Origin of the sequence: Acinetobacter sp. ANC 5600 (assembly GCF_002018395.1) — a bacterium.
Taxonomy (GTDB): domain Bacteria; phylum Pseudomonadota; class Gammaproteobacteria; order Pseudomonadales; family Moraxellaceae; genus Acinetobacter; species Acinetobacter amyesii.
The window spans coordinates 1-51,603 of record NZ_MVKW01000012.1 but is presented as its reverse complement, the minus strand read 5'-3'; the positions used below and the strand labels follow the sequence as shown (position 1 = coordinate 51,603).

48 protein-coding genes and 2 rRNA genes are annotated in these 51,603 nt (G+C 40.5%); 25 read left to right on the top strand and 25 right to left on the bottom strand.

From position 1 onward, the window contains the following. Positions 1-64: ribosomal RNA gene (locus B1201_RS17070) — 16S ribosomal RNA — on the bottom strand; the annotation flags it as partial. Positions 65-666: 602 nt separating this feature from the next. Next, positions 667-939: a hypothetical protein gene (locus B1201_RS16365; protein ID WP_078194471.1), complete on the bottom strand. Its 273-nt coding sequence runs from the start codon at positions 937-939 to the stop codon at positions 667-669. A 224-nt stretch (positions 940-1,163) separates the two neighbouring features. Here B1201_RS16365 and B1201_RS16360 point away from each other — a divergent pair, with 224 nt between their 5' ends. Beyond that, positions 1,164-1,805: a YczE/YyaS/YitT family protein gene (locus tag B1201_RS16360; protein WP_143221722.1), complete on the top strand. Its 642-nt coding sequence runs from the start codon at positions 1,164-1,166 to the stop codon at positions 1,803-1,805. A 494-nt stretch (positions 1,806-2,299) separates the two neighbouring features. On the opposite strand, the gene tyrS is transcribed toward B1201_RS16360, so the two are convergent. Next, entirely contained in the window at positions 2,300-3,532 is a 1,233-nt protein-coding gene (gene tyrS / locus B1201_RS16355; RefSeq protein ID WP_171263825.1) for a tyrosine--tRNA ligase, read from the bottom strand. Positions 3,533-3,595: 63 nt separating this feature from the next. On the opposite strand from tyrS, the gene B1201_RS16350 reads away from it, so the two are divergent. Next, positions 3,596-4,723, top strand: coding sequence for an anhydro-N-acetylmuramic acid kinase (locus B1201_RS16350; RefSeq protein ID WP_078189534.1), 1,128 nt, complete (start codon positions 3,596-3,598; stop codon positions 4,721-4,723). Between the two features lie 56 nt (positions 4,724-4,779). Here B1201_RS16350 and B1201_RS16345 read toward each other — a convergent pair whose 3' ends face one another. The 3 genes from B1201_RS16345 to purE all read right to left on the bottom strand — a co-directional run bounded on the left by B1201_RS16345 (position 4,780) and on the right by purE (position 8,430). Continuing rightward, positions 4,780-6,066: a lytic murein transglycosylase gene (locus B1201_RS16345; RefSeq protein WP_078194468.1), complete on the bottom strand. Its 1,287-nt coding sequence runs from the start codon at positions 6,064-6,066 to the stop codon at positions 4,780-4,782. A 713-nt stretch (positions 6,067-6,779) separates the two neighbouring features. Next, entirely contained in the window at positions 6,780-7,901 is a 1,122-nt protein-coding gene (locus B1201_RS16340) for a 5-(carboxyamino)imidazole ribonucleotide synthase (RefSeq protein WP_078194467.1), read from the bottom strand. A gap of 16 nt (positions 7,902-7,917) precedes the next feature. Further along, positions 7,918-8,430: a 5-(carboxyamino)imidazole ribonucleotide mutase gene (purE, locus tag B1201_RS16335; protein ID WP_078189531.1), complete on the bottom strand. Its 513-nt coding sequence runs from the start codon at positions 8,428-8,430 to the stop codon at positions 7,918-7,920. A 426-nt stretch (positions 8,431-8,856) separates the two neighbouring features. Here purE and B1201_RS17210 point away from each other — a divergent pair, with 426 nt between their 5' ends. Continuing rightward, complete coding sequence (locus B1201_RS17210) at positions 8,857-9,096, top strand: hypothetical protein (protein WP_228144802.1); 240 nt, start codon at positions 8,857-8,859, stop codon at positions 9,094-9,096. Positions 9,097-9,121: 25 nt separating this feature from the next. Here B1201_RS17210 and B1201_RS16325 read toward each other — a convergent pair whose 3' ends face one another. Next, complete coding sequence (locus tag B1201_RS16325; protein WP_078189529.1) at positions 9,122-9,460, bottom strand: DMT family protein; 339 nt, start codon at positions 9,458-9,460, stop codon at positions 9,122-9,124. Between the two features lie 274 nt (positions 9,461-9,734). On the opposite strand from B1201_RS16325, the gene mpl reads away from it, so the two are divergent. Next, positions 9,735-11,099 carry a UDP-N-acetylmuramate:L-alanyl-gamma-D-glutamyl-meso-diaminopimelate ligase gene (gene mpl, locus B1201_RS16320; protein WP_078194466.1) on the top strand — a complete coding sequence of 455 codons (1,365 nt, stop codon included), beginning with the start codon at positions 9,735-9,737 and terminating at the stop codon, positions 11,097-11,099. 60 nt (positions 11,100-11,159) lie between these two features. On the opposite strand, the gene B1201_RS16315 is transcribed toward mpl, so the two are convergent. The 3 genes from B1201_RS16315 to B1201_RS16300 all read right to left on the bottom strand — a co-directional run bounded on the left by B1201_RS16315 (position 11,160) and on the right by B1201_RS16300 (position 13,181). Next, positions 11,160-11,630 carry a BLUF domain-containing protein gene (locus B1201_RS16315; protein ID WP_078194465.1) on the bottom strand — a complete coding sequence of 157 codons (471 nt, stop codon included), beginning with the start codon at positions 11,628-11,630 and terminating at the stop codon, positions 11,160-11,162. A 612-nt stretch (positions 11,631-12,242) separates the two neighbouring features. Then, positions 12,243-12,569, bottom strand: a complete 327-nt coding sequence (locus tag B1201_RS16305) for a GNAT family N-acetyltransferase (RefSeq protein WP_078194463.1) — start codon at positions 12,567-12,569, stop codon at positions 12,243-12,245. A gap of 306 nt (positions 12,570-12,875) precedes the next feature. Continuing rightward, a complete protein-coding gene (locus B1201_RS16300; RefSeq protein WP_347269446.1) occupies positions 12,876-13,181 on the bottom strand; it encodes a GNAT family N-acetyltransferase in 306 nt (101 codons plus the stop codon). 132 nt (positions 13,182-13,313) lie between these two features. Here B1201_RS16300 and B1201_RS16295 point away from each other — a divergent pair, with 132 nt between their 5' ends. Then, positions 13,314-14,507, top strand: coding sequence for a sugar transporter (locus B1201_RS16295; RefSeq protein WP_078194461.1), 1,194 nt, complete (start codon positions 13,314-13,316; stop codon positions 14,505-14,507). Positions 14,508-14,809: 302 nt separating this feature from the next. Then, complete coding sequence (locus B1201_RS16290) at positions 14,810-15,775, top strand: TerC family protein (RefSeq protein WP_078194460.1); 966 nt, start codon at positions 14,810-14,812, stop codon at positions 15,773-15,775. A 65-nt stretch (positions 15,776-15,840) separates the two neighbouring features. Here B1201_RS16290 and B1201_RS16285 read toward each other — a convergent pair whose 3' ends face one another. After that, positions 15,841-16,443 carry a nucleotidyltransferase family protein gene (locus B1201_RS16285; RefSeq protein WP_078194459.1) on the bottom strand — a complete coding sequence of 201 codons (603 nt, stop codon included), beginning with the start codon at positions 16,441-16,443 and terminating at the stop codon, positions 15,841-15,843. 220 nt (positions 16,444-16,663) lie between these two features. Here B1201_RS16285 and guaD point away from each other — a divergent pair, with 220 nt between their 5' ends. The 3 genes from guaD to B1201_RS16270 all read left to right on the top strand — a co-directional run bounded on the left by guaD (position 16,664) and on the right by B1201_RS16270 (position 19,169). Continuing rightward, positions 16,664-17,980 (top strand): guanine deaminase, encoded by a 1,317-nt coding sequence (guaD, locus tag B1201_RS16280; protein WP_078194458.1) that lies wholly within the window; start codon positions 16,664-16,666, stop codon positions 17,978-17,980. A gap of 224 nt (positions 17,981-18,204) precedes the next feature. Next, the gene (hpt, locus tag B1201_RS16275) at positions 18,205-18,732 is read left to right on the top strand and encodes a hypoxanthine phosphoribosyltransferase (RefSeq protein WP_078194457.1); all 528 of its coding nucleotides are present in this window, start codon (positions 18,205-18,207) and stop codon (positions 18,730-18,732) included. A 179-nt stretch (positions 18,733-18,911) separates the two neighbouring features. Further along, a complete protein-coding gene (locus tag B1201_RS16270) occupies positions 18,912-19,169 on the top strand; it encodes a GlsB/YeaQ/YmgE family stress response membrane protein (RefSeq protein WP_078194456.1) in 258 nt (85 codons plus the stop codon). A 75-nt stretch (positions 19,170-19,244) separates the two neighbouring features. Here the strand turns inward: B1201_RS16270 and B1201_RS16265 are convergent, their stop codons facing one another. Further along, entirely contained in the window at positions 19,245-19,943 is a 699-nt protein-coding gene (locus B1201_RS16265) for a DsbC family protein (RefSeq protein ID WP_078194475.1), read from the bottom strand. A gap of 113 nt (positions 19,944-20,056) precedes the next feature. Next, positions 20,057-21,031, bottom strand: coding sequence for a CDF family Co(II)/Ni(II) efflux transporter DmeF (gene dmeF / locus B1201_RS16260; RefSeq protein ID WP_078194455.1), 975 nt, complete (start codon positions 21,029-21,031; stop codon positions 20,057-20,059). A gap of 56 nt (positions 21,032-21,087) precedes the next feature. Between dmeF and B1201_RS16255 the strand changes: the two genes are divergently transcribed. The 3 genes from B1201_RS16255 (at position 21,088) to B1201_RS16245 (ending at position 23,951) form a co-directional block, all read left to right on the top strand. After that, on the top strand, positions 21,088-21,354 hold the full coding sequence (locus B1201_RS16255) for a metal/formaldehyde-sensitive transcriptional repressor (protein ID WP_078194474.1): 267 nt from the start codon (positions 21,088-21,090) through the stop codon (positions 21,352-21,354). A gap of 115 nt (positions 21,355-21,469) precedes the next feature. Further along, positions 21,470-22,645, top strand: a complete 1,176-nt coding sequence (locus B1201_RS16250) for an MFS transporter (protein WP_228144801.1) — start codon at positions 21,470-21,472, stop codon at positions 22,643-22,645. Between the two features lie 127 nt (positions 22,646-22,772). Then, positions 22,773-23,951 carry a hypothetical protein gene (locus B1201_RS16245; protein WP_078194453.1) on the top strand — a complete coding sequence of 393 codons (1,179 nt, stop codon included), beginning with the start codon at positions 22,773-22,775 and terminating at the stop codon, positions 23,949-23,951. Between the two features lie 85 nt (positions 23,952-24,036). On the opposite strand, the gene mnmE is transcribed toward B1201_RS16245, so the two are convergent. From mnmE to rpmH, 5 genes are all read right to left on the bottom strand, one after another. Then, complete coding sequence (gene mnmE / locus B1201_RS16240; protein WP_078194452.1) at positions 24,037-25,392, bottom strand: tRNA uridine-5-carboxymethylaminomethyl(34) synthesis GTPase MnmE; 1,356 nt, start codon at positions 25,390-25,392, stop codon at positions 24,037-24,039. Positions 25,393-25,484: 92 nt separating this feature from the next. Continuing rightward, the gene (yidC, locus tag B1201_RS16235; protein WP_078194451.1) at positions 25,485-27,251 is read right to left on the bottom strand and encodes a membrane protein insertase YidC; all 1,767 of its coding nucleotides are present in this window, start codon (positions 27,249-27,251) and stop codon (positions 25,485-25,487) included. Between the two features lie 5 nt (positions 27,252-27,256). Then, complete coding sequence (gene yidD, locus B1201_RS16230) at positions 27,257-27,577, bottom strand: membrane protein insertion efficiency factor YidD (RefSeq protein ID WP_078189510.1); 321 nt, start codon at positions 27,575-27,577, stop codon at positions 27,257-27,259. A gap of 9 nt (positions 27,578-27,586) precedes the next feature. Then, positions 27,587-27,979 carry a ribonuclease P protein component gene (gene rnpA / locus B1201_RS16225; protein ID WP_078194450.1) on the bottom strand — a complete coding sequence of 131 codons (393 nt, stop codon included), beginning with the start codon at positions 27,977-27,979 and terminating at the stop codon, positions 27,587-27,589. Positions 27,980-28,010: 31 nt separating this feature from the next. Continuing rightward, positions 28,011-28,145, bottom strand: coding sequence for a 50S ribosomal protein L34 (gene rpmH / locus B1201_RS16220; protein ID WP_000831329.1), 135 nt, complete (start codon positions 28,143-28,145; stop codon positions 28,011-28,013). A gap of 660 nt (positions 28,146-28,805) precedes the next feature. Here rpmH and dnaA point away from each other — a divergent pair. The 5 genes from dnaA (at position 28,806) to B1201_RS16195 (ending at position 35,614) form a co-directional block, all read left to right on the top strand. Further along, positions 28,806-30,191, top strand: coding sequence for a chromosomal replication initiator protein DnaA (gene dnaA / locus B1201_RS16215; RefSeq protein WP_078194449.1), 1,386 nt, complete (start codon positions 28,806-28,808; stop codon positions 30,189-30,191). Between the two features lie 108 nt (positions 30,192-30,299). Continuing rightward, complete coding sequence (dnaN, locus tag B1201_RS16210; RefSeq protein WP_078194448.1) at positions 30,300-31,448, top strand: DNA polymerase III subunit beta; 1,149 nt, start codon at positions 30,300-30,302, stop codon at positions 31,446-31,448. A 23-nt stretch (positions 31,449-31,471) separates the two neighbouring features. Then, positions 31,472-32,554, top strand: a complete 1,083-nt coding sequence (recF, locus tag B1201_RS16205) for a DNA replication/repair protein RecF (RefSeq protein ID WP_078194447.1) — start codon at positions 31,472-31,474, stop codon at positions 32,552-32,554. A gap of 43 nt (positions 32,555-32,597) precedes the next feature. After that, complete coding sequence (gene gyrB, locus B1201_RS16200) at positions 32,598-35,066, top strand: DNA topoisomerase (ATP-hydrolyzing) subunit B (RefSeq protein ID WP_078194446.1); 2,469 nt, start codon at positions 32,598-32,600, stop codon at positions 35,064-35,066. A gap of 170 nt (positions 35,067-35,236) precedes the next feature. Beyond that, on the top strand, positions 35,237-35,614 hold the full coding sequence (locus tag B1201_RS16195) for a hypothetical protein (RefSeq protein ID WP_078194445.1): 378 nt from the start codon (positions 35,237-35,239) through the stop codon (positions 35,612-35,614). A 513-nt stretch (positions 35,615-36,127) separates the two neighbouring features. Here the strand turns inward: B1201_RS16195 and B1201_RS16190 are convergent. Then, positions 36,128-38,065, bottom strand: a complete 1,938-nt coding sequence (locus tag B1201_RS16190) for an ATP-binding cassette domain-containing protein (RefSeq protein WP_078194444.1) — start codon at positions 38,063-38,065, stop codon at positions 36,128-36,130. A 196-nt stretch (positions 38,066-38,261) separates the two neighbouring features. Between B1201_RS16190 and B1201_RS16185 the strand changes: the two genes are divergently transcribed. The 4 genes from B1201_RS16185 (at position 38,262) to erpA (ending at position 42,215) form a co-directional block, all read left to right on the top strand. Then, positions 38,262-39,266 (top strand): putative solute-binding protein, encoded by a 1,005-nt coding sequence (locus B1201_RS16185; RefSeq protein ID WP_078194443.1) that lies wholly within the window; start codon positions 38,262-38,264, stop codon positions 39,264-39,266. A 257-nt stretch (positions 39,267-39,523) separates the two neighbouring features. Then, positions 39,524-40,534 (top strand): putative solute-binding protein, encoded by a 1,011-nt coding sequence (locus B1201_RS16180; RefSeq protein ID WP_078194442.1) that lies wholly within the window; start codon positions 39,524-39,526, stop codon positions 40,532-40,534. Positions 40,535-40,737: 203 nt separating this feature from the next. Beyond that, positions 40,738-41,745, top strand: a complete 1,008-nt coding sequence (locus B1201_RS16175) for a putative solute-binding protein (protein ID WP_078194441.1) — start codon at positions 40,738-40,740, stop codon at positions 41,743-41,745. 134 nt (positions 41,746-41,879) lie between these two features. Beyond that, complete coding sequence (erpA, locus tag B1201_RS16170; RefSeq protein ID WP_078194440.1) at positions 41,880-42,215, top strand: iron-sulfur cluster insertion protein ErpA; 336 nt, start codon at positions 41,880-41,882, stop codon at positions 42,213-42,215. Between the two features lie 68 nt (positions 42,216-42,283). Here erpA and B1201_RS16165 read toward each other — a convergent pair whose 3' ends face one another. The 4 genes from B1201_RS16165 to grpE all read right to left on the bottom strand — a co-directional run bounded on the left by B1201_RS16165 (position 42,284) and on the right by grpE (position 46,509). Then, on the bottom strand, positions 42,284-42,661 hold the full coding sequence (locus B1201_RS16165) for a hypothetical protein (protein ID WP_171263823.1): 378 nt from the start codon (positions 42,659-42,661) through the stop codon (positions 42,284-42,286). 120 nt (positions 42,662-42,781) lie between these two features. Continuing rightward, positions 42,782-43,693 (bottom strand): matrixin family metalloprotease, encoded by a 912-nt coding sequence (locus B1201_RS16160; protein WP_078194439.1) that lies wholly within the window; start codon positions 43,691-43,693, stop codon positions 42,782-42,784. A gap of 215 nt (positions 43,694-43,908) precedes the next feature. Continuing rightward, complete coding sequence (gene dnaK / locus B1201_RS16155) at positions 43,909-45,849, bottom strand: molecular chaperone DnaK (protein WP_078194438.1); 1,941 nt, start codon at positions 45,847-45,849, stop codon at positions 43,909-43,911. A gap of 120 nt (positions 45,850-45,969) precedes the next feature. After that, the gene (gene grpE / locus B1201_RS16150) at positions 45,970-46,509 is read right to left on the bottom strand and encodes a nucleotide exchange factor GrpE (protein ID WP_078194472.1); all 540 of its coding nucleotides are present in this window, start codon (positions 46,507-46,509) and stop codon (positions 45,970-45,972) included. 937 nt (positions 46,510-47,446) lie between these two features. On the opposite strand from grpE, the gene B1201_RS16145 reads away from it, so the two are divergent. After that, a complete protein-coding gene (locus B1201_RS16145; protein WP_228144800.1) occupies positions 47,447-47,674 on the top strand; it encodes a hypothetical protein in 228 nt (75 codons plus the stop codon). A gap of 181 nt (positions 47,675-47,855) precedes the next feature. On the opposite strand, the gene B1201_RS16140 is transcribed toward B1201_RS16145, so the two are convergent. Further along, positions 47,856-48,425: a hypothetical protein gene (locus tag B1201_RS16140; protein ID WP_078194437.1), complete on the bottom strand. Its 570-nt coding sequence runs from the start codon at positions 48,423-48,425 to the stop codon at positions 47,856-47,858. 201 nt (positions 48,426-48,626) lie between these two features. Here B1201_RS16140 and B1201_RS16135 point away from each other — a divergent pair, with 201 nt between their 5' ends. Continuing rightward, the gene (locus B1201_RS16135) at positions 48,627-49,697 is read left to right on the top strand and encodes an alpha/beta hydrolase (RefSeq protein WP_078194436.1); all 1,071 of its coding nucleotides are present in this window, start codon (positions 48,627-48,629) and stop codon (positions 49,695-49,697) included. A 63-nt stretch (positions 49,698-49,760) separates the two neighbouring features. On the opposite strand, the gene B1201_RS16130 is transcribed toward B1201_RS16135, so the two are convergent. Continuing rightward, on the bottom strand, positions 49,761-50,432 hold the full coding sequence (locus tag B1201_RS16130; protein WP_078194435.1) for an acetoacetate decarboxylase family protein: 672 nt from the start codon (positions 50,430-50,432) through the stop codon (positions 49,761-49,763). 101 nt (positions 50,433-50,533) lie between these two features. Between B1201_RS16130 and B1201_RS16125 the strand changes: the two genes are divergently transcribed. Further along, the gene (locus tag B1201_RS16125) at positions 50,534-51,103 is read left to right on the top strand and encodes a peptidylprolyl isomerase (protein WP_078194434.1); all 570 of its coding nucleotides are present in this window, start codon (positions 50,534-50,536) and stop codon (positions 51,101-51,103) included. Positions 51,104-51,532: 429 nt separating this feature from the next. Continuing rightward, positions 51,533-51,603: ribosomal RNA gene (locus tag B1201_RS17065) — 16S ribosomal RNA — on the top strand; the annotation flags it as partial.

Sequence of the window (51,603 nt, the reverse complement as noted above, 5' to 3'; positions counted from 1 at the left end):
CGACTTGCATGTGTTAAGCCTGCCGCCAGCGTTCAATCTGAGCCATGATCAAACTCTTCAGTTTAAAATCAATAGTACATATAGTGTACCAATCTTGGCTCATCAATTACTGACAAAAATTTGCTCAAATAAACTTCGAGTAATTTCTACCATTAATCAATGAAAATAATTTCGATCAATCAATCAGTAAAAATCCACACAAGTTGTTCTTCATAATCTCTTAATGATCTTTCTAACATCTCGTCAATGCTAGAAGCTGGACTTCGATAAACTTAACAACTCAACGCTTCGCGTTTCGTTCGTTTCCGTCTATCTCGTCGGTATGGGGTGCATTCTAGAGGATTTCAGAATCATTGCAACCCCCAATTCACTATATTTTTCACGTATGTATTTTTTATAAGCGTTTTTGCTAAAAAAATTGCACTTTTACCTATTTTTTAAGCATTTTTTATAAATATTTAGCAAATAGTCGATATTTAATTAAGTAAATTTCTTATATCTAGCAAATCTTTTTCAGCGCTTTTAAGTCTAATAAAAGTGACTTTGATTGCTTATTAATCATTAGTCTACTTTTCTGCCTCAAAGCACATCATTTTTTTCTGTCATCACACCGATTCAAGCTTTATAGACTTTTTTGCGTGCATTTTTATATTTCCCAGCATTCTTTTAACGTTCATATGCTAAATGTTGCATGACTTCCAAGATGACTTGTTGCTTTCCACGGAAATCTTCAGCAGAAAATAGCAGCTTTGCACGTCGAGGGAGTTGTTCTCGTACCAATGCAAATAGTTGGTACTGTGCTGCGATATCCAAATCATGTAATTGTTGCTGCGCCTCACAAAATAATGCTCGCTTATGCTGTGTGGTTTGGTAGTCAAATAAATATCTCAAGATTCGATCGATCTGTTCATCATGATTATCGGTATTGTAATACGCCATGTTGTTGCTCTTTTTTGATTTTTGACTATTGTTCCATAAGGCCTGTTTTTGCAAAAATCATTTTAATTACATGCTTAGTCATTTTTGCTGATAAAAATACAGCCTATTTATTTGAATAATCACTATTAACGATCACAGTCATAAAAAGCCACTATTTTTGGGCTTTAGACGCATAGAGCGCAGGCTGCATTTCACGTACACTCTTTTTATTTTTTAGGTGCAGGATGCCAACACAGTTTTTTCCACGCTTATTCTTACTATTAAGCGGATTAGGATTATTAGCTTTTGGTGTCGTACTCTCTATACATTCAAATTTAGGGACATCCCCTATTTCTTCGGTGCCCTACAGCTTTAGCTATATCTTTCCACTCACCGTCGGCACATTAACAATATTAATGCACATCATCATGATTCTGCTGCAAATGCTGATCTTAAAATCACGCTTTCAGTGGATACAGTGGTTGCAATTACCTGTGGGAATTTTATTTGGTGCATTTATTGACGGTTTAATGTGGCTGACCCTAGGCTGGAGCATAGAAAGTTACCCACTTCAACTCCTGGCTTGCTTGGCAAGTTGCCTGATCACTGCTTTAGGTGTGAGTTTAGTGGTCAAAGCCAGTCTAGTCCTCTTGGCCGCAGAAGGCCTCTATCAAGCTATTGCTGTTCGTTATCGCCTTGATTTTGGCAACTGTAAGACCTATGGCGACATTGTCTTGGTCAGTATTGCGGTTATCAGCAGTTGGCTGGTCTTACATCAAGTCATCGGAGTCCGTGAAGGCACCATTATTACCGCACTTTTAGTCGGGACTTTAGTCAAGCGGATTTTACCTAAATTAAGCTTCATTCAATTTGACCCTAAGCCCTAAAATAAAACTCAATGAACATCTATCTGAGTAAAGACATTTTAAAGCTCGATTGAATCGGGCTTTTTTTCTGGCACAATTAAAGTCTTTAATACAGAAATGAATGTGATTTTTGAAAGGAATAGCTCAATTTTACAAATAAAAAAGGGAAAGATCTCTCCCAAAATCTTTCCCTTAGAATTGAATCTTTAGTCGATCCATCGTGTAATTATTATAGTTATCTGTTTACTTCACTAAAAAAAGAGTCCCTTGGGGAAGAGACTTATAAAAAGTGGAGTTATCGTTATGTACCCTCTAGATGGTATATATCTCTCTAGATGAATAAATCTTATACATAAAATTCGAGAAATGCAACACATTTGGCAAAATTTAAGTGTTGTTTTTATAAGGTTTTTTTTGAATTTACTTATTTATATTATTAATATATTAATTGGTAAAAAAAAGCAGGCCGAAGCCTGCTTTTAATTCAATAACTTAACTAAAAATTCAAGAATTTATTAGTCGGTAAAAGTTACTTTTGCGATCGCTTTTTTGCTCGCTTGGATGATCAAAGTTTTGTTTTCTGACACAGCATAACTTGCATCGACCACTTCCCAATCCACTTTCACTGCACCACGACCAATCGCATCTTTTGCTTGAGCTGCATTTTTAGTCAAACCCGCTTCACGCAAAATAGAAGTAATGAAAATCTCACCACCAAATGCGCCACGAGAAATCGTCACTTCTGGTGTACCTTCTGGAAGTTCACCTTCAGTAATCAAGTTACCTGCACCTTTGTGCGCATTTGCCGCAGCTTCTGCGCCATGGAAACGCTCAACCAATTCAAGTGCAAGAATTTTCTTCACTTCTTGTGGGTTACGACCTTCAGCCACTTCTTTGAGCAACTGTTGAATCTCTTCAATCGATTTAAAGCTCAACAAGTCAAAGTAACGTTCGATCAAATCATCTGGCATTGAAAGCACTTTTTGGTACATCGCACCCGGTGCATCAAAGACTGCAATATAGTTACCCAAAGATTTAGACATTTTATTTACGCCGTCTAAACCTTCAAGAATCGGCACAGTAATGCACACTTGAGACTCTTGGTCATAACGGCTTTGTAATGTACGACCCATCAGCAAGTTAAAGGTTTGGTCTGTACCCCCCAACTCTACATCCGCTTCTAGCGCAACTGAGTCATAACCTTGCACCAATGGATATAAAAATTCGTGAATCGCAATCGGTTGATGGCTGTTATAACGTTTAGTGAAATCATCACGTTCCAACATACGTGCCACAGTTTGCTGTGAAGCTAACTGAATCAAGTCAGCAGCAGTTTTTTGACCAAACCACTCTGAGTTGAACACAACTTTAGTTTTCGCTGGATCAAGAATCTTAAATACTTGTTCTTGATAAGTTTTAGCATTTTCTAAAACTTTTTCACGAGACAACGGCGGACGCGTAGCGCTCTTACCCGTTGGGTCACCGATCATGGCTGTATAGTCACCAATCAGGAAGTAAACTTCATGACCTAAATCTTGGAAAACTTTTAATTTATTAATCAGAACCGTATGACCTAAATGTAAATCAGGTGCAGTCGGGTCAAAACCCGCTTTAATTTTTAATGGGCGATTCTGCTTTAATTTCTTAAGAAGATCTTCTTCAGAAATAATCTCATGTGTGCCTCGTTGGATGAGGGCAAGTTGTTCTTCAGCCGGCAGGAAATTTGACATCACAAAATCCAAATAGATCAGTTATACAATTTGTGCGATATACTAACACTTTTTCAGCACATTGCAGGCTTAAGAATCATCATGACAGCGATCTACATTGGGGTAATGACCGGCACAAGCATGGATGGTGTCGATATTGTTGCTGCTTCTTTTGATCCTTTAGAGATTCATGCGACGCTCACACTTCCCTTTGACCCAGACCTTCGTGATGAACTGATGGCGCTCACTTTGCCTGATGATAACGAAATTGATCGCATGGGTAAGGCAGACGTTGCTTTAGCTCAAATGATCGGTCATGGCATCAATGAATTGATCGAGAAGAATCAGCTAGATCGTAGTCAAATCAAGGCTATTGGCTCACATGGTCAAACCATCCGCCACCGTCCTGAACATGGTTTTACCCTGCAAATTGGCGACCCCAATATTATTACCGAACTCACTAAAATCCCTGTGATTTCAGACTTCCGCCGCCGTGATATGGCTGCAGGTGGTCAAGGGGCACCGTTGGTACCTGCATTTCATCAAGCGCTTTTCCAACATGACACTATTCACCGTGTGATTTTAAACTTGGGTGGCATTGCCAATGTCAGCATGTTACCTGCAGGCAAACCTGAAGATGTCTATGGCTTTGATACAGGCCCTGCCAACATTTTAATGGATGCTTGGTGCGAACGTTATACTGGTCAGCCGTATGATGAAAATGGCAACTGGGCGGCTTATGGTCAGCCCATTCGCAGCCTGCTCGACCGCTTACAAGCACATGAGTTTTTCTCTAAAGAACCACCTAAAAGCACAGGCCGTGAAGATTTCAATCTTGAATGGTTAGATGAACAGATTCTCGATTGGCGTGGAGATCTCGAATATGACGAACTCGAAGATACACCAGAAAACATTCAAGCAACCTTAATGAAACTCACCACACGTGCCATTAAAAAAGCCATTTACCGTTCTGATATGGATACTGGTGAAGTCTATGTATGCGGTGGTGGTGCATACAATTCGCACCTATTAGAGCAACTGCGCTGGCGTTTACGTAAACATGAATGGACGGTACAAAGTACCGCAGATTTAGGCTTAAGCCCAACATGGGTGGAAGCCACAGCCTTTGCTTGGTTGGCGATGCGCTTTGTCAATCAGCTTAGTGCAAATTTACCAAGTGTGACTGGTGCTGCTGGCTATCGTATCTTAGGTACAATCACTGCGGTTTAAGAGTCAAAAACATATAAAAAAGGTCTGCAATTGCAGACCTTTTTATTATTGATGAATTAACGCATCATATTTTTCGCATTTTCATTGCGAAATGCGCGTAAAATCTGTTGCCCTGCACGTCCTGTTGGACTTAAACCCAGTCGATTTTGCTCTTGTCGAATGGCTTGACGGGTTTTATCTCCAATTAATCCATCCACTTTACCAATGTCATAGCCACGGTTAAGTAAAAATTGTTGAATCTCTCGTCGTTCCGCACGTGAAGTCCCAGGATCATCGGTTGGCCATGTCGTACTAAAGCCACCCTTGCCTTGCAAGCGATCGGATAAATGCGCAATCGCTAATGCATAACTCTCTGCCGCATTATAGCTGTAGATTGCATCGAAATTTTTAAACACCAAGAACACAGGCCCACTTGCCCCAGCCGGTGCCATTAAACCTGCTTGGCTCGATCCAGAAAGGTTACCTTGAATTAACGGCGTACCATCGGCACGCTGCAAACCACGATTCATCCAGCTGTCTAATGACTTTTTATTACGGCGACTTTCTCCACTGATCGACATGCCATCCGGAATTTTGACTTCAAAGCCCCACGGCTGACCAGTTTGCCAACCACGCTTTTTCAGGAAGTTGGCTGTAGATGCCAACGCATCCGTGGTACTCGACACCAAATCACGGCGGCCATCACCATCAAAATCCACGGCCAGTTCTTCATAGGTACTCGGCATAAATTGGGTATGACCAAATGCACCTGCCCATGAACCTTTCAATTGAGATTCATTTAAATCACCACGCTGCAAAATCCGCATGGCTGCAAAAAACTCGCCACGGAAATAGCTTTGACGGCGTCCTTCACAACTTAAAGTGCCCAATGACTGTAATAAAGGATAGCTACCCGCAATATCACCAAAATTACTCTCCACACCCCAAACCGCGACCACGGTTTCAGCAGGCACACCATAAGCCGCCGCGACACGGTTTAATACATCACGATGCTGCGCCAATTTCTGCCGACCCAGTTGTACACGCTCTTCATCCACCAGTCCTGACAAATAGTCCCAAATCGGTGTTGAAAACTCAGGCTGATAGTTGAGCTTTTCAATCACAGAATAATCAGGTGTTAAATTTTGTGTATAGCGATCATAAGTTGACGCATTCACACCAGCATTCATTGCTTGCGAGCGCAAATTGGCTAAACAGCCTTGAAAGTTATTTTGTGGTGAAATGCTGCTTGTTGCAGGCATGCTCGACGCATTGACAGACTGACCATTAATAATCAACTCGGCATTTGCCTGAGTTATTGCCAATAAAGCAGTCCCGAAAACAAATCCTAAGTGATGCTTCATACCCTAGATCTTTTTTGAATTTAAATTGTTGCTTTAACAATAGCAGCTCAAAGCAAAAGTTAAAGGTTCAAAACGTAAATTTAAATTCATATTTTATACTTATTTAAATTCATTTTTAAAATTTGAATTCAAAAGCAGTTATCCACAACCCAACTTTAAATTCATTAGAAACCAAACACCGGTTTAAATTTAAATTCAAAACTTTTAAATTTAAAATAAATTAGGCGCATAAAAAATTACCCACAAATGCAAATGGGGTAAAAATTTATTTTTATTATTAATAATCAAAATATTATAGGTTTTAAAATACACTCCCTATAGATCCAATAAGTCTGAGCAACTTTTAAATTCAAATTTTTAAATTTAAACACAGCGAAATGAATTCATTTTTTCAAATTTGAATTCATTGCTTTTGGTATAGGATTTTTTGAATTCAAATTCATAGTTTGAATTCAAAAACACAATTTAAATTCAAAACGCTTTGGTTATTTTTGATTTTGATTCACACACATCACAGGCTATTGATACACAAAAAATCATACGAAGATTAACGCAGAATATTTATAAACGAACGAACACTTTATGATCCATAGTTTCTTATCGTTTCACCGATAAGCGGTGTGATTTTGCAAAGAGGCGCAATCATGCCCGAACTATAGCGATAAAAAAAGCGGCCATATGCATGACCGCTTTTTTATCATTCAAACTCAAGTTTAAATGGTCATATCTTCGCTAAGCGCCAGCGGATTCGGCAAAATTTTCGCCAATGCGCGGCATAAAGCTGTTAATTCAGCGGTATCGTTCGGCATTAAAGTGATGTGACCAATTTTGCGACCTTCACGCTCTGTTTTGTTATACAGATGCAAATGCGCGCCATTCAGTGCCAATACATCTTCAGATTTCGGATGTTGACCAATGATGTTTACCATGACCGTTGGACGAACAACTTCAGTCGAACCCAAAGGCAAACCTGCTACAGCACGAATGTGGTTTTCAAACTGTGAACACACTGCACCTTCAATCGACCAATGCCCCGAGTTATGCACACGTGGCGCCATCTCATTGGCATATAAGCCTTTATCTGTCACAAACAGCTCTAGCGTCAAAACACCGACATAATTCAAATGATTGAGCAGGCGAGTAATGTAATCTTGCGCAACTGGTTGTAAGTCTGCACTGTTTGGTGCAGGCACAATCGAATGCGACAAAATGCCGTTGTGGTGGTGGTTTTCCGCCAATGGCCATGTTTTCACATCACCATCTTGACCACGCACCGCAATGATTGAGACTTCACGTGAGAAGGTTACAAAGCTTTCCGCGATCAATTCACCTGCAGGGCCTAGTTCAGCCCATGCTTGATCCATTTGCTCAGCGCTACGTAGCACAAATTGACCTTTACCGTCATAACCGCCACGCGATGTTTTCAGTACGATGGGTAAACCCAACTCAGCAACAGCAGCTTGTAAACCCTCGAAAGATGTCACGGCCTTATAAGGTGCAACTGGGATAGCCAATTCATCAAACAAAGCTTTTTCAGACAAACGATGCTGTGCAATCGCTAAAGCTTGGCGCGGTGGGTGCAATGCTTTGTTCTTAGTCAACACATCAACATCTGCTAACGGAGTATTTTCAAACTCTAAGCTGAAAACATCTGCGCTCTGAATGAAATCTTGCAAACCATTTTCAGCTTGAGTCGAAATCACTGGACCCAGCGCTGCAGAAGGGCACTCAGTACTCGCTTCAAAGAAGGTGCATTGAATGTTTAAAGGCAATGCCGCTTGCGCCATCATGCGACCCAACTGGCCACCACCAAAAATACCAATGGTTTTATCCATGAGAAATGCCCCTTAATTAAGCTTGACCCGGAATATTTTTACTCGCCACTTTATCGGTTTGCGCAGCGCGGAAATCTGCAACATTTTTTGCGATTTCAGGACGCGTTAAACCTAAAATTTGTGCCGCCATGATCGCTGCATTGGTCGCACCCGCTGGGCCAATCGCCAAAGTACCAACTGCAATACCTGCTGGCATTTGCACGATAGACAGTAATGAATCCACGCCGTTTAAAATTGATGATTTTACCGGTACACCAAGTACAGGTAGGTCAGTCTTGGCTGCACACATACCTGGTAAATGCGCTGCACCGCCAGCACCGGCAATAATCACTTGAATACCACGATCACGTGCGGTTTCAGCATATTCGAATAATCGATCTGGAGTTCGGTGTGCAGATACAACTTCCGCTTCAAATGGGACGCCAAGTTGTTTCAGCATATTGGCAGTGTTTTCTAGCGTTGCCCAATCCGATTGAGAACCCATGATAATTCCAACGAGAGGAGTGTCTTGTGAAGCGGCCGCATTCATTGCAATGTTTCCAGAGATTAAAGTAAGAGAGAGTAAATCTCGACTAGAGCCAAGCTTTAATAAGAGCCCCATATTATAGACTGAAAATTCATCTCAATAAAATTTAACGGTTGTCTTTAAAGAGAAAACTCCATAATATTTTGATGAAAATATTTTTATTTTTTTCAATTTTATAAAAACTTTTATTAAATCAATATTTATAAGACACTTTAAACATGAAACAGATCTTTATCTTGCTCACTTTAGCCCTAAGCTCTCCGAGTTTTGCCCAACTCGTTCAACTCAATACAAGCCAATTTGAAAAAGACTTTAACCTCTTACAGAAACAAAAAGGGCTATAACGGCCAAATTAAGAGTAATGGCTACATCCACGAAAAATTTTTAGTCACCGGAAAATCTATTATTGATGAACGTAAGCCGGTCAAGATGACAGGCTATTACAAAGCAGATGATGGCCGCGATAAAATGTATTCAATTTCAGAATATCGTGTGTATTGCGATGACCAAAGCTATGGTTTTGCTCTCATGAACTTTGAAGCAGACGGTCAAATGACTGTACTGACCAGTGAGAGTGATTATGCCTTTGACTATGAAGATCCCACTCCACGAGACCGTGAGTTTAGTAAAGTCCTCAAAAATGCCTGCAAACACGCCTCACTTAAATGATCAGAGCCATGCAGCATTGGATCAGTTAAGCACTGCGAAACACGAAATAGACACATCCAAAAAGGCATAAACCTGCCCACAAATAGTCCAACTTAAAGGGTTGTTTAAAAAGGAAAATCATAAATGGAACGAAGACCAATAGCGTCACGACTTCTTGTGTGATTTTCATTTGACCCAATGACCACCCATGTTTGGCCAACAGTCGCGTTGCTGGAATCATAAAACTATATTCGAGTAACGCGATCGCCCATCCAAATAAAATCGCTTGCCAAAGCGGTGCATCATGTAAAAACTTCAAATGCCCATACCAGGCCAAAGTCATAAAACAGTTGGAAATAATCAATAAAAACAGGGCAAGTGACATAAGCAATCAAGATCGCAAAAATTTGCGCATATTGTACGTTTTTCATCACGATTTCGCGCCTATTTTCCGTGTTTTTATCATCAAGAAAATTGCGTACATTTGATCAGTTACGAGCTCAATCTTTTTGCACGATCTCATACAAAAAAATCTATCTTTTCGCTAAGACCCTTGCTATGGTTGCTCTCAAATGAAATTAACCTTTTCAACCAAATCTATAATGACAACACCACAATAACAAAGTGATGTGTCGATAAAAGCAGTGGAGTTAGAACGAATGCATCTGCATATCTTGGGTATTTGTGGCACCTTTATGGGTTCATTGGCGCTCTTGGCGCGTGATTTAGGACATAAGGTGACGGGTTCAGACCAAAACGTTTACCCACCAATGTCTACCCAATTGGAAAATGCAGGCATTACCTTAATGCAAGGCTATGACCGTAGCCACCTTCAACCACACCCAGATCTCGTGATTGTCGGCAATGCAATGAAACGTGGCATTGATGCAGTGGAATACATGCTGAACGAAAGCCTACCTTATATTTCTGGCCCACAGTTCCTTGCAGACCACGTCCTACAAGGCAAACATGTCTTAGGCGTTGCAGGCACGCATGGTAAAACCACAACCACAACCATGTTGGCATGGGTGCTCGATCAAGCGGGTTTAAACCCAGGTTTCTTGATTGGCGGCGTACCCTTAGGCTTTAGTGAAAGCGCACGTTTAGGCGGTGGTCAATATTTCTGTGTAGAAGCCGATGAATATGATTCGGCATTTTTCGACAAACGTTCTAAGTTTGTGCATTACCATCCTAAAACAGCGATTTTAAATAACCTTGAATTTGACCATGCCGATATCTTCGAAGACTTGGCTGCGATTCAAAAGCAATTCCATCATCTAGTGCGTACTATTCCAAGTGAAGGCCGTATCATTGCGCCCATCACTGAAACAAATATTGATGAAGTCTTGGAAATGGGCTGCTGGACACCTGTCGTGCGTACATCTTTAGATGCCAATGACAAATCTGAATTGTATGCAGAACAATTGTCTGCTGACGGTTCACATTTCAAAGTGCTACAGCATGGTGTCGTGAAAGGCGAAGTGAAATGGAACATGACTGGGCAACACAGTGTAGCCAATGCTTTGGCAACCATTGCTGCGGCTGAACATGTCGGTGTTTCGATTGAAACGGCGTGTGAAGCACTTTCAAATTTTGGCGGTGTCAAACGTCGTATGGAGCTTTTGGGCACAGTCCGTGGCATTGAAGTTTATGACGACTTTGCACATCACCCAACGGCGATTGATACCACATTAGAAGGTGCGCGTAAGCGTCTGGGTCAACGTAAGCTTTGGGCAGTAATCGAGCCACGTTCTAATACCATGCGCATGGGTAGCCATAAAGATGGGCTTGCACATTCTGCACGCTTAGCAGATGAAGTGATTTGGTATCAACCTGAAGGTTTGGATTGGGATTTACAACCTGTGATTGAAGCTGCTGCGAATAAAGCTGTGGTGGCTCGTTCACTGGATGAGATCATTCAAACCATCGTAAGCGAGGCAGGCGAGGGCGATGCTGTGGTGATTATGTCGAATGGCGGTTTTGGTGGTTTACATCAGAAGTTGATCAGTGCATTAAAAGCCTAAACCCACTAGATAAAATAAAAAAAGCCCGCTGCGCGGGCTTTTTTTTTATTCACACTCAGCTTAAAAATAATGCTGATAGCCTCGATTTTTATAGCCTAAATCCAGCTTAACCGGCTGTTCAACATTCTCTAATCTTAACAATGTCGTTAAAAACGCCTGAATTTGTTCTAGATTGAGCACGTCGGGTTGAAAGCTTGAATGTCCAAAGCGCTGAAACAAACTAGCAATTTCACTATGTCGGTTGACATATTTCATCGACCATTTTGAAAAATCGATTTGATCAATATTTTGATCAAGATAACGCACAATATCCCGATGCCGCGTATCTTGCATAATATGCTGAAAAAGCTGTTCGAGTGCCGCTTGCTCACCTTGCAGGCATTGGAAGAACCGGCCTTCTGCATAGTACAGCACGCCAAAAATATTTTTTTCAGTATTAAAGCTGCGGGCTCTCACCAAAATATCACTTAAATCTTGTATTAAATCAAATTGTTGTTCTACACGCGTACTGGCATAACAGAGTTGTATCATTGTGTTTATTCTTCAAGTATTTGCATGATTTTAACGTGGGATGAGCCACAGAATTAGTGTATATTTGTATGTTTTTTAATCAAATGTGCTTTTTAACTTACAACAGAAAACCAAGATCACGTATACCGATATCACCTTCATTTTTTTAAACTTATACATATTAAAACAATGAAATTATTTCCATTTGAAGATGAATAAAGAGGCCGACCATGCTTAAAAATTTACTCATTTTTTTATCGATCACTTGTGTATATTTTGCTGCCTTGATCATACTGAATAATTTTGGCGTTTCAGATTTTTTTAATGTCGTTATTTGCTCATTTATTTTAGGAATAACACTGCGCACCGTGATTCCTCACTATCTCATTTATTTACTAATGATGATGACTATTGGCAGTATTTATTTTGTACTGAATGACTTTGCATTATTAAATATCATGTGTTTAAGCTTATTTTTAGGGATATCAAGCTGCTCGATCTTATTGCAGTTTTGGCCAAATCTTTTCAAAGCACCTTCAACGCTGTTAAAATTAAAGCTCAATTAAATACAACTTAGCTTTTAAATTTTTTAAAAAATTCATAATGATAGAAAAGCCCGCATGGCGGGCTTTTTTAGGCTTGAACATCGGCAAGGGTTTTATCTCTACGAAACATCACATCAACATAAGAACAAGTAGGAATAATCTTTAAGTGTTTATCACGAGCGAATTCCACCAAATGATCCAATAACACTCGAGCCATCCCTTGCCCACGCAATGAGTCATCTACCCACGTGTGATTTGCCACAATGGTATGTTCATCACGCCATAGATAACTCATTTCTGCGAGCCGTTCACCCTCAGCATTTAACTGAAAAAATTCACCTTTTTGACCGTTATCTTGATGTTGCATAGTCACTGTTTTTTCTTCCTTTTTATGAAAAAATACACCGTGTAACAAACGAGAAAGTGATTGGTACAGAACTTAAACAACCTATATTCAACTGTAGGTGATAATAAATCCGTACACCTTTCACATTAATTAAAAAACAATTAAATCACACTTGCCGGATATTTTTATTATGGACCTTTATCTTGTCGCTATCTTTGTATTACTGATTGCTGCAGCATGCTTGGTTGTATCGCTGTATAAATCACGATCTTAATTCAACTTCACAACTAGATTTCAAATAAAAACAGCCTGATTGCAATACCATCAGGCTGTTTTTATTTATCCAAATGATTAATCCACATCACGCTGAACAATTTAGCGTAGAACATCACGAATCGATTCATCTTTATCAAATACAGATTTTGCAAAAGGGCAGAGTGGAATAATTTTCACGTTCTTTTCCCGAGCAAAATTCACTGCTGCATCGAGGAGATGTCGTCCAACACCTTGTCCTCGCAAGCTGTCACTGACATCGGTATGATCAATAATAAATTTATCATCGCCTGCCCATGAGTAAGTCATCTCTGCCAAACGCTCCCCATCTTGCTCAACAAAGAAAGCTCCTTTTTTTTGATCATCATCTTGTTGTACAAACATCTTAAATTTCCTCCATTTTTTTATAAATTGGCATGTAATGCAGGTCAACTCTGTTGTTTTTGTATTAATTTAAACCGCATGCACGGGGCTTAAATCTGTTCCTGCTCGTGTATAGAGCATAGTAAAATAAGCCACTTTATTTATTTGAAGACACTCATGTCTGCCTCTCCCTCCGAAACGGCTTCTTCTGGCTCTTGGACGGCTGTGATTGCTTTGGCTTTCGCAGCATTTATTTTTAATACCACTGAATTTGTACCTGTCGCGTTGCTCAGCGATATTGGCAAAACATTTAGCTTAGCCGCGACCGATGTCGGCATCATGATTACGCTGTATGCATGGGTGGTTGCTCCGATTTCTTTGCCGATCATGTTATTGACCAAAAATATTGAACGTCGATCACTCCTGATTTGCTTATTTATGGTGTTTATTATCAGCCATGTTCTGTCGTATTTCGCATGGAGCTTTAATACTTTATTGCTCAGTCGAATTGGCATTGCTTTCTCGCATGCACTTTTTTGGTCAATTACTGCGTCGCTGGCAGTTCGTGTTGCACCGAAAGGCAAAGAGTTTCAAGCCTTGGGGCTTTTGGCCACAGGCACAGCTTTGGCAATGGTTCTCGGTATTCCGTTTGGGCGGATGGTTGGAGAAGCCTATGGTTGGCGAAATACCTTTGCTCTGATTGGCATTGGCGCCAGTATCGTTTGCCTGATTTTAGCCAAAACGCTGCCAATACTGCCGAGTTTGAACTCAGGTTCGCTGAGCAGCCTAAAACAGTTTATTCGCCGTCCAAGCTTAATAATGGTCTTTGCATTAACCATTATCGTAATTAGCGCGCAATTTACCGCATATAGCTATATCGAACCGTTTTCGCTCAACATTGCTGCATTCAGCTCCATGCAAACCACCACGTTGTTATTAATCTTTGGTGCAGCAGGCTTTCTAGGTTCTTATCTCTTTGGAAAATTTGGTGGGAAATATCCCAAAGTTGCGATTCCTTTAAGTACAGCCACACTGGCTTTATCCATGCTGCTGTTGCTTCCTGTTTCTTTGAGTTTTGCAGGTGTGAGTGCCGTGTGCCTACTATGGGGCATGAGTATCATTGGATTTAGTCTCGCATTACAGTCAAAGACACTACATCTCGCATCCGACGCCACCGATGTCGCCATGGCTATCTATTCAGGACTTTATAATGTCGGCATTGGCGGTGGCGCACTCTTGGGCGGCATGGTCAGTGTACATTTCGGTTTGAGTTATATTGGCGTGATCGGAGGAATCATCGCGGTGATCGGCACACTTTTAGCCTTAGCGTTGGTACACCGTGGTGATTTTAACCCTCCTGTGGCACATTAAATGAATTCGTAAATTGCTGATTGCACTTTGAACTAAAAACTGTCATGCTTTGCCGCATATTTGGACAGTGTCCAAAACAAAATTTGAACAAGGGGAGTAGCCTCCTCCAAACGTAAACCTTGTTTTACGTGTCAGAATATCGTCATTACACTTTGCAAAAAGTCGGTATCTGAGCATCGCTGCTGAAAATCATTACAGTACGATGTAGGCAAGACCTTGATCATGTTGTCTCAGGCGTTTTATTTCGTCTAGCAACTGGTCGAGGTTTTTTTATGGCTGGTTGTTAGATGTGGAGAATACACATGGAAACGATTGGCTCTTTATGGCTATATCTGGCATTTTTCGGTTTAGTCACCATCATGCTACTCATCGACTTTTTAGGCTTTAAAAATAACAAAGGCCAAGAAATCAAAGTCAAAACCGCTGCCTATTGGAGTATTGCATGGGTCTCTGTAGCTACCTTATTCGGTGGTGCATTGTGGCTCTACTTACAGCAAACCGCTGGTGTCGCTGTTGCAAACACCAAAGTCATGGAATATTTCGCTGGTTATCTGCTCGAAAAATCACTCGCAATTGATAACGTTTTTGTCTGGCTCATGATCTTTGCTGCCTTTGCCATTCCACCGGCTTTGCAACGTAAACTGTTGCTCTACGGTGTCCTTGGTGCAATTGTACTGCGTACCATCTTTATTTTTATTGGGGCATGGTTCGTTCAAGAATTCTCTTGGGTACTGTACATCTTCGGCGCATTCCTAGTGTATACCGGCTTTAAATTCCTTAAAGGCCAAGACGAAGAAGATAAAGATATCGAAGATATGGCGATTTTGAAGTGGCTACGTAAACACATGCGTATTACCCCTCAGATGCATGAAGATAAATTCTTTGTTCGTCAAAATGGTGTCTTATGGGCAACGCCGCTCTTTTTAGTGTTGATCTTGGTTGAAGCATCGGACGTCATTTTTGCGGTTGACTCAATCCCAGCAATCTTTGCAGTTACCTCTGACCCATTCATTGTACTGACTGCAAACTTAATGGCGATTTTAGGTCTACGTGCTATGTTCTTCCTCTTATCCGGTGCTGCATCGAAAATGCATTACTTACCATATGGTCTGGGCATTATCCTGGTGTTTATTGGCGCTAAGATGCTGTTGCTCGATGTGTTCCACATGCCAATTTGGATTTCACTCGGTTTTATTGTGGTGACTTTAACCATTACTGCATGGTTATCAATCCGACACAGTAAGAAGTACCATCAAACCACGTTATAAAACGCTTAGATAAATAAATGCCTTCTTTCGAGAAGGCTTTTTTTATTTTGTAACAAAGCCATGAACTAAGCTTCAGGCGTCATCAAGAGTTTGAGTTTCGGCCAGCGTTGTAAAAATTGTTTCTCTTCTATACGTTGCAAAAAAGTCGCTCGACTAACTAAGGTTGAATTCCAACGCAGTTTTAATTCAAATAAATCAGCTAGTCCAAATGGTGCCACGATTTCTACTTGATCAAGCTCATTTAAACGGACTGCAACAGCCGTTGCAGTTTCAACCCACAAAGAAAGGGCATGGGAAATCGATGTTAGGGGCAAAATAGAATCACCATTGTCTAAACGATACCAATGATGCACCAAAGCTTGGTTGGTCACATCCCACTGTATCAATGGAAAGAAAGACTGCATTTCTTTTTGGATCTGATCACTATGAGCACCGTTATCCTCAGCATCATAAAATATGATATCCACCTCAGTATGGGACAGTGTATAGCTGTGTTGGTGTAGCACTGACCACAGCATATTTCGAATGACACCTGCGGCAATATACGCACTGGCATCCGCCAAATAAAGCTGCTTTAAAATAGACATGATGCCGTCATGTTGCTGAATCAGTTGCTGCAAGCGCTTAACATAAGTGGCTTCAAGCTGTGATTGATTCACAGGATGCATTGGATGGGACATAGATACACGGTTGAATTCTATTCTTTGATTCGATTTAGCCTGACACAAGCGCATTGATTTAATCAATCGCTTTGAAAAAATGAGATGCTCTCGACATACATTAATGGCTGTTCGATGTTTTAGAACATAATCCTCTAATTACAGCAACGCCTTTTCTAGCCAAATTAAGCTACAATCAACCGAAAAAATTCTAAACTGCAGGTATGTCATGTCTTCTGTTATCGCATCTACAGCGATCCGTGGTCGCTTTCTAGATATTCAGAATACAGTTGCCCAAGCACGTGAAATTCACGACCAAGTGCGCTATTTCGAAGATGGTTTGCTGATTACGCAAGCCGGAAAAATTCAATGGTTCGGTCCATGGTCTGAGGGACAACACCATCTCCCAGATCAGGTTGACGTACAGCATTATCCAGATCAATTGATTGTTCCGGGTTTCATCGATACCCATATTCATTATCCACAAACGGAAATGATGGGGGCTTATGGTGAACAGCTACTGGAATGGCTCGATACCTATACCTTTCCAACTGAAATCCAATTTGAAGATCCGGCTTATGCAGAGCAAATTGCACAGTTCTTTGTAAACGAGTTACTCAAAAACGGAACCACAACAGCTCTTGTTTTTTGTACCGTTCATCCTCAATCGGTTGATGCTTTATTTAAGGCTGCAGAACAGCATCAAATGCGCTTAATTGCTGGTAAAGTGATGATGGATCGGCATGCACCTGAAGCGTTATGTGACACCGCGGAGAGTGGCTATAACGACTCCAAAGCACTGATTGAGAAGTGGCATGGCAAGGGCCGTAACCTGTATGCCATCACGCCTCGCTTTGCCCCAACCTCAACGCCTGAACAATTGGCACGGGCAGGGGAGCTAAAAACCGAGTATCCTGATGTTTATGTGCATACACATTTGAGTGAAAATAAAAATGAAATTGCGTGGGTCAAAGCATTATTCCCTGAGCAAAACGGCTATTTAGACGTTTATCATCATTATGGTCTGACCGGATCACGTTCCGTGTTTGCGCACTGCGTGCATTTGGAAGATGCCGAGTGGGATTGTATGCATCAGACCAACTCTGCAATCGCGTTTTGTCCAACCTCGAACTTGTTCCTAGGCAGTGGTTTATTTCCATTAAAGAAAACATGGGAAAAACAGGTGAAAGTCGGCTTAGGCACAGACATTGGCGCAGGCACCTCATTTAACCAACTACAAACCATCAATGAAGCCTACAAAGTTCAACAACTTCAAGGCGATAAACTATCCGCATTTGAAGCGCTGTACCATGCCACTTTAGGTGGAGCAAAAGCCTTAGATCTAGAGGACAAACTTGGAAACTTTGATTTGGGCAAAGAAGCAGATTTTGTGGTGCTCGATTTAAATGCCACGGCTTTACAAGCCTTACGTCAACAACGTGCCAAAAATCTGGAAGATGCTTTATTTGCCCTCATGCTGATGGGTGATGATCGTAATATCCATGCCACCTATGTGTTTGGACAATGTGCTTATGTCAAAGCATAAAACGGCTCGACCGAGACGAAAAACAGCGTTGAAAATTGGACTGATTGCCGTCGCTTGTCTGTGCTTACTCAAGCGTGACAGCACTTCCAAGAAAAACTGATTACATTTTCAACGGCAAAAAAGATGCATCTGCGAGCCAGATGTATTAAAATTGGTTCATCTTTAGAGGTGTTGCAAGTCAACACCTTTTTTATTTTTTGATTTGCTTTTTTAGGTATCTACCCATGTCTGTTCAAATGAGCGTACTGATTTCCACTGAAGAAATTCAAGCTAAAGTGAAAGAGCTTGGCGCAAAAATTGATGCACACTATGCTAACAGCGACAAAGAGTTGGTGTTAATCGGTCTTTTACGCGGTTCTGTTATTTTTATGGCTGACCTTTGCCGCGCAATTTCAAAACCGCATGAACTCGACTTCATGACCGTTTCAAGTTATGGCGGTGGGACCGTATCTACTCGTGATGTAAAAATCTTAAAAGACTTAGACGGCGACATTAAAGATAAAGATGTCTTGGTGGTTGAAGATATTATCGATTCAGGAAATACCTTAAGCAAAGTTTTAGAAATTTTACAGACGCGCAATCCAAATTCAATCGAGCTTTGTACTTTGGTTAGCAAGCCTTCACGTCGTGAGATTGAACTCGAAGTGAAATTTTTAGGTTTTGAAGTCGAAGATAAATTTATCGTAGGTTATGGTCTGGACTATGATCAAAAATATCGTCACATTCCATTTATTGGCGAAATTGGTCTCTAAGCAAGATCAGATACTTAAGAGTGGCCGAAGGCCACTTTTTTTTACTTTTCTGGCTACTTCAGAACAAAAAAACAACAGTTTTTTGCATGTTTAGGCTGTAGCTCAGCTTAGTTTTGATTAAAGATAAAGATTGAACATGTCGTAAAAAACAAATACATGATAACAAAAGGAGAGTTACTATGTGGTCACTCATTGTTGCGATTGTTGTTGGTTTTATTGCTGGTTTAATTGCACGTGCGATCCATCCTGGAGATGACAAAGCGGGTTTCATTATGACCACCCTTCTCGGGATAGCAGGTTCTTTACTTGCGACCTATGGCGGACGTTTATTAGGTCTGTATGGAGAAAATTCTGCCGCTGGATTTATCGCATCCGTTATTGGTGCGATTATCGTGTTGTTTATGTATAACCTTGTAACGAAAAAAACCCGCGTCTAATTTTTATAGCACCATTAAAATACCCGCCTATAGACGGGTATTTTTTTATATTTTATTCATGCCGTACAGCTGAAATTATTTGATCTCTTTTAACATCGATTCTAATTCAGCAGCAGGATATGCACCGGTTAAGATCGAACCGTTGGCAAAGACAATTCCCGGTGTACCATTTAATTTTAAGCTTTTTGCCAATTTTAAATTTCGCTCAATGGGGTTTGCACAGCTTTTCGCTGACTTCGGTTGAATTCCCTTATTGATTAAATTATCCCAGGCCATAGCAGGGTTTGACTCACAAAAAATCTGCTTCGATGGCGCCAACGACTGCGTTTTTATGGCTGTGATAAAAGTATAAATGGTCACATCATTGAGTTTTGCCAGCTCTACTTCAAGCTTCTTACAATATGGGCAATTTGGGTCAGAAAAGATCGCGATTTGGCGCTTCCCATTCCCCCTGACTGTTTTAATCGCATCTTGTAATGGGAGTTTATTCCACTCAGTTTTTTGCTGACTGAGGATCAATTGTTTGGTCAGATTTTTTTGATCTTTTAAACGGATCATAGAGCCTGCGATCACATAATCCGCATTTTCACTCAAATACAAAACTTGATCTTCAACAAAGCCGCTATATATGCCCGGCATTTCGGTACTTTGAATATTTTCAATTTTTAAACTGGGGTGCTTTTCTGCCAAGAGCTTTTGAACGTGTGCCGCATCTGCCAAAGCAAAAGTCGAAAGGGTGGTACTCAACGCCAACGCACATATTTTTTTCAACATAGACCGAACTTCAACATTTAATTGATTCAGCATTCTAAGCCCTAACGTGTGAAAGTCTTGGGCTTTTTTCAGTTCATTACGCAATAGCTACATGCCGTTTCACGTGGAACATATTAAGCTTCATCAGGTGAATTAATTTCAACAGACACATGTACAATTTCTTCATGAATCGACAGCGCTTGGCGCACTTCATCTGCACTCAATGCCTGACTTGTTTCTAAAGCTACAATACATGAAAACTGACCTTTACCCACTTTCCACACATGTAAATCGGTTACATCAACGTCGACAGGCAATTGCATTAAAACCTCTCGAATCTCATCAACGACAGGATGATCCATTTCTGCGTCCAGTAATGTTTGTCCTGTTTCTTTCATCAGCCCAATGGCCCACTTACCAACAAGTACCGCACCAACAATCCCCAATAGCGCATCTAAAAATCCCCAGCCCATCCATTTTCCAGCAAATAAAGCCACAATCGCCAACACCGAAGTCACCGCATCTGCAACCACATGCATGAAGGCTGCTTTCTGATTGAGATCGTGATGATGATCATGCTGCTCCTCATGGCTATGCTCATGATGGTGATGGTGATGGTGATGGTGATGGTGATGGTGATGGTGATGGTGATGGTGATGGTCATCATGCAATAACCAAGCACAGATTAAATTCACCACCAGACCTAAAATCGCAATAGGGATTGCTTCGTTATAATGAATTTGAACCGGGTTGAATAAGCGTTCCACCGAATGAAAGGCCATAAATGCAGCAACGACCATCAATAATATCGCGCTGCTATAGCCCGCTAAAATTTCAATTTTCCAAGTCCCAAAACTAAAACGAGCATCTTGGGCATAGTGGCGTGCCGCACGATAGGCAAAATAGGCCAAGCCTAATGCCAACATATGTGAACTCATATGCCAACCATCAGCCAATAATGCCATCGAATTAAAAATCCATCCGCCAATGACTTCTAACAACATCATGACTGCCGTTAAAATAGTGGCAATTAAGATCCGTTTTTGTGCTAGTGGATTACCTTCATCAAATTGATGATGATGAATTCGGATGGATGGGGAAGTTTTCATTAGGTTCTATGCTTAAATATACTCCCCCATAGTATATTTATTTTCGGGAGAAAGTGTTGAGTCATTTACATCAGGACAAAAAGATTTTAAATCGGGTTAAACGCCTACAAGGTCAGGTCAATGCGGTTGAACTGGCTTTACAACAACCCGAAGCAGGGTGTATCGAGGTTTTACAACAGGTTGCGGCCATCAAAGGTGCTGTAAATGGATTAATGAATGAATTAATCGAAGCACATTTACGCCATCATGTATTACCTCAAGATGCTGAAATCAATGAAGCAGAACTGGAAGAATTTGTAAAACTGCTTAAACGCTATGGATAAAGTTACAACTGTGATTTGACCATGGAAAAAAATCGGCATTAAACTGAGCCCATATTTCCGTCTTTCTCATACAGCACAATATTGACCCTATTGACTGTACCTCTGCGACTTTAAAATGACCACATCTCCCTCTTGGCGACCGTTTATCATGGTGAGCCTTGCACTCTGTATGGGCACTATTGGTACAGCGCTAGCTAGTCCTCTGTATCCCATTTATCAACAACTTTGGGGACTGCTGCCGAGTCATATCACCTATATCTTTGTTGCCTACATGTTTGGTTGCCTAGCGACCTTGCTGTTTTTAGGTCGTACCAGTAATAGTTTTGGGTTTTTAAGAACCCTGCAAATCGGTATGGCGTGCATCATCTTAGGTTTAAGCTTGTCGGTGTTTGCCAGTAATGCGCTGTGGTTATCTATCGGGCGCTTTATTATCGGCATTGCCTCGGGTTTAATCAGCACCTCAGCCATGCTTGGTTTGGTCTATACCATTCCTGAACCGCATAAAAATAATGCTCCACAGTTGAGTTCAATCATTACCGTGATTGGTTTTGGTCTTGGCCCATTTATTGGTGGAGTGATTGCCCAATTTTCGGAACAGCCTTTAGTCACCCCTTATATCCCTGTGATCTTTGGGGGGTTGGCGTGTTTAATAGGGTTATTTTTTATTCGCACACCGAATTTTGAGCCACAGCCTTTTTCAGTGGCACCACATTTGGAATTGCCTGAAAAGCGTGATCATTCACGATTTTATATCGCTGGACTGACTGCCTTTTGTGCCTTTGGTTCTTTTAGCTTATTTGCATCACTCGCACCCTCTTTCGTCAAAGATGCGATCCCATGGCATGGCCCTTTGGTCAGTGGTAGTGCCATTGCAAGTATCTTGCTGGTTTCCGCTGTCGTGCAATTTATGGCGAAATCGATTCCTTCTGCAAAATGTGTCAATGCCGGCTTAATAGTGTTAATACTGAGCTATGCGCTCCTTGCGCTATGTATGACCCAACACTGGAGTGCATTGTTTTTTATTAGCGATATTTTAGTCGGTGTAGGGCATGGTCTAGGGCTTTTAGGCGCATTTGGCTTAGTTCATCAAATGACCAACAATCAAAACCGTGCTGCGGTGATCTCGACCTATTTGTTTATCGGATATTTAGGAACCATTATTCCAATTATTGCAGCCGGCTATTTATCTGATCATTTCGGCTTGATCGTCGGTGTTTTAGGTTTTTGTATGGGTGTAGGTTTATTGTGTATCGGCTTATTGCTTTGGCACCGTAGTCTGAACACCAATTAACCACTAAACTTATTCAAGAAGCATCTTGTATTGGGTGCTTCTTAAACCCAAAAACAATTAAGAAACCCTATAAAAATCAATCAAATTAAATTAAGATCTTGTCTGATGTGATTCAAAAATTTAAAAAATGCTAAAAATTCAATGTCAAATTAACACTGTAGAAAATCAAATCATTGCTAGCAGCGAATACGGTAATATTCACTATATTTTACCGTTTGAATCCTTACCGCAATTAGAAACCTATGATTTTATTGTTTGGGGCTTTTTACCCATTGCCATGCGCCTTGGCATCCCGCTGCATGTAGAAGGACCTATTTCAATACAAACCCTCCACTCCGCACGGGAGGTTTCAACTGTCTGGGCCGCTTGGTTACCTGATTTATATCAACCAGTCATGCTCAGTGCTGCATCGATTATCCAAACACCACCGGGAAACCAAACCACTCAAAATTTAAGCTTTTTTAGCGGTGGGATTGACTCCACTTATAGTACATACAAAGCTTTTCTTGAAAATGGGCAAGATTCTGATTGTCTCACTGTGCATGGAATGGATTATAAATTTGATGACCATGAAAAATTTCAGGCCTTAATGGATCAGACCCATGACTTTAGAAGCCAAGTTTTTAAGCAAAGTCGCGTGGTAAAAACCGATGCTTACGCGCTATACAGTAAATATGGCTGTAACCCTAAAGGTTCACATGTCACACATATCTTTTCGCTGTTTTCCTGCGCTTCGATTTTTGAACATTACCAGCAATATCGAATTTCAGCCGATTACCGTTTAGATCAACAATTATTCGTTCATCCCTATGGCTCAAATACGGCATCCAACCGATTGATGAAGAACCGATCTGGGGTCTTAATCACCCTCGACGATGATGTCACGCGATCACAAAAAACCGCATTTTTAAGCCAATCTGACTTAGATTTACAAACCCTGTCGATTTGTGTGGACTATAGGGCTCGACCAAAAAATTGTGGTCAATGCAGTAAATGTATGCGCACCAAAGCCATGTTTTATGCCACTAGCCCCGAAATTCCCGATATCTTTTTAGATCGTCGCTTTGAAAAACAGTGGTATCAATCCATTCCATTAAGTTCAAAAATCAATCGTGCTTTTTTAATTGATATTTTGTCAGCGGTCGAAAAATCTTCGCAACAGCAACAATTTCCAGACTATGCAACACTCAAAGTCAAAGTTGAAGCCGCATCAAAAAGAGCAGCAAACAATCCTTTTTATGGGATGAAAACGAAAGATGTGCTGAGAACAATCTTTAAAACCATTTTTGGCTCAAACCCACGCTAAACGATGTAAAAAAAGCACGATGTTTTCGAATATCGTGCTTTGGATGGATCTATCCATAGGTGAAATGAGGAGCTCAATCGTTTTATTACTTGCCAATACAGAACGATCCAAAAATCTTCCCTAGCAAATCATCCGCACTAAAATCGCCGGTAATTTCACCTAAAGCATTTTGCGCCAACCGTAGAGACTCGGCTACCAACTCACCCGCATGATAAACCACCAACTGCTCACGTGCTTCTGCAAGATAGCGCTGAGTGCGCTTCATTGCGTCTAAATGGCGTGTTCGAGCAATAAAGGTATCTTCCTCTGGTTGAAAGCCTGCATGCGCTGTAATCGCATCAATAAGCGCTTGAACGCCAGTTTCTTTTTTAGCCGAAACGCGAATATGTCGAAAACCGTTTAAATCGGTCATTTCCGCGGTAGATCCCGTCAAATCGCATTTATTACCAATCAACATCAAACGCTTCGGTTCAATATGATCGGCAAAGTACGCTTGAGCCAATTGTAGTGGATCTTCGCCCTGACTCAAGTCATAGACCAAAAGTAACAAGTCAGCTTGCTCAATTTCTTTAATTGCGCGGCGAATCCCTTCTTTTTCGACGATATCACCGGTTTCACGTAAACCTGCGGTATCGGTCAAGGTAATCGGCAAACCATTGAGGCTGATTTTTTCATGTAAAACATCACGTGTCGTACCCGCGATATCCGTCACAATCGCACGTTCAACACCCGCTAAAGCATTGAGTAGCGATGACTTACCTGCATTGGGTTTACCTGCAATCACCACTTGTAGACCTTCACGCAGTAACTGACCTTGACGAGCAGACTGCTGTACAGCATGGACTGAGCTTGTCACTTCATCCAATAAACCCAAAATCTTACCATCCGCCAAAAAGTCGATTTCTTCTTCAGGAAAATCAATCGCTGCTTCCACATGCAAACGCAAATGGATAAGTTTTTCTAACACCGTATTGACCTTGCTCGAAAAGGCACCTTGTAATGAACGTACCGCTGAACGTGCCGCTGCTTGTGAGGTGGCATCAATCAGATCAGCAATCGCCTCGGCTTGCACCAAGTCCATTTTGCCATTTTCAAAGGCGCGCATTGAAAATTCGCCTGCTTTTGCAGCAATAGCGCCCAATTCAAGTAACCGCGCCAATAATGCATTTTGAATAACGGGGCCGCCATGACCTTGAAGCTCCACCACATCTTCACCCGTAAAAGAGTGCGGATTTGGAAAGCAAATCACCAAACCTTCATCCATGATTTCATTCGATGCATCATAAAACTTACGGAAACCAGCAAAACGTGCTTCAGGCAGGGATTGCTGCGTTAATGCTTCTGCAATGGCATAAGATTTGGGACCAGACAGGCGAATCACGCCGACACCACCACGACCCGGCGGTGTGGCAATTGCTGCGATGGTGGTTCGGTTTAACATAAAATTTACCTAAAAATTTTCAAACGACAGATAAAGAAAAATCCGCCTAAGATTACCATCTTAAGCGGATTTATTCAGCCCATCAGCAATGCTTAGTTTGCTGAGTCAGCTGCTTCACGTTTTAAACGTTCTTTTTCAACAGATTTGTTAATCAAACCTTGTTGAAGAATAGTAATACTGTTGTTACAGATCCAGTAAAGCACAAGGCCCGCAGGGAAGAACAACATAAATACCGTAAAGATCACAGGCATGATTTTGAAGACTTTCGCCTGCATTGGATCAGCCGGTTGTGGGTTCAAACTTTGCTGAATAAACATGGTTAAGCCCATTAATAGCGGCAAAATAAACCACGGATCCATCGCAGATAAATCTTGAATCCAACCTAACCATGGCGCATGACGTAGTTCAACGGACTCCATCAACACCCAGTACAAAGCAAGGAAGATCGGCATTTGGAGCAATAACGGCAAGCAACCTGACAGTGGGTTCACTTGCTCACGTTTATACAATGCCATCATTTCTTGCGAGAAGCGCATACGGTCTTCACCGAACTCTTCTTTCATGCGTTGCATTTCAGGTGCAATCACACGCATTTTCGCCATAGAGCGGTAGCTCTTCGATGACAAAGGCCACAAGATCAGTTTCACCAGAATCGTCAATAGAATAATTGACCAACCCCAGTTACCCACTAAACCGTGGAAAAACTCAAGACCGACGAACAATAATTTCGCAATTGGCCATAACCAACCGTAATCTACAGTTTGGTTTAAACCAACCGCCAATTCTTTTAATTCAGATTGGATTTTTGGACCTGAATAGAACGTTGCATCTACTTCTGCCACAGTTCCTGCAGGAACATTAATTGCAGGTGATGTGAACTGAATAATGTTCATATCATCAGTAGATTTACGTGACTCAAGTTTCGCAGCATACGGTTGACCATTGGCTTGCGTTAATTTGATCTGTCCAGGAATCCACGCACTCACGAAGTAATGCTGAACCATTGCAACCCAACCGCCAGTTGCTTCAACATTCAATTTTTCTTCATTGAAGTTAGCAAATTTAAGTTTGTTGTAATGTTCTTCAGGCGAACCCCATGCACCACCAAGGAATGTACCTAAAGTGAAAATACCTTGATCAGATTTACCTGGATCTTCAGAGTTGTCGCGTTTAAGCTGACCAAACATCTGACCTTGCCAGTTCTGAGCACTGCGGTTCACGATTTTATGATTCACGACAACAGGGTATTCACCTTCAGTGAAGTTAAAGGTTTTAATAACCTCTACACCATCTGCTGTTTTATAAACCATTGGTACTGACAAAACTTTTGCTGTTTGGCCATCTTTCCCCTTCACAGCTTTTGCGTCATTTAACGTATATGAAGATTTTTCAATTTCATAGGTTGGACGTCCTTTCGGATTGCTGTCAGGGCCATTAAGACCAATTAAGCCAGACTGAGCAACATAAGTCCGTTTTGCATCGCTTTCAAGCATTACAAATGGTTCGTCGCTGTCTTTATTTTTGTCATGATTGAGTAATTCAATACGAACAATATCGCCACCCTTTGGATTAATCCAAAGATGGTAAAGGTCAGTTTGTACTGAAATTAACTGTTGACTAACAGGTGCAGTGGCATCTGTTGTTTGTTGTGTAGCAGCATTATTTGCTTGCGGCACATCAGTAGCAGCCGTAGCTGTCTGGCCATTTGGTAAATCGGCAGATACTTCATGCGTTACCACCGCAGCATTTTGCTGAGGTTTTTGTTCCGCATGTCCATAATCTTTCTGCCAAGCCAAAATGAGCAAATATGCGACAACAAACATGGCCCCTAGAATTGCAATCCTGGCCCATTGTTGCATAGGTATTACCCCAAGTGGTTAGAGTGATTTTGGTTCAATAAACGTTCACGAAAGGGTACAGCAACGTGAAGCGTTTGAGAATCTATTTGCTGAAATGAAATAAAACGAATTGCTTTTGATGGAACAGGATCATAGCCTGAACCGCCCCAAGGATGACAACGGCAAATACGCTGAACAGCTAGACACACTCCACGTACAGCACCATGTTGATGGACTGCTTCCAAAGAATATTGAGAACATGTTGGAATATAACGACAGCGTGGTCCCAATAAAGGACTAATCGCAATCTGATAGAAACGAATGAGCCAATGCAGTAAACGAACCATTGGTCATCTCTACGCTTGTGAGGAGGTAGCTATTTTTTTATGCTTATTTGCAAGGCGCTGCAATTTTTGCCAAGCAAATTGTAATTGCTGATGTAACTCTGCATTCGGTACCGCCTCTATGCCCATTTTTGGCATAACGACAATATCTAATACATTAGACTGCTGTTGATGCAGGCGAAAACTTTCGCGTGCAAGTCGTTTTACTCGATTTCTTTCATGTGCGCGGCGCACTTTTTTCTTAGCAACAACAATACCCAAACGGCTATTCGGCTGTTCGGAGATTTTTGCTAGAAATAAGAAATGGGGTTGATGCACTTTAAAAAGCGCACCATCGAACACACTTTTATAATCGGCAGCACAGTGTATTCGCACATCTGTGCTAAAGCCGTAAAGTGTTGTCATAACACCCAAGTCTTGACAGTCTTAACTGAAATTAAACAGTTAAGCTGTGACGACCTTTTGCACGACGACGCGCTAATACTTGACGGCCAGCTTTAGTAGCCATGCGAGCACGGAAACCATGAACGCGTTTACGTTTCAACTCAGAAGGTTGGAAAGTACGTTTCATATCGAAACTCCAAAAATGATCTTTCAGTAAAGGTTCGCGATTTTAGTGCTCATTGCTTGAGCTGTCAATGAAAAACACGCTTTCTTTCAAAATCTAGGCTGTGATATATCAAGATAATATAAGGATTAGAAATCAGTCAGAAAGTTTTAAATTAAAATATTCACAAACTAAGTCATTGTATATGTTAATTATTTAAGTTATCTTCAAGTTTACTCACAGAATTATCCACAATCTCAAATTTGTGAATTGGTTTTTATGAATTTAAATTTGAATTTAAACCAACCATCAAGATATCCCCAGAATGGGTCGATCTTATAAATAAATTCAAATTTTAAAATTTAAATTTATTACTATTAGTGTTGATATTTTCTGTGGAAAACGCATTTTTAGATTTAAAAAACAAATAATTATATTGTGGATAACGATGTTTTTATAATTTTGATAGTTTGTGGATAACTTTATGCTATAATTTATCCACAGTTTGCGGATAAACTTATCCACACGTGATTTAAATTTAAATTTAAACTCAATTTGCGTTTTTTTGATCGATTTCGACTGATTTGTTCATGACAGATGTGGATAAGATGGTTAGAATGGCTGCCCGCTTAGGCGGGGTTGAATTATTTTTTTACGTACAATGGACTGAAATAGGGGTTTCACATGCTTTGGACAGACTGCTTAACTCGCTTGCGACAAGAGCTTTCAGGAAATGTCTATACAATGTGGATACGCCCACTAGTGGCAGAAGATGCAGGTGATAGTCTAAAACTCTATGCACCGAATCCGTATTGGACACGCTATATTCAAGAGCACCATTTAGAACTGATCTCTATTTTAGCGGAACAGTTGTCTGAAGGTCGGGTACGTAAAGTCGAGATTTTGGTTGATTCACGGCCTGGTGCAATTTTATCTGCAGCTGAGCAACCAGCAACAACCACCGCAGCATTAGAGTCAACGCCACAAGTATCGGCACCAACACGTCCTAAAAAAGAAAAAGAAGAGACGTCTTCAAAAAATAACCGTAAGCGTCAGCTTAACCCATTATTTACCTTTTCCTTGTTTGTTGAAGGCCGTTCCAATCAGATGGCGGCAGAAACCTGTCGTAAAGTCTTAACGCAGCCCGGTGCTTCGCAGCATAACCCGTTATTTTTATATGGACCGACAGGTCTAGGTAAAACCCATTTAATGCAAGCCGTTGGTAATGCATTATTGCAAGCGAAGCCGAATGCACGTGTGATGTACATGACGGCTGAAAGTTTTGTACAAGACTTTGTGAGCTCGTTACAGCAAGGTAAGGTCGAAGAATTTAAGAAAAACTGTCGTTCGTTAGATTTGTTATTGGTGGATGATATTCATTTGTTGGCGGGTAAAGAGGCCAGCTTGGTTGAGTTTTTCTATACCTTCAACGCGTTATTAGATGAATCTAAGCAAATCATTTTAACCTCAGATCGTTATCCAAAAGAACTGACTGAACTTGATCCACGTTTGGTTTCACGTTTTTCGTGGGGCTTATCGGTGGGTGTGGAACCACCCGATATTGAAACCCGTATTGAAATTTTACTGAAAAAAGCGGAAAGCAATGGGGTGGAACTTCCACGTAATTGTGCGTTGTTTATTGCTCAACAAGTGGTTGCCAATGTTCGTGAACTAGAAGGTGCGCTGAATAAAGTTGTAGCCATTTCTCGTTTTAAAGGTACCCCTATCGATCTTGATGTGGTGCGTGAATCATTAAAAGATGTGTTGGCGATTCGTGCACGTACCATTAGTACTGAAAATATTCAGCGTGTAGTGAGTGAATATTTCCGTATTCCACTCAAAGAATTGGTTGGCCCAAAACGTACACGTATTTATGCACGTCCACGTCAGTTGGCTATGGGGCTAGCACGTGAGCTGACAGGGGATAGTTTCCCTGAAATTGGTATGGCTTTTGGTAACCGTGACCACAGTACTGTGATGCATGCCTGTGAAAAAGTACAAAGCCTGCGTGAAGGAGATCCAATCTTCAATGAGGACTATAAAAACTTGCAACGTCTGCTGCAAAGTTAAGTCTTTTTGTTCAAATTCTGTTCTTGCAATGCGGTATATTCTGCCGCATAGTACACTGCTAAAAAATTAATTTATTTTGTCTGTCTTCAGTTTTTAGAGGAATGTATTGTGCGTTTAAAAATCGCGAAAGAAAGCTTACTGAATGTTCTGTCACATGTCGTAGGAGCGGTTGAGCGTCGCCATACCTTAAATATTTTATCCAATGTCAAAGTACAGGTTACTGAGCAAGCATTGACCATTACAGGTTCTGACCTAGAAGTGGAACTGGTTGCGAGTACACCGCTGGCAGATGGCGCATGTTTACAAGCAGGGGTGACGACAGTTCCTGCGCGTAAACTGATGGATATCTGTAAATCATTGCCTTCAGCGGCATTGATTGATTTGCAAATCACTGAAGATCAGCGCTGTATTTTAAAATCTGGAAACAGTCGTTTTGTATTGGGTACTTTGCCTGCAGAAGACTATCCATTATTAACCACTGAAAATACTCAAGGCACTCAAGTCGGTGTGACTCAACGTGAGTTAAAGCGTTTATTTGAAAAAACGTCTTTTGCTATGGCGGTTCAAGATGTGCGTTTCTATTTGACGGGTACTTTACTTGAAATTGATGAAAATCAATTGCGTGCAGTAACGACCGATGGTCACCGTTTGGCGATGTGTGAAACAGCGGCAAGCTCGAATGCGACACAAGCAATGCAAGCAATTGTTCCACGTAAAGCCGTAGGTGAATTGCAGCGTCTATTGAGTGTTGAAGACGAGCAATTATCGTTGTTAATTGGTCGTGAATTATTAAATGTAACAATTACCATTGCCAGCCGAGATAAAGAGCAGGGTGATATTACCGTACGTTTCACCACAAAATTGATTGATGGTAAATTCCCTGACTACCGCCGTGTGATTCCACGTGGTGGCGATAAAAACGTGCGCATTGCACATGATGTATTTAAACAATCACTACAACGTGTAGCGATTTTAAGTAATGAAAAATTGCGTGGCGTCTTCTTGAAGTTTGATGCGGACACCTTACAACTTCGTGCCAATAACCCTGAGCAAGATGAAGCGATCGAAGATCTCGCGATTCAATATGCTGATGCACCGATGGAAATGTCATTCAATGCACAGTACTTATTGGAAGTTCTGAATGTATTGGATGGTGATGATGTTGCAATGACCATGACAGAAGCCAACCAGTCTGTATTGGTACAAGATCCACAGCAACAAGATCAAACCTATGTTGTGATGCCAATGCGTGTTTAATTCGGACTGACGTCTCAATTATTATGCATATCACGCGTTTACATGTAGAACGTGTTCGAAATTTAAAGACGGTTGCACTCTCTGGGTTGCAGCCGTTTAATGTCTTTTATGGGCAAAATGGTTCAGGTAAAACTTCTGTATTAGAAGCAGTACATTTGCTGGCAACTGGACGTTCTTTTCGAACCCATATTCCGAAAAACTATATTCAAAATAATAGCCCTGACGCTGTCGTCTTTGCGCAGTCTGCAACAGACCGCATTGGTATGCAAAAAATGCAGTCGGGCGAGCAAGTGATTAAAGTCAATGGCGACCTAGTGGGGACACAAGGGCAGTTGGCTAAGATTTTACCGCTACAACTCATCGATCCACAAAGTACCGATATTATTGATCATGGTGCGAAGCCACGACGTCAACTTTTAGATTGGTTGATGTTCCACGTGGAACCGGAGTTTTACCATACATGGCAATATTATGCACGGGCATTAAAACAGCGGAATAGTTTGCTGAAATCACGACGTCATTTGAGTTTGTCTGACTTAGAACCGTGGAACAAAATGCTCAGTGACTATGGTGAGATCTTGCATAGTCTGCGCAGTAATGTGGTGGAACAGTGGATTCGATATTTTCAACAAGATCTAGAAGCCTTATTGCCTGATTTAACAGTGACACTGGAATACAATGCAGGCTTTCATGCCGAAACAGGGCTGTTGAATGATCTGACCAATCAGCATTTTAAAGACTGCGAGCGTGGCTATACTGAATATGGTCCGCACCGTGCAGATTTAAGGTTAAAAACCGCTATGGGGGATGCTGATGTTGTGCTCTCTCGTGGGCAAAAAAAGTTATTGATCATGGCGTTAAAACTGTCACAGATTGCAATGCTACATGCTTGTAATAAGGAAACTGTGGTATTATTAGATGATCTGACAGCAGAATTAGATTTAACCGCACAACAGCGTTTAATTGAGCGTTTAAGCCATCTTGGTAGTCAAGTTTTTATTACCACTTTAGACCATGATTCAGTGCAAAAACACTTACATGATTTATCTATTTCTTATCAATTATTCAAAGTTGAAAATGGTACGGTGCAGGCTGTTGTGCAATGAAATACCACCTTTGGATAGACCTATTTTTCACTAGGGAGAAACCATGAGTTCAGAAGATCAAGCTGCTTCTCAAACAGAACAAACCATAGAAAAAGCTTATGATTCCTCTAGCATCAAAGTATTACGTGGTCTAGACGCTGTACGTAAGCGTCCGGGCATGTATATTGGTGATACTGACGATGGTACTGGCCTACACCACATGGTGTTTGAAGTTGTCGATAACTCAATTGATGAAGCGTTGGCAGGTCATTGTGACGAAATTCAAGTCACCATTCATGAAGATGAATCTGTAAGCGTATCGGATAACGGTCGTGGTATTCCTACCGACATTCACCCAGAAGAAGGTGTTTCTGCAGCAGAAGTGATTTTAACGATTCTGCATGCGGGCGGTAAATTTGATGATAACAGCTATAAAGTTTCAGGCGGTCTACATGGTGTAGGCGTATCCGTGGTGAATGCGCTTTCAAGCAAGCTCGAATTAACTATTCATCGTGCGGGTCAAATCCACCAGCAAGAATATAAACACGGTGATTCCGTGTATCCATTAAAGGTGGTGGGTGAGACAGATCGTACAGGTACACGTATACGTTTCTGGCCAAGTGCTGAAACCTTCAGTCAAACGATTTTTAATGTCGATATTTTGGCGCGTCGTTTACGTGAATTATCGTTCCTGAATGCAGGTGTACGAATTGTGCTACGTGACGAACGTATCAATTTAGAGCACGTTTATGACTATGAAGGTGGTTTGTCTGAGTTTGTAAAATATATTAACCAAGGCAAAACCCATCTGAATGATATCTTCCACTTTACTACTCAAGCCGATAATGGCATTGGTGTAGAAGTTGCATTGCAGTGGAATGATTCTTATCAGGAAAATGTTCGTTGCTTTACCAATAACATTCCACAAAAAGATGGTGGTACGCATTTAGCGGGTTTCCGTGCTGCATTAACTCGTGGCTTAAACAGCTACATGGAAAGCGAAAACTTACTCAAAAAAGAGAAAGTGGCGGTTTCTGGTGATGATGCACGTGAAGGTTTAACTGCAATTGTTTCGGTGAAAGTGCCGGATCCAAAATTCTCTTCGCAAACCAAAGAAAAATTGGTGTCGAGCGAAGTGAAAACTGCGGTTGAGCAAGCAATGAATAAATCGTTCTCTGAATATCTTTTAGAGAACCCCCAAGCCGCTAAATCGATTGCAGGCAAAATTATTGATGCAGCCCGTGCGCGTGATGCAGCGCGTAAAGCACGTGAAATGACTCGTCGTAAGAGTGCGCTTGATATTGCAGGCCTGCCAGGTAAATTGGCCGATTGTCAGGAAAAAGATCCTGCGTTGTCTGAACTTTACTTAGTCGAAGGTGACTCTGCGGGTGGTTCTGCAAAACAGGGCCGTAACCGTAAGATGCAAGCGATTTTGCCGCTGAAAGGTAAAATCCTCAACGTGGAACGTGCACGTTTTGACAAGATGATTTCTTCTCAAGAAGTGGGAACACTGATTACCGCTTTAGGTTGTGGTATTGGCCGTGAGGAATATAACCCAGATAAACTGCGTTATCACAAAATCATCATCATGACCGATGCCGACGTCGATGGTTCGCACATTCGTACGCTACTGTTGACTTTCTTCTTCCGTCAAATGCCAGAACTTGTGGAACGTGGATATATTTATATTGCACAGCCACCGTTGTATAAGCTGAAAAAAGGCAAGCAAGAACAGTACATCAAAGATAATGATGCGCTTGAGACTTACCTGATTTCAAATGCAATTGATGAGCTTGAATTACACATCAGTGCAGAAGCGCCAGCCATTCGTGGTGAGGCTTTAGCGGGTGTGATTGCGGATTATCAAACCTCTCAAAAGAGCTTACATCGTCTGACTGTACGTTATCCTGCAAGTGTGTTGGATGGCTTATTGGCAGTAGAAGGCTTTAAGTTAGATCAAGCAAATAACCAAGACTATGTACAGACTTGGGGTGAGCAACTACGTGCCAATATTGAGAAAACTCAACCTAGCCTACGTCCTGAATTAAGCTTAGAAACTTTTGAGCATGAAGATACTGAAGGCAATAAGTCAGCGACCTATTTCCCGCGTATTACCATCTATGTTCATAATTTACCGCACCAATACTTGTTAGATTCAGGTCTATTGGGTTCAGGTGAATATGCGCGTTTACTCAAAAATTCGAAGAGTTGGTTCACCTTATTGGAAGAAGGTGCTTACCTACAAAAAGGCGAGCGCAAAATTCCAGTGAGCAGCTTCCATCAGGTTTGGCAAAACATCTTACAAGACTCACGCCGTGGCATGATGATTCAGCGCTATAAAGGTTTGGGTGAGATGAATGCTGAACAGCTTTGGGAAACTACAATGGATCCTGAGAACCGTAACATGCTGCAAGTAACGGTACAGGATGCGATTGAAGCTGATCGTATGTTCTCTTGCTTGATGGGTGATGATGTGGAACCACGTCGTGCCTTCATTGAAGAAAATGCGTTAAATGCGGATATTGATGCCTAAATTCTGATTACAGAATCATTCAAAAAAGCACTCTTGGGAGTGCTTTTTTTTATGCTATCTTAAATAAAATTGAATATTAAATCGCCAATTTGTGTTTTATAAAATTGACTTATTCTGATGCTAAGCTCAAATCAAATTGAACTTAGCAGCTAAAAATAAGAGGTCTATATATGATGGACAATCAACTTGAACACATTCGTGACATCTGGGTAAATGCATTTTTTACCGGAAATTATACTGTTTTAGCCGAATACGAAGATGAGCACTTTAAGGTGGTTTATGAGCAAGACGGGCGCGTCGAAAGTAATTATGTCCGCTATGAACGTATTGCACATGCAGTGAAAAATGGGGTTTGGAAACCACAAAAACCAGACGTAGAATTTGAAGATTATGAGTTTAATCGTGACCAAACTGAGTGCAAAATTTTAATTGGTTTAGCTGAAACACAGCAGCAAATACAGGAAATCTGGCATTTTGATCAGACCTGGAAAATACAAGAATTACGTTTTTTAAAGGCAAAAAAAGCCCATCCTTCTGCCTTATCTTAAACAATAAAAAGTTTAAATTGATGTCGTGAATGGAGATAAAATGCATCCATCTTGCAAATGTGGATAAGTTTTGTGAATTTTCACATTTAATAGTGTTCAACATCAAAGTCATTTATAATTGTGGATAACATCATTTAAAAATATTTATCCATAAAAAAGGTGGTTCGATATTTTGAATTTAAAAAATAAAAAATGAATTTAAAAATGGCTTTTGTGGATAACTGTGGTAATGAGTTTGATGTGAAGTATATTTTTTGAATTCATTTACAAAATTAGGGTAAAAGCGATCGCTGAATTTTTAGATTCTTTACGAATAGAAATGCTTTAACAATGTAATAACCAGTTGGATATGAACATTCGATTTTTTAAATATTTTTTAGATTTATAGTGTGATTATTATTGTGAAGTATAAATAAAAAATCGCCGTGGAACATTTAAATTTCACGGCGATTGATTTTTTGAGCTTAAGTTAGGTTTTCTTAATAATGAAAATCTAGGGTTTTGACTTTTAAATTAAGCCTCAAAACTACTTTCCATTTCTTCTAATTCCATCATTAATTCAAGCATTTGCTCTTCGACAGATTCAAGTTTGGCTTTTAATTCTGTTTGCTCATTCATCAGTTTGAGTAAGTCATCTTTTCGACTGGCTTCATATAAAGCACTGTCTGCTAATAATTCCTCGATTTTGTTTAAGCGTGGCTGAATTTTGCTGATTTGCGCTTCATTTTTTTCAATGTTTTTACGAATCGGGCGGGTCAATTCACGCTGACGTGCAGCTTCTTTGCGCTGCGCTTCTTTATCGACTTTGGAAATCGTCGGTTTAGTTTCAACTTGAGATTTGATGGGAGTAGGGGCTTGTTGGCTATTTTTCATCATGTCAATCCGTGCTTGACGCAGCCAATCGGCATAAGCCACGAGGTCGCCATCAAATTCGCGACATTTCCCATGATGTACCAACAATAATTCGTCACAAACGCTGGCAATCAATTGACGTTCATGCGAAACCAAAACCACAGCGCCTTCAAAATCTTGTAATGCCATAGTTAGGGCATGACGCATATCAAGGTCTAAATGGTTGGTCGGTTCATCTAGAATTAAAACATTGGGGCGCTGCCAAACAATCAAAGCCAAAGCTAATCGTGCTCGTTCACCGCCTGAAAAGCCTTCACTTGGTGTATCCATGCGTTCGCCACTAAAACCAAAGCTGCCTAAAAATGAACGTAATGCAGCTTCACTGATTTTTTTGTCAGCGATTCGAGATAATTGCAACATCGGGCTGGCATTGCCATCTAAAGCATCCATTTGATGCTGCGCAAAATAGCCAATATTCAACAGTTCAGAAGCTTTGCGCGTCCCTTGTAATAAGGGAAGGTCTCCAACCAAGGATTTAATTAAGGTTGATTTACCTGCACCATTCATTCCCAGTAAACCAATGCGACTGTTTGGGGTAATCTGTAAATTCACATTGGTGGCAATCAGTTTGTCACCATAGCCAATATTGACATGTTCCATTTGCAGCAGCGGTGAGCTCATTTTGGTTGGCTCACGGAAACTAAAGGTAAATGGTGTATCGACATGCGCGGCAGAAAGTTCCTGCATGCGTTCTAATTGTTTAATACGGCTTTGAGCCTGTTTGGCTTTGGTGGCTTTGGCTTTAAAACGGTCAATAAATTTTTGGAGATGCGCACGGGTTTCAAGCTGCTTTTCATAGGCTTGTTGTTGTTGTGCCAAGCGCTCAGAGCGTGTGCGTTCAAAGGTCGAATAGTTGCCGGTGTAAAGTGTCAGCTCTTGATTTTCGATATGTAAAATATGATCAGTCACCGCATCTAAGAAATCACGGTCATGTGAAATCAAGATTAGTGTACCTTCGTAAGCTTTTAACCAATCTTCTAACCACAAAATCGCATCTAAGTCTAAGTGGTTGGTTGGTTCATCGAGTAATAATAGGTCGGAACGACTCATCAGGGTACGCGCAAGGTTTAAACGCATACGCCAACCACCTGAAAAGCTTGAAACATTGAGCTGGGATTGATGTTCAAAAAATCCCAGGCCAGCCATCAATTGTGAGGCTTTAGATGGTGCTGTATAGCCATGGATTTCATCAAATCGGCCATATAAGTGTGCCAATGCTTCATTGTCTAATTGTTCTGGATGTTCAAGTTTATGTTGTATTTCCCAATATTCTTCATCGCCTGATAGAACGAAATCAATCGCTTTCATATCGAGTGCTTTGATTTCTTGTGCCATATGCGCGACGGTCCATACCGCAGGACGAGTCAATGAGCCGCCATCAGATTCCATTCCACCTAAAAGCGCAGAAAAAAGAGTCGATTTACCCGCACCATTTACACCGGTTAAGCCGATTTTCCAGCCTGGATGCAATTGCATAGATGCTTTTTGAAATAAAACACGCCCACCGCGACGAATGGAAAGTTGGTCTAACTGAATCATGGAACTAACTAAACAAGAAGAATGTGGGGCTATTCTAATGGATGGCTTTGCAAAAGAAAAAACAAAGCATCGCAACCATCTGAAAAAATGTGACAGATTCCACGTATTTAGGTATATTGAACTGGCTATAGTATTAAAAAAATATTTCAAGTTGTTGTTTTAAATGGATTAATAAAACATATTGGGAATATAAGAAATGAGAAAAGGAATTTTAATTTTATCGCTTCTTTCAGGTGTGATGTCTGCACAAAGCTATGCCAATCAGAAGGTTTGTGTGTTCGATTTACTTGGAAAAGCGGGGGAATCTTATAAGCTGATGGAAGAGTGGTCTCTGGCCAGTAAGGCATGGGGAGCACAAGTTCAACTGATTTCATATCAAGATGAATCCAAAGTCGATAAAGATTTTAAAGAAGGGAAATGTGACGCATTTTATATGACCTCGATGCGGGCACGTGCGTATAACAAATTTGCCGGTTCGATTGATGCCATTGGTGGTGTACCGAACAATACCATCGCGCAAAAAGCCATTACCTATGTCTTAGATAAACGGAACAGTAAACGACTGATTAGCAATCTAGGCAAAGATAGTTATGAAGTGGCAGGGATCGGGCAAATTGGTTCAGCCTACATTTTTGTCCGTGATCGCAATATCAATAATTTAGAAAAAGCTGAAGGTAAAAAATTTGCCATTTTGCATTATGATTATGCGCAAAAAGTGATGGTCGACCGTGTTGGCGCTGTGCCAGTGATGTCAGAAATTTCTAATTTTATTCGCAAGTTTAATCAGGCCGAAGTTGAAATTGTTGCTGCGCCAGCTTATGCCTTTAAGCCACTCGAAATTTCAAAAGGCTTAGGCACTACCGGGGCGATGGTGAATTTTCCTGTGGTGAATGTCACGGCAGACCTGATTATTCGTAATAATAAATTCCCAGAAGGTTTTGCTGAACCTTCTCGGCAATGGTTTGTTAAGCAATTACCAAAAAGTTTTGCCATGGTAAAACGCATGGAAGCTGAAATTCCTGCCAAATATAAGATGAATCTCAGCAAAGATGATCAGTTGAAGTATCAGAAAATATTGCGTGAAGGACGGATGGATTTAACCAAACAAGGGATCTATGACTCCACCATGATGACGGTACTAAAAAAAGCCCGTTGTACGATTGAGCGAACCAATTTTGAGTGTTCAGTGGCGGGTGAATAAGCTTTTTTCTGTATTTCTTTGTAAATTTTGATGCAATCGCTGTAAATGTAAAAAGCCATTTTTGCAAATATAAGATGATGATTATATTTATAATTTTACTTTATATAAAAAGTGATATGCATCACAGAAAAACAGAATATGCCAAAATGACATAAATAAATGGAGTAAATGCTCTATTTTTTTTAATTTAACTTGCTTAATATCGGGCTTGTGTAAGGACACCTCTGAACCATAAAAAGATTTGAAAGGAAAATAGAATGAAAAAAACGCTCCTATCATTGGCTACGTTTGCTGCAATTGGCTTTGCTGGTTCAGCTCAGGCAGCAAAAGTAGATATCTGTGTATTTGACTTACTGGGTAAGTCAGGCGAGTCATATCAAATGGCTCAGGAATGGGCGCTTGCAGCAAAAGGCTGGGGTGCTGAAATTAACTTAATTCCGCGTCAAGACGAAGCAGTAGCCGACAATGACTTTAAAGCAGGTAAATGTGACGGCGTATTTATGACGGCGATGCGTGCCCGTCAGTACAATAAATTTGCAGGCTCTATTGATGCGCTGGGTGGCGCACCGAGCAATGCGATTGCGCAACGTGCGATTACCTTTGCATTAGACCAACGTAATGCTGCAAAAATGGTCAGCAATCTAGGTGGTAAGAAATATGAAGTGGCGGGTATTGCCCCACTGGGTTCAGCATTCATCTTTGTCAAAGACAAGAAAATTGACTCAATTGAAAAAGCAGCAGGTAAAAAGTTTGCAGTATTAGGCTATGACGAAGCACAAAAAATTATGGTGCAACGTGTCGGCGCTCAAGCTGTGATTTCAGATGTATCTAACTTTGTGGCTAAGTTTAATAATGGTCAGGTCGATATGGTGGGTGCGCCTGCATATGCCTACAAACCATTAGAGATCTATAAAGGTTTAGGTACCAATGGTGCGATGTTTAACTTCCCAGTTCTACAAGTGACTGCGGACTTTATTATTCGTCCTGATCAGTTCCCAGCTGGCTTTGGTCAAAAATCACGTGATTGGTTTGTGAAACACTTACCGAAGAGTATCGCGATGATTAACCGTCTAGAAGCAGGTATTCCTGCGAAATATAAACTTAACCTAAGTGCAGAAGATAAAACCAAATATCAAAAATTACTGCGTGAAGGTCGTATGGATATGACGAAACGTGGCATTTATGATGCGGGCATGATGTCAGTATTGAAAAAGGCACGTTGCTCTGTCGATAAAGCCAATTTTGAATGTTCACTTGGCGGCGAATAAGCTGATATTTAAAGAAAAAAGCCTGGATTTATCCAGGCATTTTTTTGCAAATTTATAGGTCATTCTCGCCATTGAGTGAGCAAAATATTCAGGTAATCTAAATTAAAATCGTGGGCTGTGAGTCAATAGAATCGAACTCAGCATGACCCAAAATTCAAAAAATGGTTAAAAACAAAAACAGTAAAAAAACAAGGAAAGTCAGTATGAAACAATGGACAAAGGCATTGAGCGTTGCTGCTGCATTAATGGCGGTAAATGGCGTAGCTCAAGCGAAGCAAGTGGTATGTGTATTTGATTTGGTTGGTAAAAATGGTGATGTTTTTACCCTGATGAAAGATTATCAATTGGCGGCAAAAAACTGGGGCGCAGACATTGAGCTCCGCGTAGGTCAAAATGAAGCGGTGATTGCAGAAGATTTTAAAGCTGGTAAATGTGATGGGATCAGTGTTACTGGTATGCGTGGTCGCCAATTCAATAATTTTACCGGTTCTTTAGATGCCATTGGTGCGATTCCAGATTTGAAATTGGCCGTAAAAGTTATGCAAGGTCTTGCAAGTCCAACATTTGCTAAGAGCATGGTCAATAGTAAATATGAAGTGGCAGGTGTGATACCTGTTGGTGATGCCTATCTGTTAGTGAATGACCGAAGTATTAATACTGTCGCTAAAGCCGCAGGTAAAAAAATTGCGGTGCTTGACTATGATGAAGCACAGAAAATTATGGTGCAGCAGGTCGGAGCTCAAGCAGTCAGTGCTGATGTAACCAATTTTGGCGCCAAATTTAACAATGGTCAGGTAGATATAATTGGGGCACCTGCTGCGGTGTTCAAACCATTGGAATTACATAAAGGTTTAGGCAGCAAAGGCGCAATCGTCAATTATCCAATTTTACAAGTGACGGGAAATATCATTATTCGCCCAGATAAATTCCCTGCAGGTTATGGACAAAAATCACGTGATTGGGTCAAAATACAATTACCTCGTGCATTTACCATTTTAGGAAAAATGAAATCGGAAATTCCAGCCAAATATTGGATGGATGTTCCAACTGCAGACAAAGCTGGTTATCAAAAAATGATGCGTGAAGCGCGTATTGATTTGACTAAACGTGGTATCTACGACAAGCGAATGATGAAACTATTATGGCAATTCCGCTGTAAACAAGATCCGAAAAACTTCGAATGCGCATTACAGGAAGAAAACTATAAATAAGTTTTAAATGAATCTTGAGGAAAATACTCTGATTTAACTTTAAACTGTGAAGACTGACCATATATTGAGTATGTTATACTTGAAATATGGTCTTTTCTTTTTAAAGACACCCCAATGACTCAGAGGAATCCATCATGAATGCTCAAGCACTTGTGCTGACTGACAATGCTGCCAATAAAGTACGCCAATTGCGTGAGAGTGAAGGTAATCAAGACCTTATGTTACGTGTATATGTGACTGGTGGTGGTTGTTCAGGTTTCTCATATGGGTTTAATTTTGCTGAAAGCCAAAACGAAGATGATGCTGAATTCATCAATGGTGATGTGAAGATGTTGGTTGATTCACTGAGCTATCAATATTTAGTTGGTTCAACAGTCGACTATATTGAAGGTCTTGAAGGTTCTCGATTTGTGGTTCAAAACCCGAATGCGACAACCACGTGTGGATGTGGATCTTCATTCTCGATCTAATCGCGATGATGAATTGAGCCATAAAAAAGCCCTCATTTAGAGGGCTTTTTTAATGTTTAAAATCGATATTAGGCTTCAAATTTTAGTGCTTCTAATAGATCTAAAATTACGGTAGTCACGTCTTGAGTCAATTGATAATTATTAAAAATTTCATATGCCGTAATGGTGACATCGGTATCACTCGGAAGCAGGCGTTGTTCTTCTTCGATGAGGTCACGGATCGGCAATAGGGTTTGTTTGACCTGTAAATGCAAGACATCTTTAAACTCAAGATTTTCGTCTTCGAGCTCAATTAATTGCTCATTAAAAAAGGGTAAAAGTACCGCATGGAGATAAGGTTGAATGTCTGTAATATCAAAAATCTCAATATCACGGGTTTGTTCAATCGTGCTGATGTGGTCATTCACTTCAATTAAGATATGGTAGTAACTCACATTGCTCTCCACGTAAGATGTCATTGATATAAGGGAATTATTGCAAATCAACAATAACATGAAATGCTAATTATTGTTGGTGAATCCTATAATATCCTTATAGATTGTATGGTTTTTTTTGCTCAGGGTGTTCTAACGATAATATAGTAAGCCTTGGTCTGCTGGCATCAGTTTAAAGTTTTCTAATTGTTGCGCGCCTAAGATTGGGTACATTAATGCAACAGGGTCATTATGGTGAGATAAGCCGAGAGCATGTCCGAGTTCGTGGGCAAGGGTAAGGCGTAAATCATCTTCGGCATCAAATTGATAAATCTGAATCTGATCGCCCATAAAGACACCTTTATGAAACTCTCGAGCAGGAAAGCGCTGACTGGCTTGTATCACGCCTGCATTATATTGATCGATTTGCTGGTTATAGCTTAAGACTTGTTGGTTAAATTGATCATTTTGCTGATTAAATCGATCTATTTCTTGGTCTAATTGCATCGCTTGTGCTTTAACTTGCTCAAGTTCTCTTTCAACGCGTTGCATATTGGGGCCTTGTGCATGCTCTATTCGGCTCCAATTCATACGTTCTTGCGACAGCTGTGCGATTTCCGCACGAATCATGGCTTGTTTTGATCGGAGCTGTTGCTCATTCATCTCCAGACCTTTTCTCGAATTTGCTAAGTTCTCGGCATATAAATCATTACGGGCTTTATCTGCGGCTAAGGTCTTTTGGACTTGCTTATAGGCATTGTATTGTTCTTGGCGATCATCATAAATTAGATGGATCGCCAGTTGTGCATTTGGGTCATAGATAAATAACGGTTTGAGTGTCCCTTTATGCCATATCTCTGCGGCTTCTTGGCTAAGTTGAATGACTTGTTGCTGGCTTAATCCAAAACGCGGATCGACATCAGCAACCCGATAACGCAGTCGGATATCGAGAGGGTGTAAAAGTCGATCTGAAATTGAATTAAATTTCAGTTGGGGATGCTGCTTGGTTTGATAGATCCACCAAGTACTCAAAACGATGACAACAATAATTAAAATCAAACGCATAGCGTCGCAAAACTTGATTATTTTGCATTAATTTAACTGAAATTTAGTGCTATGCAAATCTAAGTTTAGACAGATTGGCAGTCGAGAAGAATGTGGCTGTTTGAGCTTAAGCGTGTTATTTGAATATTGCCTGATGCAGACAAAATCATCCACAAAAAAAACCGCGCTTTCGCGCGGTCTTTTTGAGCTTTGAAAAACTCAGTTAAAGCGACAAATTATTTTTTGTCATCTTTTACTTCAGTGAACTCAGCATCTACAACGCCGTCATCTGCTTTTTGAGCTTGACCTTCAGCGCCTTGGAAAGCGTTAGGATCAAAACCTTCAGCACCGCCTTGACCTTGTGCAGCTTCATAAGCACGTTGAGTGATCGGCATAATGATGTTTTGAAGTGCTTCAGTTTTCGCTTTGATTGCATCTACATCGTTTTCTTTAGTCGCTGCTTCGAGCTCAGCTACAGCAGCATCGATTGCAGATTTCTCATCAGCAGTTACCTGTTCACCAAGATCTTTTACTGCTTTTTGAGCAGAAGAAACAAGTGCATCAGCTTCGTTACGTGCTTTCGCTAATTCTTCAAATTTACGATCTTCTTCAGCATTCGCTTCGGCATCTTTGATCATCGCTTCAATTTCAGCATCGCTCAAACCAGAGTTAGCTTTAATTTGAATTGATTGCTCTTTACCTGTGCTCTTATCTTTTGCAGATACTTTCAAGATACCATCAGCGTTGATGTCAAATGATACTTCAATTTGTGGTACACCACGTGGAGCAGGTGGAATATCGCCCAATTGGAAGTTACCCAACAATTTGTTTTGTTGAGCCATTTTACGTTCACCTTGGTAAACTGAAATGTCTACAGCTGGTTGGTTGTCTGCAGCAGTTGAGAACACTTGAGATTTCTTCGCAGGAATCGTCGTGTTTTTCTCAATGATCGCTGTTAACACGCCACCCATTGTTTCAATACCAAGTGTAAGCGGAGTTACGTCAAGAAGAAGTACGTCAGTTTTATCACCTGAAAGTACTGCACCTTGAATCGCAGCACCCATCGCTACAGCTTCATCTGGGTTCACGTCTTTACGTGGCTCACGGCCGAAGAACTCTTGTACTTTTTGTTGTACAAGTGGCATACGAGACTGACCACCCACCAAGATTACGTCAGAGATGTCAGAGGTTGAAAGACCTGCATCTTTAAGTGCAATCTTACATGGTTCAATTGTACGAGCAACCAATTCAGCAACTAAACCTTCAAGTTTAGAGCGAGTCACGTTGATCACTAAGTGTTTAGGACCAGTCGCATCTGCTGTGATGTATGGAAGGTTGATTTCTGTTGCATTCGAAGAAGAAAGCTCGATTTTTGCTTTTTCAGCAGCTTCTTTTAAACGTTGAAGTGCAAGCGGATCTTGTTTCAAGTTTACGCTTTGTTCTTTCTTGAACTCTTCAACCAAGTATTCAATTAATGCATTATCGAAGTCTTCACCACCAAGGAATGTATCACCGTTTGTAGACAACACTTCGATTTGTTGGTCGCCATCAAGGTCAGCGATTTCAATGATTGATACGTCGAAAGTACCACCACCTAAGTCGTAAACCGCAACTTTACGGTCGCCTTCTTTTTTGTCCATACCGAACGCAAGTGCAGCAGCTGTTGGTTCGTTGATGATACGTTTAACATCTAAACCAGCAATTTTACCTGCATCTTTAGTCGCTTGACGTTGAGCATCGTTAAAGTACGCAGGAACAGTAATTACCGCTTCAGTTACTGTTTCACCAAGGTAGTCTTCAGCTGTTTTTTTCATCTTTTTCAAGATTTCAGCAGAGATTTGTTGTGGTGCAAGTTTCTTGTCGTTTACATCAACCCAAGCATCGCCATTGTCAGCTTTGATGATTTTGTAAGGTACAAGGCCGATATCTTTTTGCACAGCTTGGTCTTGGTACTTACGACCGATCAAACGTTTGATTGCAAATAATGTGTTTTTAGGGTTAGTCACTGCTTGACGCTTAGCAGATTGACCGACAAGGATCTCGCCATCTTTATACGCAATAATAGATGGGGTTGTACGAGCGCCTTCAGCGTTGTCGATTACTTTTACTTTGTCGCCTTCAAGTACTGCTACGCAAGAGTTTGTAGTACCTAAGTCAATACCAATGATTTTCGCCATTTGGATGTTTCCTCTAAAATTCTTTTACGATGTTTTCGCTTGTTATCCGATATGAGAGCCAATCAAAAATTTTCAAGTAATATTGGTTAAAATTTTTAATTCGTCTCAGAAAATTTGTCTTTATGCACCAACCATAACCATAGCAGGGCGTAATAGGCGACCGTTTAAACTATAGCCTTTTTGCAATACTGTCCCAATTTCATTCGATTTGGCATTTGGATCGATGCCCACAGCCTGATGAAGATCTGCATTGAAACCATTTGCAGTATCCACAGCAACCACACCAAATTTTTCTAAAGTGCTGAGCAATGATTTCAGTGTAAGTTCTACACCTTCAGATAAACCTGATTTTTCATCACCTGCCGCAGCAATCGCGCGTTCAAGGTTATCAACTGACTCAAGCAATTGTTTTGCAAATTTTTCCAGCACAGTATCTTTATGCTTTTCAGATTCGCGTTGAATGCGCTCTACACTTTTTTGCGCTTCATATATGGCATTTGCAGTACGTGCTTTTTCAAGTTTTAAGCTTTCTTCTAAATTGGTGATTTGTGCTTGTAAATCTTCAACTGAAACTTCAGCTTGCTCGTTTTCAGCTTGAGTTTGCTGTTCTGCTTGCTCTTGTTGAAGATCTTGAGCGTCTTGGTTTTGCTCAGTCGCCATTGATTTACTCCGTTTAAATGGGTTCTTAAACATGTTCAGTCCTTATAGCTGTGCGTTCAAACGACATCGATGCGTAACTGCCATGCGTTTTGAATTCATGATTAATAAAAGAAATCGGGGCAGGGGATAAAAATTCAAGCGAAGTCAGCGATTAAATGCAATTTTTTATTCAAATAAATGGTTTTTCAGCCAAATATCGACTGCAAAATTAAATTCTATGAAAATATAAATTATTGATTTGAATGTATAATCATATTTTGATCGGATTTATAGATTTTCATCATAAATTTTAACGGTTTCTCTTTGTGCCTGAAAATTTGCATAATTTATCTATCGGAAGTGACCATATCCACTGGAGAGAGGGATATGGTGACTACCTCTAGATTTTAGAAAAACTTTTCCATGCTGATTTCCCAAGAATCAGCATTTTTTTTGCCTCAAAAAATAGTGGTTAATATTTATACATAAAAACTCTTAGTATCAGTTTTATTAAATATTTCACAAAAAATGATCAGCACAGTATTCTTTGTTACAGATTCTATCGCTGTAGTTTCTTAATTTATTTCAAATGTGTTTTTCATGGCCTGCTTCTCTCATAAGCAGGCTTTTTTTTGCATGAAATTTATAAAAACAGCCACTTAAGTAACTGAGTTGCAAGTTTTGTTGAACTTTGTTGTATTCAAAAGCTGTGATCACGCTTTATTCAAAATCATTTATATTTATTTTTTTAATAAAAAACAAAGCACTTGAGTTAAATAAATGATGTAAAGCCTTAAAATGAAAGAAAACCGCCTAATTAATAAAACATTTCATAAGCTGTACCGTGCCTCGTACAAAGTACAACTCAGAAGGTGGGAACTTCACAGAATTATTTTCCATTATGACTCGGGCAAAGTTGAGCTTTGCTTTTAATGATTCAATGAAGGAAATAATGAAGATGAAAAAAATTGGTTTATTCGCTGTCGCAGTTTTAGGTTTTGGTTTAGCTGCGGTGGGTTGTACTTCTCAAGAAACTGTAGAATCTCCGGAAACTGCACAAGTAACGTCTGCAACTGAAGCATCTGTAACGACAGAGCAATCGGGTGCTGTGGTTCAAGCAGATCCATCAGCTCAAGGTGCTGAAGTTCAATCTGCGCCTGCACCGCAACCTACAGTTCAGCAATAAGATTGTTTAATGCTCTCTGACCTGTAACAACAGGCAGTCAAGAATAGACAGAAGATAGGATGCCTCTTCTGTCTATTTTTTTTCTATTGCTTTTTTTTACCTTTTCTATTTTTAGTGAACGAAAAAAAAGCCCATCATGTAGATGAGCTTTTTACTTTTAACCGATCTGCAAAAACAACAATTAACGGCGATTTTCCCACGCGCGACGACGTTCTTCAGCCGCTTTACGTTGTTGATCTGATGCCTTTCTTAAATCTTGAATATTTTTTTTGCGCTCTTGCTCAATTTGTTTTCTACGATCTTGACTGGCTTTACGGCGCTGTTCTTCTAAACGCTGACGCTCTTTGCTGACTTTTTGACGATCTTGTTCAGCACGTTTACGACGTTCAGCTTCAGAGTATTTACGCTGTTGTTCTAGACGTTGACGTTCGAGTTCGTTTTTACGACGATCCCACTCTTGTTGATTTTTACGATTCTGTTCCCAGTTACGCTGGTCAAGTTGCTGCTTTCTACGTTCGAGCTCTAAACGATTACGTTGTTGTTGCTGACGTTCCCATGTACGGCGGTCTTGTTCATAACGGCTGTCGTAACGGCGATCATAACGATTGTCATAGCGTCGATCATTATGATCATAACGGCGGTCATAACGTTGATCATAACGTCCATCGTAGTAACCATCTTCAGGGAATGCTACGCAGCCTACAGCCAAAAAAGCAGTCGCAAAAGACAGAAGGATGATCTTTTTAGCCATGGTGAGTATCCTTTATCGAGAATGGGTTAGCATAATCAACCCATAAAACTTGGGTAAATTGTCAATGACAACTCTATAAAAGAAGATTAGCTTAACTAGGTTTGTACTATGTATGTCGATGTTGAGACTTATATGTGAATATGGTCACATTTGACCTAGATCATGTAGAAAGTATGAAGAGCATAATTCGAAGGATAGAGCATGTTTGCATTGAATGAATCACTTAAAAATATGAAAGATAAAGGCCAAGGTACGGCTGCTCGGTTACTTGATCGTCTTCCTAACTTTGCCAAAGAAAGCCTCGCAAAACGTCTCGATTATCCGTTTATTTTTCCAGAATTAGATCCGCTGGTGAAATGCATGATGGCGGCTCAACTCAAGCAAGGTAAGTCAGGCTTTGTGACCGAAGACTATGTGAAGTCTCGTAAATTATTTGATTTACAGATGGAGTCGATCAAGACCAAGCCGACCTTTGTGAAACAAGTGCAAGATATACGTCTACCTTTACAAAGTGCTACGCTGTTTGCGCGTCATTATCATCCTGCTCCAAATAAAAAATTACCGATGATCGTCTTCTATCACGGTGGTGGTTTTGTGGTGGGTGGTCTAGACACGCATGATGAAGTTTGTCGTTTATTGGCCGTGCATGCCAAAGCACAAGTTTTAAGTATTGATTATCCACTCACGCCAGAGGCCAGCCCAGCTCAATTAATGCAAAGTTGTGAAGATGCCTTGGCTTGGACTTATCAAAATAGTCGTCAGTTTAAAATTCTAAAAAATCGAATTGCGGTGGCAGGGGATAGTGCAGGCGGCAATATTGCTACCGCAGTTGCGCAGCGCAGTGCTCAGAAAGTTTTTGCCCCGCAAGCTCAGCTATTAATTTATCCTGTGGTGGATTTCAAAAGTCGCCACCCATCTTTCTATGCTTATAAAGATGGTTTGGTTCTGACTGAAAAAGATATTGATGTCGTAACGGCTTTATATGCAGAACAACATGCAGTGGCCTTAGATGATCCATTAATTTCACCAACCTATGGAAAATTGGCAGGTATCGCACCCGCGTATATCGTGACAGCAGGGCATGACGTTTTACATGACGAAGGTGAAATTTATTCGCATAAACTCCGTCAGCAAGGGGTGAAAGTGTTTTATCAAGAATATACCGATCAAACCCATGGTTTTATCAATTTAACCCCGGTTTCGCACCGAGCTAAAAAATACGTGATCGAGATCAGTACGAAGTTCCGTAAATTTTGGGATAAACGTAGCTAATCATTCCTTTATATAAAGTAAACCCAGTGTTTCACGTGAAACACTGGGTTTTTATTTATTGGGTTATTTATCTTGGATTTTTGCAGCAGGAAAAACGAGGCTAAATTCTGGGACATAAAAGCTTTGCAATAATCGTGCTTCAGAAAAATTTGGAAAAATGTCCTGTGTGTTGTGCCATTCTACCTGTTTCAGTTTAGATAGCCGTCCGCGAAACTTTGGTGAAAATTGATAGCGCTTACCTTCCCACGCTTGTCTGATTTGCAACATCGCTGCAGGGATATGATGACTATTAATATAGAAAGAACGCTGTGAACGTGATTTTTTTAAACGGATCTGCATCTTTTGTTGTTCAACTTCTATAGTACAGACCACTTCATTGTCATGTTGTTGCCATTCAAACTTTGCCAACTCTTTAGGAATACCCCAGAGTTTTTGGCCATGAATGACAGAGATATCTGTCGAAACATAAATCTTAGGTATCGAACTTAACCTTTTCTTACTCCATAAAGGGTGATCTAAAATCAGCAATTCGTCATAAGGACCCACAGGCGAATCATGGTATCGGACCAATAACACCTGAACCACACGACCCAAAGCTGATGTTGCTAAACGGAACATTTGCGCTTGTTGGATAAAGCTCGGAGAGAGCCAATAATTTAAAATAAAAGCATCGCCACGCAGTTGCCAAGGCGGTAAATGTGTCAATGGAGTGTCCGACGGTATTATTTGCGTCATCATTGTTCTCGTTTTAATAATGGCAGAATAATTACTTTTTAATCATCAAAGACTAATATACAGTCAATAACAAGTACGAGATCAATCAGAAGAGTTAGCAAATGTTAAAACAGATTTTATTTACAGCAGCACTTGGCTGTGTGAGCTTAAGCAGTTTTGCTGCCAATACTATTGTCGAAATGAAAACCTCTCAAGGCAATATTGAAATTGAACTATTCAATGACAAGGCACCTATCTCAGCAAAAAACTTTGAAAGCTATGCAAAAGAAAAATTTTATAACGGTACAATCTTTCATCGCGTGATTCCTGGATTTATGGTTCAGGGTGGGGGCATGGATGTCAAAATGCAGGAGAAGCCAACAAAAGCGGCGATTAAGAATGAATCAAGTAATGGCTTGAGCAATAAACGCGGCACATTGGCAATGGCACGGATGAATCATCCTGATTCAGCAAGTAGTCAGTTCTTTATTAATGTTGCAGACAATGACTTTCTCAATAAAAGTGCAATGAATGCGGGATATGCTGTTTTTGGTAAGGTCACTAAAGGTATGGACATCGTCGATAAAATCGTAAAAGTTCAAACTGCGAACTATGGAATGCATCAGAATGTCCCTGTAAACCCAGTAGTTATACAGAGTGTGGTGATTAAAGCAGCACCTGTAAAAAACTAAGCGCACAAAATAGGAAAAATATTTTACATGATATTTGTAATAAATATCATGTATTTATGAGTGTAAAGTGTGTTTTTTGAATCATAATGGTGCATAAAAATAAAACACTCGTGTTCTTTGTGAGTGAAAAGCACTTGCGCGTGTAAGAAATTGCCCTATAATGAGCACCATACCGACGAGATAGACGGAAACGAACGAAACGCGAAGCGTTGAGTTGTTAAGTTTATCGAAGTCCAGCTTCTAGCATTGACGAGATGTTAGAAAGATCATTAAGAGATTATGAAGAACAACTTGTGTGGATTTTTACTGATTGATTGATCGAAATTATTTTCATTGATTGATGGTAGAAATTACTCGAAGTTTATTTGAGCAAATTTTTGTCAGTAATTGATGAGCCAAGATTGGTACACTATATGTACTATTGATTTTAAACTGAAGAGTTTGATCATGGCTCAGATTGAACGCTGGCGGCAGGCTTAACACATGCAAGTCGAGCGGGA

Coding starts and splice junctions, on each gene's coding strand:
- B1201_RS16365 (WP_078194471.1), bottom strand. CDS start 939: ATGGCGTATTACAATACCGATAATCATGATGAACAGATCGATCGAATC.
- B1201_RS16360 (WP_143221722.1), top strand. CDS start 1,164: ATGCCAACACAGTTTTTTCCACGCTTATTCTTACTATTAAGCGGATTA.
- B1201_RS16350 (WP_078189534.1), top strand. CDS start 3,596: ATGACAGCGATCTACATTGGGGTAATGACCGGCACAAGCATGGATGGT.
- B1201_RS16345 (WP_078194468.1), bottom strand. CDS start 6,066: ATGAAGCATCACTTAGGATTTGTTTTCGGGACTGCTTTATTGGCAATA.
- B1201_RS16340 (WP_078194467.1), bottom strand. CDS start 7,901: ATGGATAAAACCATTGGTATTTTTGGTGGTGGCCAGTTGGGTCGCATG.
- purE (WP_078189531.1), bottom strand. CDS start 8,430: ATGAATGCGGCCGCTTCACAAGACACTCCTCTCGTTGGAATTATCATG.
- B1201_RS17210 (WP_228144802.1), top strand. CDS start 8,857: ATGACAGGCTATTACAAAGCAGATGATGGCCGCGATAAAATGTATTCA.
- B1201_RS16325 (WP_078189529.1), bottom strand. CDS start 9,460: ATGTCACTTGCCCTGTTTTTATTGATTATTTCCAACTGTTTTATGACT.
- mpl (WP_078194466.1), top strand. CDS start 9,735: ATGCATCTGCATATCTTGGGTATTTGTGGCACCTTTATGGGTTCATTG.
- B1201_RS16315 (WP_078194465.1), bottom strand. CDS start 11,630: ATGATACAACTCTGTTATGCCAGTACGCGTGTAGAACAACAATTTGAT.
- B1201_RS16295 (WP_078194461.1), top strand. CDS start 13,314: ATGTCTGCCTCTCCCTCCGAAACGGCTTCTTCTGGCTCTTGGACGGCT.
- B1201_RS16290 (WP_078194460.1), top strand. CDS start 14,810: ATGGAAACGATTGGCTCTTTATGGCTATATCTGGCATTTTTCGGTTTA.
- B1201_RS16285 (WP_078194459.1), bottom strand. CDS start 16,443: ATGCATCCTGTGAATCAATCACAGCTTGAAGCCACTTATGTTAAGCGC.
- guaD (WP_078194458.1), top strand. CDS start 16,664: ATGTCTTCTGTTATCGCATCTACAGCGATCCGTGGTCGCTTTCTAGAT.
- hpt (WP_078194457.1), top strand. CDS start 18,205: ATGTCTGTTCAAATGAGCGTACTGATTTCCACTGAAGAAATTCAAGCT.
- B1201_RS16270 (WP_078194456.1), top strand. CDS start 18,912: ATGTGGTCACTCATTGTTGCGATTGTTGTTGGTTTTATTGCTGGTTTA.
- B1201_RS16265 (WP_078194475.1), bottom strand. CDS start 19,943: ATGTTGAAAAAAATATGTGCGTTGGCGTTGAGTACCACCCTTTCGACT.
- dmeF (WP_078194455.1), bottom strand. CDS start 21,031: ATGAAAACTTCCCCATCCATCCGAATTCATCATCATCAATTTGATGAA.
- B1201_RS16250 (WP_228144801.1), top strand. CDS start 21,470: ATGACCACATCTCCCTCTTGGCGACCGTTTATCATGGTGAGCCTTGCA.
- B1201_RS16245 (WP_078194453.1), top strand. CDS start 22,773: ATGCTAAAAATTCAATGTCAAATTAACACTGTAGAAAATCAAATCATT.
- mnmE (WP_078194452.1), bottom strand. CDS start 25,392: ATGTTAAACCGAACCACCATCGCAGCAATTGCCACACCGCCGGGTCGT.
- yidC (WP_078194451.1), bottom strand. CDS start 27,251: ATGCAACAATGGGCCAGGATTGCAATTCTAGGGGCCATGTTTGTTGTC.
- yidD (WP_078189510.1), bottom strand. CDS start 27,577: ATGGTTCGTTTACTGCATTGGCTCATTCGTTTCTATCAGATTGCGATT.
- rnpA (WP_078194450.1), bottom strand. CDS start 27,979: ATGACAACACTTTACGGCTTTAGCACAGATGTGCGAATACACTGTGCT.
- rpmH (WP_000831329.1), bottom strand. CDS start 28,145: ATGAAACGTACTTTCCAACCTTCTGAGTTGAAACGTAAACGCGTTCAT.
- dnaA (WP_078194449.1), top strand. CDS start 28,806: ATGCTTTGGACAGACTGCTTAACTCGCTTGCGACAAGAGCTTTCAGGA.
- recF (WP_078194447.1), top strand. CDS start 31,472: ATGCATATCACGCGTTTACATGTAGAACGTGTTCGAAATTTAAAGACG.
- gyrB (WP_078194446.1), top strand. CDS start 32,598: ATGAGTTCAGAAGATCAAGCTGCTTCTCAAACAGAACAAACCATAGAA.
- B1201_RS16195 (WP_078194445.1), top strand. CDS start 35,237: ATGATGGACAATCAACTTGAACACATTCGTGACATCTGGGTAAATGCA.
- B1201_RS16190 (WP_078194444.1), bottom strand. CDS start 38,065: ATGATTCAGTTAGACCAACTTTCCATTCGTCGCGGTGGGCGTGTTTTA.
- B1201_RS16185 (WP_078194443.1), top strand. CDS start 38,262: ATGAGAAAAGGAATTTTAATTTTATCGCTTCTTTCAGGTGTGATGTCT.
- B1201_RS16180 (WP_078194442.1), top strand. CDS start 39,524: ATGAAAAAAACGCTCCTATCATTGGCTACGTTTGCTGCAATTGGCTTT.
- B1201_RS16175 (WP_078194441.1), top strand. CDS start 40,738: ATGAAACAATGGACAAAGGCATTGAGCGTTGCTGCTGCATTAATGGCG.
- erpA (WP_078194440.1), top strand. CDS start 41,880: ATGAATGCTCAAGCACTTGTGCTGACTGACAATGCTGCCAATAAAGTA.
- B1201_RS16160 (WP_078194439.1), bottom strand. CDS start 43,693: ATGCGTTTGATTTTAATTATTGTTGTCATCGTTTTGAGTACTTGGTGG.
- dnaK (WP_078194438.1), bottom strand. CDS start 45,849: ATGGCGAAAATCATTGGTATTGACTTAGGTACTACAAACTCTTGCGTA.
- grpE (WP_078194472.1), bottom strand. CDS start 46,509: ATGGCGACTGAGCAAAACCAAGACGCTCAAGATCTTCAACAAGAGCAA.
- B1201_RS16145 (WP_228144800.1), top strand. CDS start 47,447: ATGAAAAAAATTGGTTTATTCGCTGTCGCAGTTTTAGGTTTTGGTTTA.
- B1201_RS16140 (WP_078194437.1), bottom strand. CDS start 48,425: ATGGCTAAAAAGATCATCCTTCTGTCTTTTGCGACTGCTTTTTTGGCT.
- B1201_RS16135 (WP_078194436.1), top strand. CDS start 48,627: ATGTTTGCATTGAATGAATCACTTAAAAATATGAAAGATAAAGGCCAA.
- B1201_RS16130 (WP_078194435.1), bottom strand. CDS start 50,432: ATGACGCAAATAATACCGTCGGACACTCCATTGACACATTTACCGCCT.
- B1201_RS16125 (WP_078194434.1), top strand. CDS start 50,534: ATGTTAAAACAGATTTTATTTACAGCAGCACTTGGCTGTGTGAGCTTA.